Below are 56,743 nucleotides of genomic sequence, written 5' to 3'. Positions count from 1 at the left end.
CTGGCGCAGGCAAAAAAAGTGGGCAAAGATCGGAGACTATGGTTTTGTCTACCGGCCGCTGATCCATGAGCACGTCAAAAAGGCGGACAGCGAGGCGCTGCTGGAGAAGCTCCGTGAGCTGAGCGACCAGCCGGACGCGGTCTTTCCCGCCCGAGGAGCCTATCGCGCTTATGCCCTGAGTTCTTATATCAAGCGCAAGTACAAAGGCAGGATCTATGGCCTGATCGTGGATGAACTTCATGAATACGCCAATAAGTCCGGCCAGGGCGAGGCAATGGCGGAGCTCTATGGGACAGCGAAAAAGGTGGTCGGAATGACGGCTACGCTGATCAATGGGTACAGCTCGGGCATCTTCCACCTGCTCTATCGGATCGCACCGGCCCAAATGAAGAAGGACGACAAGCTCTATGAGAATCCCTCTCGGTTTGACGCTGAGTATGGTGTGATCCAGAACATCTATGTGCAGGAGGAGCCTGAGTACCACTCCAACCGACGAACGGTGGCTCATAGGAAAAACAGCCGGCTTCTACCGGGCGTTTCCCCGTTGGTCTACACCAGATTTCTGTTGGATAAGGCCGCCTTTCTTTCCCTGACTGACTTAGGAAAGGACCTGCCGGAGTACGAGGAGATCCCAATTCCGCTGAAAATGTCGGAACCGGTAAAGGAAGAGTACGATGAAATCGAACGAGAGCTCAAGTCAGTTCTGAAAGAGGACAGCAAAGCGGCCAGAAAGATCCTCTCAGCCTATCTGAATCTCCTGACGGCATATCCAGACCAGCCTTATGGGCATAAACCTGTTTATCACCCCAAGGACGGGACCCCGATCGTGGTACCGGAAGACACCGTAGAGCCCGGCGCCGTCCTCCCCAAAGACGAAGAGATCCTGGAAATCGTCGGGCGGAAAATTACAGCCGGAGAGAAGGTGCTCATTTATACCAACTGGACCCGGCTGGATACTCAGGCGAGGCTTTTGAAGCTGCTCACTGAGCGCGGATGGAGTACATCCATTCTGCCGGCCAAGGTCAAACCCGCCAAGCGGGAAAAATGGGTGGCCGACCGTCTGGCAGGCGGGCTTCAGGTCCTGATCGCCAATCCAACACTCGTGCAGACCGGTCTTGACTTGAATGCCTTTACCACCCTCATCTTCTATGACACTGGCTACAAGCTCTTCACATTGAGGCAGGCCAGCCGGCGAAGCTGGCGGATCAACCAGACGGCGCCGCGGGTAGAAGTCTATATGTTCTACTACCAAAACACCATGCAGCACAAGGCAATCAAGCTCATGGCCTCTAAGCTGGCCGTGGCGGGTATCATCGAAGGCTCTTTCTCCGAAGAAGGCCTTGCTGCCATGTCCGAGTGTGAGGACATGACGACCCTGATGGCCAAGGAGCTGATGCTGGGCATCAAGGACAGCGTGGAAGACGTTTCTGAGATGTTCAAGCGCATGGCAAATCTCAAACCTCAGACAGCCGCGTGGTCTATCTTTGCGGAGTCGCTGACTCCCGTGGATAACACGGTGCTGGAGGAAAAAACGGTCAATGAGCCATTGGTGGAATTCACCTTTGGAGAGCCAGCTCCGATCCAGAAGCAAAGCCCGTCCAGGACGAGCACTCCCCTCCCGTATCCCGTGACCGCGGCCAAGCCTGCTGCAAGGCACAAAACCCCAAAATCCAAGATCAGCGAGGACCAGATCCTGCTGTTCAAAATTGCATGAAGGAGGTATCCCTATGCTTGCACATGTCAAGCGCGATGAAATCCTTGCTTTGGCGTCTCAGACAGCCAGAGCGGCGCCCAAAGGGGCAGTGTCGGAGGCGATCCAGGGCATCCATATGGAGGCGGACAACCGCCGCTCCATGCTCACCCTGACCGCAACCAACTACGAAATCGTGATTCGGGCCTCTATGGGGGCCACAGTGGAACAACCGGGAAGTGTCGTCGTCGATCCGACGCTCTTTCCGGCCATTTTGTCCAAGCTGCCCACGGAGGATGTGGACCTGGAGGTTGAAAGAAACGGACGGCTCACGATCCGTTCCGGCCAGTCCTGCTTCCATCTGGATGTGTTCTCCGGTGATAAGTACCCCATGCCGGAACTGCCTTTCCCGGACGATACGCTTCCGGTCAGCGGCCTATGCTCGCTGGTCCGAAACACGGCTTTTGCCGCTGCGGAGGAGGGTTCGACCTCTCCTCAGATGAAATGCGTTCGCCTCCAGGTAGGTCCGGATGGATTGAAGGCATGTACCTCGAATGGCTTCTGCATTATGGAGGCAGATGGCGACAAGCAGTGTAAAGGTCAAATCGAACTGCTGCTGCCCACCCATTCCCTCAAGGTGCTGGCTTCAATCTCCAAAGACAGCGATGTCTACGAGATGGGGCTGGCAGGAAAAAGCCTGGTCTTCTGGAGCGGAACACTGCTGTTTTCTGCCCGGCTGGTTGAGGGGAGATTCCCGGATACCAACGGTGTATTCAAGCAGTTTCACAGCCAATTCTCCGCTCATCTGAATACCAGCGAGCTGAGAAATGCGATTTCGGTCGTGTCAGCAGTTGCGGAGAGCAACGGGAGAATCGAGATTGCCTTTGGCGAGCATGAGGTTATCCTCAGCGCTGAGAGTGCCTATGGAAAATCGTCTGCTCCGGTCAAGGCCCTGATGCCCAATGCCCCCATCACACCCTTTTACTACAACTACAAAAAACTGCTGGAGTATCTGCGTCTTGCACAGGAAGAGGTCACCCTGGAGTTTGACAAATCCGGACTTCTTGCGATCCGCTCTGGCTCCACCCGCTATTTACAGTCGCCCATGCGGCCGCCCGTCCATACGGCAAGCGCCCAAAAGGCGGCGTGAGAACGGAGGCGAATCACGCCTATATGAAAACCCCGACTGTTTGCCGCTATTGCGGCGGAAGAATTATCAAGTCTACCACCAGGGCGCTCTATCCTAAAGGAAGTGCGCCGATCTACCTGTGCGTCAACTGCAACGCCTATGTGGGCTGCTACCCGGATGGAACACCCATGGGCAAGGTGGCAAATACCGTTCTGCGCTTAAAGCGCCAGGAGACGCACCGCATCTTTGACCGATTTTGGCGTGAGCAGGGCTGGTCGCGCAGCGCGGCTTACCGATGGCTGGCGCAGAGCCTTCACCTGAAGGAGCAGGAGGCCCATATCGGCATGATGGAAATGGACGAATGTGAGCAGCTGATCCAGCTGTGCCGGAAACACAATAAGGAGGCGGCATAATGACAATTCCCTGTCCCAATGCAGAACCGTACTGCAAATGCATCAACTGGAAAGACGAGGACTTCGATGTTGAGGTCGATCATCTGATCCACAACTTCGAGTTTCTCCGCCTGGAAATGACGTACAGTGTCCTGGATGAAACCTCACCGATTCGGATGTGCGAGATCGGCAGGTGCCGCAAATGCGGAGGCAGGATCTGCATTGGCGCAACGGAGCCCCATGCTGAGCCGGTCAGTCAGCGTCTGGAATGGCTTTACTTTATTGCCTTTGAACGGCTACGGCAGCACGGTCTGTCTGAGCCTATGACACCCGAGGCCTTTCAGGCGCTGTTTCCCGCGCTGTTCCACGAAAACGATCAACCGTTTGTCCGGGAGTGGCTTGCAAGCCCCGAAACCCAGTCGTATGTGCGTTCGCTCCTGGGCGGCGGAAAGGAGGCGGCAAAGTGAAGCAGGAAATCAAATTTCCCGAGTACAGCTGCCGGTTCCATTGCCCTCATTTTCAAAGTGTCGGCCCGACGCTGAACGAGACGCACTACTGCATGAAAAAAGGGAAAAAGGGGAAGCGGTTTTTGAAAAAGGACCTCAAGCGCAAGCCACCGGAATGGTGTCCGCTTCGGCTTGATCCTCCGGTTTGCCGGATCTATGGCTTCAAGGACATCCTTGGAGAAAGCATGGAACGGGACAATCGCTTATCCACCGACCCTGATCAGGTGAGCTGGTACTTCCCTATGGGACATCGCTACCGTTTCCGCATGGAAGTTCCCCTGGGAAAGACTGCGGCACAATTTTATGCCGCGGTGAAAGAAGAAATGGTGGAAACTGTCCTGGGCGGAGTTCCGGTAAACAACGGAGAGCTGATCGAGATCGACGACGGCCTTTCTCCGGTCTTCTTCTATGTGTATAACGGCGCCACCGTTCTGCCGGCGAAGGTCTTTGGACTGAAACCGGACGGAAAGGAGGATGGACGTGACTGACCGCATGGAGGAGCGCCCGCCGCGAATGCGGCTCTATAAGATCCTGGATGGCGTAATTCCCAGCATGTATCGCACGCCCTGTAAAATCGCCATCTTTGCTGATGGGCAAAGAATCAAAGTGTTTGAAAAAGTCTGTTTCCGTGCCATGGTACTTGATTCGCCGCACCCGCAGACCTGGGCGCGGCAATATCCGCTGGAACGGTTCCAGACGCCGCAGAGACTTGAGAAGTATCTGCGGGAAAGCGGACTTCTAAAGGAGAATGACCATGAATGAACCTAACATCTGTATCTGTGACAACGGCCATGGCGTAGACCGTGATATGAGGACGGAGCATTACCAGAACAATTTTATCCCTACGGGCTGGGAACTGGTATATACCGCTTTGGACCACCGCGAAGTAGACCGCACTCTCTATTTGAATGGCATGTGCCTGCGGTGCGGAGGCAAGAATCTGAGAATTGGTAAATGTATCCCCAACAATTCCAGAGAGGAATTCCTGGAGTGCCTTTATCAGCAGGTGAGGCAGTATCGTCCCTATGACCAGCGCTTCGAGGACGGGACTTACCGCACAAAGCTGTCTATGCGCGCCCAATGGTACATGGAGCAGGATGACCTTACGCTGGGGGCCAGAAACGCCCAGTTCCTGAAACTGTTCCACCCGGAGGACCAAGCGATTGTTGAGGAGTGGCTTAACCGCTGCCATGCTGAGGAGCCCTACACCGCGCCCCGGCGGGACCGGAAAAGCACGCTCCTGTACGCCGTGCTGGACCGGGCCTGGGCCAACGGGGACCTCAAGGAGATCGAGCCTATCATATGTATGCTGGATGAATCCTCTTCCACAGAGGATCAGGCGGCGTGGTGCAAGGCGGTCGCTTTGGCACTGCTGGATATTGCCATGCGGGATCAGCGGCGCTTCGCTGTGGTTCACTTCGCCGGAGTCGGCCACTTCCAAACCGACCTCTTCCTACCGGGTCAATATACCCGAGAAGATGTTCTACGGTGTGCGGAGACGTTTCTCAATGGAAATACCGACTATGAGACGCCGCTGCGGGAGGCCCTGCGCCTTATGGAGCAAGAGGGCTTTGAAAATGCCGATATGGTGTTCGTTACGGATGGCGAATGCGCCTTACCGGACAGCTTTCTGGAAAATCTAAAGGAAGAACAGACGGCCAAGGGTTTCCAGATTACCGGTATACTGCTTGATCAGGGAAACACCGTGTTTGAGTTTAGTCTCCGGGAATTTTGTACCAATGTCTATCGTACCAGTCAGCTCTCCCACGATCAGATCGCGGAACAGCTGGTGGTGAGCCGAATTGCATAAAAGCTACAATGCTCAGTTACAAGGGTATGAGATTTTTGCTATAATCGTAGTTCAGAAAGAGGTGAATAGAATGGCGTCGTTACATCCTTATGAAGAAAAATACACCTGTGGCCGATCTCCAGTTAGATACTGCCACCAGTGTGATCTGGTCTGTCGGCCAAGTTTATAACGCGCTCCACATTCCGTTAGGTATCCTTGCGGATACGGGCCAGTAGAGTGCTATGCTGTCACTCACCTCGCCATCCGCGATTCTATTGGAGTGTTCCCGCTCGCAGCGAAGCAAGATAGCAAGATATGTGAAAGTCTCAAGACTTACTGTTTAACGTTTAAAAAGTTTCATAGGTTGCATTGGGCCACTTTGCAAGATTGAATTTTTATTCTAAGACGGGAGATAACAATTAAAAAGTGAGTGGAAGCCGTTTTATGACGGTTTTCACTCACTTTTTCTTTGAGCTGATTTGACAGAATTTATTTTGTGTTAGCGCTCGCTTGTGTAACGATTTCATAAAGTGGAATATGCCTAAAAACTCTTTAACTCTCACTATATAAGACCAAATGAATCTAAAGTGCAACAATATTTTTAGTGCATAATCACGATTTAATTAAGCATTTTTACAAGCGAAAGTTTACTATTTTCAATTATATATCTCCCTATTTCCATGACATATTTACAAGGAGGAAACACTATGAAAGAGTATGGCACAGAGATGTTATATAAACTATTGCAGATATTTTTCGGGCAAGCCGATAATTTAATGAAGGCACTGATTTTACTTGTTATTATTGACTATATAACGGGTGTTTGTGCCGCAATTCAGGAAAAACATTTGTCAAGCAGAATTGGAGCAGTTGGAATTATTAAAAAAGTATCTATTTTTTTGGTGATTTCTGTAAGTCATGTGGCCGATCAATATTTGATGGAACAAGAAGATGTACTTCGTACAATAACTGTAGTTTTTTATTTATCAAATGAAGGAATAAGCATTCTAGAAAATATTGAAAAGATGGGTGTCCCACTACCAGAAAGACTAGTAACATTTCTGTCTCACTTTAAGAAAGACTAAAAGTTCAAACTGAGTTTAGCAGTTTGGAGTTTTGAAGCTTTTTTAATGCACGCTTCTTGATCTGATTAATATTTTGTTTGGAACTAGAGAACTGGCGAGCGATTTCTGTCGAAGAGTATCCATAAATATATATTAATTTCAAAATTGATTTTTCCTTTTTTGTAAGAGATGAGCAAGAAGACAGTATGTCGTCGAATGTAGTGTAATTTAGGCTGTTGGTGTTCATGGAATATACTCGATTCCATTGGGATTCTGTCATCTCATCCCAAGATATTGTTGGAATATTGTTTTTAGAATTTTTCCGGATCAGTGCTATATATGAATTTTTCATGGATGTAGAAATATATTTGACAATGATGCCATCACAGTTATTTTTCAAAGATTGCAAAGGAATCGTATGTATTATTTCTATAAAGGCGAGGAGAAGTTCGTCAAAGGAGTCTTCTATATACAGTATACGGCTATAATGACGGAGCAACGGCATAAATTGGGTAATAATATCTTGCATGGAATCTTTGCAACCCTTTTGCGCACGCATCACTTTATCAACGAGCATTCTTTACACTCCCAATCATTTGAAATTGAGAGTTAAAGAAGAAATGGAAGAGAAAAAGTAAATGCTTAAATGTTATATATAGGAAAAAGGTTGCTCCAATGATGAGTTACAGGAAATGTTGCAGGTTAATATGGCTCCAAACATAAAAAGATCGAATACACCATAATACAGAGACTACTGTAATTGGAAAATGTAACATGATATTTTTTAAATAGACATTAAGATAATTGCTTGGATAGTACAGGTTTACTTTTATCAATAAAAACGTCCTTAGTAGATGAGTAAGAGATAGGCCTAAAGTACTCAATACTACAAAAGGAGTGTTAAAAATGGCAAGCTTTGAATTTCTTTCTCCATCCGGAAGCAATTTGACAAATGGGGTTATTGCTGCGACAAACTGTATGAAACTGAAGGTGACAAGGAATACCGCGCCCTGGATCTATTCTAATTATCCTGAAGCTATAGGTAGAGGTGGAAAAGGAAAAGCGATTGCTGACCCAGATGCTAAAGGTAACAAGTATTTCATTAATCAGCAAAAAGTGTCTGGAAGTGGTGAAGTTTTCTTTTCGCACACTAACTATACGGGTAAGACATTGAAGATTCGTGTTCATATTTTCAATCCTAATTCTTCAACTGTGACAGTAAAACGGACTAATATGGGCATGTCTAGTGGCTATAATAACGCGGCAGATACTGTAATTAATTATTTTAACAGCGCAACAAAGCAATTTACTCTTGCAAAAAATGGTTCTGCCTGGCTTACCGATGAATGTGCTGTACCAAATGGTCAGCCAGCATCTGGAATGATTCGATTTGAAAGCGATAAGGTTATTATTGTGACGGTCTATGCCTACCTTAACCTTAGTTCCGTTGATGGAACTGAGACTACATATCCATATGGTTTTGAATGGTGTGATGATAAAACCCAAGGATCCACCAAATATCCCCCTGTATATACTGGCTTAGGCAACGGTAATTTTATTACTTTTGCACATGGTACAATTAAAGTTTCTGATCTGCTCAAGAAACCCTATATTTATGCGTCTAACGGTGATAATTATTCTCATCCGAACGACAATGAAATTGTACCGATTAAATTGCTAGGTACTAACTTGACGGCAAGTCTTACTGCCGCTCACGATGACCTGAAAAATTTGGGGAATTGGTGTACACACAACTACAACACGATTACGTTCAAGAACGATACAACTTCTGCAAAAACAATTTATGGGTCTCTGTGCGGTAATAGCGCTGGAAATACTCAGGTTATCAATTACAAAGGCAAAATGCACAGCAAAGTTCTTCATGAAGAAACTTGGCGTTGGGCTAAGATTACATTGCAGGCAGGAGAAACTTATGCACTAGACTTTCAGCACATTATTGCATCTTATGGTGCGCCAGCAACTATCCATCAGTGGAAGGTATAAACTGGAGTGATACCTAACAGAGAAATAGACTATTAAAATATTCCGGGCTACAGCATTGCTGTAGCCCGGAATGTTTTAAACATATTATGAAATATTCAGAGAACCCCATCGGTCCGTCAAATCAAATACTTCATCACTGACCATGATCGCCCCGTCCCAGACGATCCCATGAACCACGGTTTCCTGTTCCTGACTTCCCTGCCAGATATGGACTGGGATCGAAAGGACGGGTACAGCAAAGAATGTCGTATATTCCTTTGAATAACTGAATCTTGCCAACTGATATGCGTCTGGATGTTGCTGCTTGAATGCGTTGCCTTCTTCTGTACTCATAGATGTAATGTCATAGAGGTCGTGCTTCTGGTTGGCAGACACTTCTAGGTACAGAGCGCCGCCCTCCAGTTCGCAGCGTTCCCATGGAAGCATTTGCACCGTCTCCAGGGACAGGAAATTTTCATTTCCTATGCTGATCTGCAGATCAGAGCCAAAGTCCTGCTGCCCTTTTGAACGCCAGGCCAGGGAACTGGTAAATTTGTTATTTAGACCATCCACAGTGTAATTCTGCTCATTCCATGTTAAAGTTCTCCCCGGCCGCAGAGATGTCACGGAAACGATGCGCTTTTCTTCATCCCAGTTCAAACGAAATCCAGCATTGGAGTATCCAATGGCGGCATTGATATTTTTCCCGAATTGGTTATCCAAATAGCTGCTGCACAGGCTGTCCAAACAGATCGCCATATGGCCGCCGATATTAAAGGCGGGGATCTGAAGTCCGTTTACCTCCACGGAGATATCTGTGGCATAAATGGAACCCACGATAGTTCCCGGGGCTTCTGTTTTCTCGGGTGCATAGGAGGGAAACTGTTCCGGAAGTGCCTGGGTCGTGACGCAGGCCTTGCCTGTGTCCCACTCATCTCCCGGACTCCATTCCACCAAAAAGCCATAATCTGCCAAATCCTGAAGGACAACTGCAGTTCGTCCCCCAATGTTATAGCTGGGGATTACCGCTCCATCCCATAGCGTAACAATATCAGTGGCATAGAGATGACCGATTTCTGTACCGGCGGGCGCCATCTCCTGGGCGTTTGAATGAATGGATACAGCGGTTAGGGAAATTGCGAGTGCACACGCAGGAATGCTTAATTTTTTTATATTCATTTTCCGTTGCCTCCTAACATTGATGACAATAAAACAGGCGCAAAATCCAAAGAAATTTTATGTGCATGTCTATATAAATATAAGACAACTATTGCTAGAGATGCAACGTTATTTACAGCAAATATTTTTCGATGATTTCATAAATAGGAAATTATCTGTGTTTATATATGTAATACCAGCAGCTAGATTTACTTCTTACTTGATCTATGCTCTTTATCTCTATGAACAGCAAAATCCCCGGACTATTTCGCTTGGACAACCGAAAAAGTCCGTCATGTCCCATTCGGGTTTCATTTGCAGTTCAATTTATAAAAAGGAGATTCGGGTATATGAACAAGTATTTTTTGCGAACAGTTAGCAGCACAGAAGGAAAAATTCGACTGGCTGTCGTCTACAACGGAGATTTTTCTGAAAATTCTCCTGTAAATGTTGAACTCTATAATGGGGATACCAATGAAAGCAGCGATATTATTTCTCAAGATAATACTGGTGTCCTTTTGAGTCCTCTTTGCGCAAACACCTCCTATACCTTAAAAATCAGCGAGAAAGAAAAGGTGCAGCACCTGTGCTTTACTACTAGCGAAGATGGTAAAACCATTCAGTTGGATTGTCCGTCTCCTGATGATATTACAGTAATGCTGAATGCGATTGCCCCCATGGCAGCTGCAGCAACTACATTCAGTACCTATAGTTCTGCGTCTGCAGCAAGTCCTGTGGGTGTCTATGCTAGCCTTTTCCAGGCTATTGACCGCGCACGTCAGGCGGGTACTGGCGCAGTAGTAAAGATCAATGGGACTTCCGAGGTCTACCGTCATGGACAGTCTGGCCGTTATTACAAATATCAGTTTACTGCCAGCTATGGATATACTACTTCTTTGACGGACGTGAATAACTGGCTGAATGGGTACCTGTATACATACGCCATCACCTCTTCCAACGCACGATTTTACGGTTGCAATTGGCTTACTGCCAAGGGGACACCGAATGAATGGGCCAAGGAGCCTAATAGTGGTGGATACTATTATCAGTTTGGGTTTGCTTGCACAGATAATAAAGCAACGAAAAAAGTGCTCCTGTCTCAATCCCGCCTGAAACCTTCTCAGAATAGCAATCAGCCTTTTAATGCCTATGTGTTTTTCAGCGTCCAGAATAGCTCTATCAGCCTTGATGCAGGAATCTATTCCGGAAGGGGAGATGGTAACTGGCGGATCTGTATATCTGGTGGCGGAAAGTTTGACGATGATGCGATTGTCTGTGGTTCTACGCAAAATAGTGCGGGCGAGTATGTTGCTGATGCGGATATTCAACTGACCGTATCCTATGTTACTGGGAAACTGACCGTGGTTGCAAAGAATCTATCTACTGGAAAATCCTACACTATGAGTCGTAGTGATAGCCGAATCAGCGGCACCCCTTGTTTCATTTCGGCTGTGTCGTATGTGCCGGATATTACTTCTGCCATGACAGCAGATTATCGGTGTGGTGGCTATTTCCGTAATGTCATCCAGACTGAATCCAAAGTATATTCCTCTAGTGGAACTGCATACGACTTCTATTCCAAGAGTAGTAAGACCCAGTATTCGCTCCGGTATAATACTGATTGCTGTGACTTGACAAGTGGGTCTGCTCGGGATGTAATTGATATTTTCTATGATCGTGCGTATCGTACCTGATCCGTAATATCACCGATCTAGTAATATAAGCATAAAAGTGAGTGTGGAGACGCTAGGTCTCCACACTCACTTTTCAATGTTGCAGTTGTTAGAGAATACTGTCTTAATATACAATAAAGTTTTATGAAGAAGGGACTATACAATGTTATATCATGAGTTACTAATAGAACTATATGAAGAAGCGTTCTTTGAGCTTCTCTTTTACGAATTGAGTTATCAGCAGGATGCATTACCTTTCTTAGAAATAGATTTAAAGACATATCTATCAACAGAAGAGCATCGCTTTAAGTAGAGATTGAAAGAAAAAACCACATAGAGTAACTTTTAAAAGAGCCTGTTGCATGATTGAGTTATCTGAGTCTTCTATAAAAACAGATTTCTATAGATGCAGGAGAAATCAGAATGAGAAAACGTTTATTATATTTGGATATCCTCAGATGCTTTGCAATCGTGTTGGTAATCATCCTCCATGCTATGGTACCCATTCTTGGAAATCAAACATTTTTTCAAACGCCGTCATGGTATTTTTGTATTTTCCAGAATTCGATTAACCGGATCGGCGTACCGCTTTTTTTGATGATTAGTGGTTACCTAATGTTAAGCAATTCGTCTACAGAGAGCATTTGGTTCTTCTATAAGAAAAATATACCAAAACTGATTATCCCACTTACAGCGTGGAATATAATTTACTACATCGCTGACTCATACCTAAAGAATGAAGAAATGGATCCATTCGTATTTCTTCAACAATTTTTAAATCAAGGATGCAGTTACCATCTGTGGTTCATATATACCTTAATCGGGATTTATTTGATGTGCCCGTTTCTGTACCGCATTGTGGTGCTTTGTACATCGAAAGAATTACTTATCCTAATTATAATTGTTCTTTTCCCAACTACCATTCGCCCTTTGATCAATACAATTCAACCAATTTATATTTATCTGTTTGATCCGCTTCTGGAAGGATATTTGGGTTATTTTTTGCTTGGATTCTGGTTAGGAAAGTCAGATTTGAGCAAAAATTCAAGAATTCTCATCTATCTGTTGGGGATTGTTGGATATATTGGGGGTGTAGTAGGAAATCTCGTTACATCTTCAAAAGAAGCAATCCCACTCCCGTTTAACGGAGGGTACTCACTCAATCACTATCTTACTGCAGCGGCTATCTTTGTTTTTGTCCGAGCTATATTCCGGCAGCATGGAAACTCAGGAAAACTTTGCAGTATGTTTTCAAACCTTTCTGACTTAGTCTTTGGTGTGTATTGGATTCATGTATTAGTATTAGAGAGTGTGACAAGTCTTCTTGAAGACAACATCTCTGTCCTTCAGTATATTATTCTTGTACCAGGATTAACGATCTTTATTTCATTTGGAATTGTATGGGGACTTAGTCGGATTTCTGTTTTTAAAAAGATTCTCTTTTAGAAAGGAGTTATGGTAGTTATGCGAAGATACCTTGCTCTAATGTGTTTGTTGACCCTTTGTCTTTCTTCTTGCAGTATTGAGAAATCATCACATCATACATCTGATTTGTTGGGGCCACATTCAACTGAGAATGCAACAACAGAAGAAAACTTTGTGCCCAAAGATTTCTATGATGCTGCACTCTATACAGGTCTTGATGTGGAATTGACATTTTGGAGCCAAAACTGCGATACCCCTTATGGGTTATGGGGACCCGCCGCTACGCTTCTGAATGAGAAACCAGAAATAACACGAGAGGCTGACACGGCACTTGAGGAGCCTGGAGTCTCTATTACTGGCCAATATGAAACAAAGTCTTGGGAAAATTTTGAGGTAAAAACCTTTATTGCTTGTGAAAGTGCTCATACAAGTGAAGGGTTTCAAACCGTTTATTCCCTTGTGACCCTAAGAAATGATATTTATACATACAGAGGGATTCATGTGGGAAATACGCTTGAAGATTTGTTAGTTGCTTATCCTGATATGGGATATGATTTGGACGGATGGTATCAGGAGTATCAAGATGCTGGTCTAAGTGGTCAACTTCGATATACGCCAGAAGAATACCGTGGTAGCCTCTCACCGGACCTTATCTTTTGGATTGAAAACGGCTTGGTCACAAAGATGGAACTGAAATATGAGCCGAAACGGTTTGAATTTTGAGTATTGCTAAGTCCTGTTCCAAAATGGAATCTTAAAAACTCAACAAAAAAGTGAGTGATAACCGTCAAAAAAGTCGGTATTCACTCACTTTTTAAATGCGTTAACTTTCTGCCTGGACTAGAAAACAGTATTTTGGAACAGACCCTTAATTATTTTTACATATAATTTCTCTGATGTAATTCTATACCACGTTGGTGCTAACTTCTAATATTCAGATGGCGTAGATGTGTGCTGTGTGCGGTAGACTAAAAAATATATTTATTTCTAATAATTTTAAAAGCAAACCACTAGAAGGACAAGACGGCTATGCGTACCTGCGGCTTCAACATCAAGACTACCACCGAGACTATCTGCTTGGTAGAGATAATGAGAGAACATTGAGAATTGATGCAAGATTAAAGTGGAAATCGAAGCAAATAAAATCATAATACTACTAAGCAAAAGCAAGCGAGACTAAGCAAGACTAAGCGAGACTAAGCGAGACTAAGCAAGACTGAGCGAAAGTAAGCGAGACTAGGCGGGGATAAAAAGAATAAAGATTCTTGTTGTAATATGAGCGGGAATATGATAGAATATGAAACGAAAGGAGGCACGGAAATGTCTGCATTGGATGGATTCAGAGCTTTTGATTTTTCAGAAGGGGTTCCATATGCGTCGTTTACGCAGAATGGCATTACCTTCAACAAGTCAGTTACACTCAAGTTGGGCGAACCAGAATACGCAAAATTTCTTATCAATTCAGACACAAAACAGGTTGCAGTCCAAGTGTGTAGTTCGGATGACAAAAATGCAACCGTGTTTTATCGTCCCAAAGCGTCTGGTGTGCTATCTGTAAGATGGAATGCGCGTGATTTGTTGAACACATTGGAGCGCGTAATGGGATGGAATCTCAAACAAAACGGCTACCGAGCTGACGGCGTATTGCTTCGAGAGGAGCGAGCCATTGTGTTTGACCTTTCCAACGCATCTATACTCACCTAATTGGTGTCTACCGGCAAAGCCGGATGGCATATAAAAAGGCCTTAGCTGAGCGGCAACTCAACCAAGGCCATGTTGAGAAAAGTTCAGACGGCTAAACCGCCCATATACTTTACTCTAGACACAATATAGTATATGGTCGTCTCTACTTTTTTCAAGAGGTTTCAGTGATTTGTCTACAACTCGTTTTTATCAAGTCGCTGAAAATCTTTTGGAAAGGAGGACGGGCGTTTGAATAACGATGTGAAGTTAGATCGAACTGGACAGGACGATTCATCAGTTACTTACGTTTACACGGCATATATCACGACTCGCAGTGGTAGACGAATTTATGCCAAGGCGTATGGACTGAATGCGTTCCGTATCCCTGTTCAGGCTAGCAAACAGTAATTAACCTTTGGGGAGAATGTTGGCGGTTTCGTTCTCCCTCATTATTATTGAAAGGAGACCGTTCAATGGCAGTCCACCATGGAGGCAAAGTAGGAAAAGCCGCAAAAACACTTGCAACCAAGTCATCTACTGGCAAGGCCAAAAGCAAGGCAGGAAAAACTCTTGCAGAGCATAAGGCAAAGGAGCATTAATAAAATGCCCACCCTTGATCTTTAAAAAATCAAGGGTGGGTATTTTTTTCTAGGATATAAAAAGTCTAATTTAATAAGTTGGTCTATAAAAAGTCGTTTTTTTAGACAAACGGTTTTTGCTAGAAGCAAAACGGCACGCCAGCCTGCCACTATTTTTCGATGACAAGGTGCTCTAAAATGCTGATTTTGCAACAGTGTTAGCGCCGGGCGCGCCCCCATTTGGTTAATCTCTCCCGACTCTAACAACAGTCCCTTATCAATTAGATTAAGGCTCTTTCAAACTGATCATTTCATTGACCTGGCGTACGCCGCCAAAACTCTTAGCAACTCCGTTTACCATAGCCCGCATAGAGGAGGATTCACCGCCGTCCAGCATAAGACCAACATAGTCGCTGCTACCGTTGTTGGAATCCGAGAAGCCAAAGTGGGATTTTAATGCATTTCGGAAGTCAACGATAGATTTGCTGCTGCTGGAAACTGCAATGACCAAATACAGCTCGTTTGTTCTGGTATTAGCGACCATGGCCGTTCTTTTAGTGCTCAGAGAAGTAGGAGTATAGTCAAAGTACCAGTTATCAGAAGTGGACCAGTTGCTGTTGCCAAAGTGCATATTGATGCCGCCCTGCATCCATACAGCTGTCGGAGTACCGAGACGACTCTGCGCTTCCGTTGCACGAATGACCTTATCTACCATCTTCAGTTTTCCGTTGTGGTAGGCCAGAGCGGCGTTGCCGACTTTCGAAGATCCACCAGATCCATTTGCATCGCCACTGCTATTCGGGCCTACCGATACTCCATTGTTCTGGGCAATGTTATAGAAGGTATAATCAGATCCAGCAGTTGTAAAGAATCCACCGTTGATCCCGTACCCATTGCTGTTTTTGATGGCAGTACGTCTGATATTAACCAAAACAATATTAGACGGTGCAGTCTTCATAATGTGCAGAGTCAAACCATTATAGGTTTTAGAAGAGTATTCAGACTTATAGGTGGGCGTCGAAACCGCGGTGATTTTCCACTTTTGATTCGTTGCCCCAGTGTACGCCTGCCAGGAAACATTGGCACTATTGGAATTCCCCTCAGCAGTCAAATACCGATTACTATGCTGAGAAAGACGAATCGTGTACACGTTGGCGGATACTTTGGAAAGAATCAACGTGCCGTCTGCGTTGCCGGCAGCCTTGTACAGAGTACAGTTCCAGTTGGTTCCAGAGCGATAAGCATTCAAAGCATACGCTTGATTGGAAAAGTGCTTAATGAACTGTTCACCTGTAGAGGTTAGAGAATCAATGACCCACTTTTGATCATTGCTCGCTGTTGCGGCATAGACATTGACATTGGTGCCATTGGCAATGGAACTGCTGCTGGCAATGTTTAGACAGCGTCCAGAGCCTTCGTGGGAAATGATGTTGTAAGTTGCCATAATTAGTCCTCCTAATGATTATTGTAAGCCGGTTTTAGAAGAAACCTATCCTGTTTTTTGCTTACAAATAAAAGAGAGGAAAACGACGGTTAAAAGTAAATGTTTGTTCGATGTAGTTAATAACTAAGTCAACAAGATATTCAAGTAAGTCCAGATTAATGAATAAAATGTAATGGAAAAAATTGTTGCGCTTTTCTTGTATAGATGTCTTCTAAAAAAAGGAGGATTTTATATGAGAAAGCGCATTTTGTACTTGGATTTTCTGCGTTGTCTAGCTATTTTTTTGGTTATTGTATTGCACAGCAATGCGCCAGTTTTAGTGAATGCAGCATTTTACCAGGTCCCATCCTGGTATTTATGTATGTTTCTAGACCCAATTAACCGGTCAGGGGTTCCACTTTTCTTTATGATCAGTGGGTATCTATTACTTAGCCGTGACAGTACAAAGGAAGTTGGTAAATTTTATAAACATAACATTCCCAAATTACTGATTCCGCTTATTGCATGGAATCTCATATATGTTTTGGCCCGTATCAGAATGTTTGATGATGAAATCAGCTTCAAAAGTTTTATTGAAGCATTATTAAATAAGGGAATCAGTTACCACATGTGGTTTATCTACGTTTTGTTGGCCATCTATATTTTCTGCCCCTTTTTAAAGTGCCTGATAGATGGATGTACTCAAGCGGAACTATTGATTCTGATCTGTATCATCCTGTTTCCGACAGCCATTCTTCCCCTTATCACACCTCATTTGCCAATACAGATTGGGCTGTTCAGTTTATTCAATTTGGGAGAACTTCAAGCACGAGTTGGTTATTTCCTGCTTGGGTACCTTATTGGAAATTGGGATCCGAAAAAAGGGGTACGATATAGTGTATACATGTTGGGCTTTTTTAGCTATGCTGTTTGCTTATATGGCAATCTCTCTACATCATCTAGTGAGGAAATCCAGCTTCCATTTGAAAGTGGAACTGCAATTTTTCAATATTTCATTGCTGCATCCGTTTACCTCTTTGTAAAGGCTTTGTTTTCCAAACGTGCGATGCATATAACCGTAGGACAAACTGTCCTTTCCTGGCTGTCAAAACGTGCGTATGGGGTTTATTGGATCCATGTGCTGGTATTAGATACTGTTACCGGAATCGTTGGAAGTTCCATGTCAATCCTACAATTTATTGGCTATCGCGTAGGCCTTACAACTGTTATTTCTCTTATATTCGCCGTAGCTGTTTCTTATATTCCGGTGATACGTCGAATTTTACAGTATTAGCTTCTCTATAATCAAATATGGGAAAACATCAAAGTTGAGGTTGCACTTTTGAAAGATTCCAGTCTTATAGAGTGAAATAACCAGTAAGCACTGGTAGAAGGGAATGAGTCCCATGCAGTTTTAATATGTAAATATTTTTGGTGAAAAGAATCATCTCATTCAAGTAAGTTAACCCTTGTTGAAAAATGTCAATACCCCAAAAATTAAAAAGTTTACAAGTGAGGTTATCTGTTATGAAAAGAAAGATCATAAGCCTACTTATCGCTTGTACTTGTATTCTCGGCCTAGTAGGACCTGCAAGTGCCGCAAGTATCGCTTCCTACGGGAAAAGTGTTATTATGCCGCGTGATACTCTATTCAGCGATTTGCTTTCTTCTGGAAGTCAGACAGCTACGTCAAGTGTTTTTACAACTGAGCCTGGCGAAGGCGGCAAGTTGCGTATTTGGTATCGAAATGACAAAGACACTCAGGCAAAAGTGCTTATTTTCCTGGAAGGAGAAACGTCTGAGATTGCTAGTTTCTCTGTCGCTGGTAATACTGGGGATGCTATTGAAATTCCGTGTAGCAATAAGACTGCAACATCCTACTACTGTAAAGTCCAAAACAATATGGGGACAGGCAGCCAAGGTGGCGTTATGGGGTATTTAGCTGTAGTACAGTTTTTTGAATAATTCTATTCCAGATAATTCGTCAATGGAGTATCTAGCAGTTACGGGGTAATCTAGAGCCATACCACAATTGGGGGTGGTTTCTGAGTAACGTACCTAAGCTGGATCTAACAGACAGTAGTATCAACAACCTCCTTATCCTACTTTATCGTTTATGGCGTTAAAAAATATACGTCTACATCTAGGATTAGTTACGTCCATAAACATGATGGAAAATAGAGCGGCGGTACTGACACCAGTACCGCCGCTTTTATGATTTAATAGTAGACTACGGTGGAGTATATTGTCTGGCTTTCAACAAATTTTCCGCCATTATATACGTCTGCTGATATCTTCAGCCGGTAGTCGTAGCCACTTGTGACACGGAAACTCTCGTTAAATTGATTCAGTTGTCCACTAGAAGTCCATTCTTTCAGAGTTTTCCAACTGCCTCCCGATTTCTGCTGCAATTCCAAGGTCGCATCACAGCTGTAAGTTGAACGCGTATTAGCGTATGCGGTACATGAGGCATCGCCGATACTGTTGATTTTTAAAATAGCCGAAAGTTTAGTCAAAGCAATATACCGCAGGTCTCCACTATGTTGACTAGTTTTATAGTATGCGGCTTCAGCCGAATTAAGTGTCTCATTCTCTGCAGCCAATACCGGTGTACTACAAAACAGAGACGCGCTGCACACAGTCAAGACAATTGCCCTAACAATATTTTCTGTTACACGTTGTTTCATAATCAAGTTCCTCCTTTGTTATTCGAGCTTTTGCTCGTACAAGGAGACTCCATTAGAAACTATTTGCAACCAAAATTTATATGCCGCCGATCCAATGGACGCCATCCGCCAGCCGGATCATTTCATCTTCGGTCAGATTAGTTGCGCTGATATCTAACATCACCCCAGAATCTTGATCAATCCAATATATTATTAAATCGCTCCAAATATTAGTTGCCCCATATTGATGATATACCTTCTCCACCTTATCTTCATTTGCGATATACAGAGAAGCCGGATGACCTTGTACCTCGATATCTCGTTTTGTACAGTCCTCTGTATCAAAGCTAACTACAAGCCCAGCACTATACGGAGTAACACTGACTACAATCATTCCATCCTGTGGGCTGAGATAGGAGACATAGCCACTAGAACTATCTTCATCAAAATTTCCACTATCCAGTTCAAATCCTTCCGGAATCCACTCCAAGGCAATATTATAGTGATATTCCAGGCCAGAATTTGTTTCGGCAGAAGTGTCCGTGGGCCCAGAGTAAGTGTCTTCAACTGTAATCTGAGTGTGGTCATCCATAACCTCAATGAGCACATTCAGCGTTGCTACCCGCACATCCTCTGACAGGGCAAACGCTGCGGTAAATAACTGTCCACTCAAGGCGGCGACTACCGCAGCTTTTGTCAGCCAACGGGAGACCGTCCGGCGCGCAGTTCTATGTCTTTTTTTTGCAAAGGCAGCCCGAATCGTCTTTTCACAGCGCTTACGTACCGCTTCCGGCACCTCAGCGTTGGGATCCTTTTTCAGTTCTTCATTGAGACGAAGGGCTTTTTCACCCTCCGCCTCTGCCACACCTTCCATCAGGAGCGCAAACAAAGCATCTTCATATTGTTCCATCAAGCGTTCATGGTCAGTCATGCTTGTTTTCCTCCTTTCGAATCAAAGCTAGTGCCTTTCGCCTGGCTCGAGTTAGTTTCATCCGTACACTGGAAGTTTGACACCCTAAGAGCTGACTTAATCTATTATTATCATATCCTAAAATGTATTTCCCTTCAAGGAGTATTCTGGTCTCTTTGTCCAAGGTTGGCCAAATCTTCTTAAACAACTCTATTTCCTCTTGCAGAATCAATTTGTCATCAATTGATGGTTCTCCCAGTGACTCTTGTGTTGTAAGTTCGGTCAGATCTACTATGCGGTCATTTTCACCCTGCTGTATTTTTAAGTAGTTGATAGCAGTATTACGTACTGTCGACACAATATATCTAGCAAGCACAGGTCGTTTGAATTGTCGGAGTAGATTTGTTTTTTCAATTAGTTTTCTCAAACATTCCTGAACAATTTCTTCCTGTACTAGCTGATCGGCTATATATTTTTGTGCGGTGAAAAACATTAAGCGGTGGTATTCCTGGTATAACCATAGGGCAAATTCCTCCTCTGTGCTGCGTTGAGAAGCATTGCCTTCTATCTCTTCTTTTATATGCATGATATCAACTCCCATAGCATACCTTTACGTTTATAAGACTGATATTGTCGAATCCTGCAACGACAAGGTGTAAAGCAATCATGTTTGCAACATCAAAAAAATTGGCCAATTATTTAGGGAACCTCTGAATAATAGCCTTTGTCCTGTTCCTACTCAATGTATTAGCCGCTATTTGCACTTGGCTAAGGTAATTTAAGCGAAAAATAGCCATTATTTCTCTGCTTTTCTGCTCCTTTTCCTGAAAAAGGGCAGACTGCCCCTGTATCAGGTTGCGGAGAGTTTTCGCCCGGCCATGGCAAGTGCATACAAATTGGCACAAGCGAACATAGCGTACAGTCGGTTCTCGTTTTTCTTCAGACCACGATACACAGTTTTCTTGTAGCCGAACTGACACTTGATGATCCGGAATGCGTGCTCTACTTTGCAGCGCACTGCGGATTTGCGGTTTTCAATATAACGCTCCCAGTCAATCGCGTTGTCACTGACCCGGGGAAGACTGCTGGGGCGGCGGTTAATACGGAAATCAATTTTTGAAAAATGCTCGTTGCTTGCGATTTCGGGGCGCTTCTGCACTCCAAGATATCCAGAATCCCCATAGACTACCCCGTCATCTTCCCGGAGTAAGTTCGCTGTCTGGGCAATGTCATGCTCGTTTGCCGCTGTGACGGTCATTGTGTGAACCAGACCGCTGCCTGCGTCTACGCCGATGTGGCATTTCATTCCAAATTTCCATTCATTGCCCTTTTTTGTCTGGTGCATTTCCGGATCCCGGGCTTTCTCCGCATTCTTGGTAGAGCTGGGAGCATTGATGATGGTGGCGTCTACAATGGTGCCGCCCTTCATCATGTGTCCGGTTTGTACCATGACGCGGTTGATTGCATCGAAAAACAGTTTGTTCAGGCCGTTTGCCTCCAAAAGATGACGGAATTTGCACAGCGTTGTTTCATCCGGAACCGCTTCCGTCATGAAGTTAATGCCTGCAAATTTTCGCATGGCGTAGCTGTCGTAGATGGCGTCCTCGGTAGCCGGATCGGACAGGTTGAACCAGATCTGCAGCAGATACATCCGCAGCATTTTCTCAATGCCCATGGGCGGACGGCCACGTTTTCCCTTAGGGTAGTAGGGTTCGATAACACCAACCCACTCGTCCCAGGGAATGATCTCGTCCATGATTTCCAGAAACTCCTCCCGCTTCGTTTTCTTCTTGCGGAAGCTGTATTCGATATCCGTAAATGTTTCCTGTCTTTTCATCGTCATACACCACCATTGATTTGATAGTCTTATTATCCCACATCCGGAGCCTTTATGGTAGTGCGGATTAAATCAGAGGTTCCTTAGATAAACTAAAATTATAACACAAAATAAAAACGAAACAATTCTTTTTCTTAAGATTCGGTTTGAGAAAATATAGAAAATATATAATAATATCATTCTGAACTTTAGGAGGATTTTACGTGGCGCAACTGGGAGATATCCTGGCGGAACTGCGTCAGGAACAGGGATTAACGCAAAAGGAGTTATAGAAGGTCACACCGTTGTTATGCTGGGTCGAGAGCTGGACGTTTGTGAGCATGAGTCCCGGCGCCAGGCGGGCATCGGCGCCGCGGGTATAGGCCTGGAAAAGCTGCCCGACACTGTCTCGCACCTGAACGCTGGTACGGCTGTTGCCGCTCATGGTAGGCTTGAGGACCGCACCTGTCACCAGATAGCAACCGGCAGGAATCCCGGTCTGAACCTGGTGATTCGGCAGCTGATTGCCGACGCCTTGGGGCTTCGGCGCTTCAGGAGCCGGCTGGACAGGAGCCTGGCCGGGAGCTCCGCCACCGGGAGCCTGACCCTGCGGGTTCTGGCCCTGGGGCGCCTGAGCCTGCCACTGGGGCGGCTGGCCCTGTCCCTGAGCAGTCTGAGGACTCAGCGGTGTTCCTGCACGGTACATCTTGCGTTGTTGGAAGGTCTGTACCCACTTTTCGTGAGCGGCATCCAGCTTGGAACGCTCAGTATCCCGGATGACGTAGCCCTTGCCGCGCTGCTCAATACCGACCCAGAGCGGCGGGGTCATTCCGTACAGGTACCGGCCAATGCCCCACTCCACTGCAGCTCGCTTCATGGAGTCGGATAGGCCGCCTTTTACGCATTCAATATCCGTGTCATCTGATCCGTCCCATTTGGTGAGCCAGTCTTTCAGCTCGGGAAGATAGATGGAGATGCCGCAAAGCTGTGCCTTTTCCCCCTTCCAGGGGACAAAATCGTTGTGCCAGCCATCGATGCCGACGGTGTCGTCCAGCCGTGTCTGAATGGCTCGGTTGGTCACATAGGGGACCGCCAAGCCATTGGTTTTCTCGTGATTGGTCGCGGAGACCCGCCATTCGATGTCTGCATTTTGGAAGGGGGCAGAAAGTGCCTCTTGCAGTTCACGTGCTGATTTTTGCCACATAAAAAACGCTCCTTTTTGTCAGTAGTTGATGGATGTACGAAGTGTGCATCTTTCCTCACGCGGCGTTAATAAAGTCGCGCAGCGTCTTCCCGTTGGGAATCAAGATGTCCGAGTAGTAATAGGCCGGGTCCTTATCCTTCAGGTGTTCCATGAGTTCCCGATAGCCCAGGCCCAGCTTGTTGTTGGACTCGCTGTATGAGTGCATATTGTTGAGGATGCTGAGCAGAAAGGCGGGAAGATTATAGGCCTTATGCTGCTTTTTATAGATGGGCAACGCGTTGGCCCCCACACACAGCGATCCATTGCTGCGGGTTACATTGGAGAACGGATAGTAATACATGATGGTCTCCGGGGTGGGTGTTTCGTCTGCGGCTACGCCAATCCGGCACTGGGAGATCTTCCCCTCATTGCTTATGGCAAAGCCAAATACCAGACGCGGAATGGGAAAACGGGGGTAGGGCGTGTCGTAAACAGATACATCGGCGTACAGCTTCGGATGCCAGAGAACAATGCGCTTTTCTTCCGCACTCTGATAGACCGACAGGGTGTTCAGCGGCAAAAAACCGCTGGCATATCCCGGCTCTGAGACCATGACACTCTGTTTGAAGGACTGGAGCAGCGCCTCCACCGTAATGTTTTTCCGGGAGAAAATGCCGTTCTCATTCTCCTCCACGGTGATTTTGCCCTGTTTGGGCGAGATTCGGATGATAAACTCACTATCGTCCATCATTATGCGGCCTCCTTTTGTTCATCAGAGGGAGTGAGCGGCAGCGGAATCACCTTATCCGCCGGCTGAGCCAGCTTTTCCTCTAATTGGCTGATTTCATATGCGCAGGCATCGAGGATCGCGCAAAGAGCCTCGGGGATTCTCTCATAAGAGTCGAACTCCTCAAAAAGAAAAAGCACAAGTTTTGGGCCTTTCCGGTCTTTCGTCCCGTCGATCCAGAGATAGTCGTAGCAATAGTTTGGAAACTGCATGGCGACATGGACGGCGTTTTCCATCTGCCGGACAAAGTTGTTTTCGATCCGCGAGATCCCGTACTTGGCTTCATACTCCCGACACAGCTGGTCGAACCGGTTCAGCAGAGGATCGCGCAGCACAAACGTATCTCGGTCCTCTTCATACTCCGTGTGGGACACCTTTTTACCTTCGTGGTGGTAGATTCGGGTATCCTGAAAAACACATTCACAGGCACACTGTTCCACAAGGCACTGGCTGTCCCAGCTCAGATCTGTGTCCGAACCGATATAATCGAACAGGAGGTCCAGCTTCCCATGGTCGTAGAGCAGTTTGGCAATGCTGAGGATCGACACGCTGGCCCTCAGAATGTCTTCATTGATGTTCATAGTATCTTCTCCTTATAGGAACGCTCGTGTTTTGATACTGGATGGAGGAATCTCTCTGAGGCGTCTGTTGAGAGAGCAAATGGGATACTGAAGCCGCTCCCACCAATCGAAATAGTCGATCAGGATAAGAAGGTCCTCTTCATCGAACTGTTCAAAGTCGATTTCGCCCAATGCAACACTTTCCTCACGCTCCAGCCTGGGGAGAATGGTATTCATCAAGTAAGGGTTCAGCTCCTGCTCATATTGGGGCTCCTGCTCTTTGAGTTGCCTGAGTTCATGATGCAGGACATCAAGATCCAGCCGCATGTTCATGCTGGGACCCCCTTCAACTGAAGTTCAGCCACGCAAAGGGCGTATGCGCCCAAGCCGGAGAGGAGCCGCTGCTCCTGCTGTTCGCTGATATAGTTGGTGTCGTAGCCCAGGTAGTAAAGCCCGGCCGCAGCGGTAATGTCATTGGAAAAAAACCGCCTGGCCACCTCAATGTGTTCCTGCAGCTTGGGATCGGAAGAACGGAACGCCGTTATGGTCAGTGTCGTTTCATCGTCTGGGTGAAACTGCCCAATCCGCGTTCCCATGGAGCGGATCGCCTGGTTTCGGGTCTCGATCTCCTTTTCCTGGAGCTTGCGGGCGTGCATATAGCACATCAGGAAGTGCTCAGATTCGGCACATCCCAAGGCCACGCCAAAGGGCAGTATGAACGGACCGCCATAGGGGGCTGCAGCAGGGTAGAAGCTGTCACAGTTCTTGCCCAGAAGCGGCTTGAGATGCTCCGCTGCCTGACTCCAGACTGCCTGTCGAACCGAAAGTGCTGTCCGTCTGTCCTGGGCCATTTTTTGTGCGGTCGGGCTCAGCGGCACGACCAGTGCAAAGTATTTGTTGTCATTCATGGTGATACCTCCTTATGTCAGTGACCGGAAACCGTTGGGGGTCAGGAGGTTGAAAACCATTCGATTGGAAATAGTCTCCCGTATCTCTGTGGAGATCAATCGTCCATTCGGTCCCCTGGTCTCATCGGTTGCAGTATGCTTTTCCTTGATGATCCGTCCCTTGATGATGTGCGGATAATCACACTCCATCAGGCCGTTGATCAAGCCGGAACCGCCGATTAAGCCAACCTGCCCGATTGATAAGGGCAGCGGTGGGCGTTTTACCTCACTGTCCAGCCGGCTTTTTGCGAACAGGCGGTCAAAGCTGGTGGATGCAGCAAGCTGCCGAGCCAGTTCCGCCTCGTTGAACACAGAGCCACGGAAAAGTTCGACCCGCTTGGAGACAGCCGGCAGCTCATAGCAAGCTGCGGGCAACTGGTCTGCGGTGGGCAGGGCCTCTGGATGCTCGGCGGAGGAATACAATGCTTCCGCTTCTTGTTCCGCGTCTACTCGCTGGCGGCGGACGCCTGTGACGACTACCTGCTTAAACTGTTTGAATTCACCGTCCAAAAAGCGGTGAATGCGAATCTGTTCAAAGTTGTCGCAGATAATGCGGCACAGATCTTCCGTCAGCCGATAATAGGGGACAATATAGGCCAGAAGGCCTCCCATCATCAGCAGCGGAATAGCATCGATCAAAAATCGCTTTTCGTCCCGGCTCCGTCCGCCATTTTCAGACAGGACAGACAGATAGGGCGGATTGAGAAAGACAGCGTGAAAAGCGCCCAGGCTGATGTTGGCGCCGAAAAAGCTTCCAAATCCGACACGATACAGCTGTTGTTGGGCCCTTTCCGCTCGCTGGTCGTCCAGTTCGATGCCGTAGCACCGGCTGTCTGTCCCCAGGGCAAGGCGAAGCAGGGCGTCTCCCGTCCCGCAGCATGGGTCCAGAAGATTCACAGTTGTTCCTGCAGGAAAATTGATGCTGCGGGCGATATAGCCTACATGGTCAAGATCCGTTGGATAGTGTCCCAAGCGAACGTTGTTCATGAGACGGCCGATGATCGACGCGTCCGTCGTTTTATAGGTTGGGAGCGCCTCGGCAAAATTCTTGAGCACTTGTGCCAGCTTGGAAGCGTCGGCATTCATCAATGAGATCTGCGACAGCTGTTCTGACAGATTTTGGGCCGCATCAGCCATCGGGTGCTCCAGCTCCAGCAGGTATGGCCTTGTCGCCCGGATCTCTCCCACCAGATAATTCCGTTGCTGCTCCAGCAGGCGGTAGATCTCAAACGCCGCCTCCTTCTTCTGCTCATTCAGAAGCTGAGCGATCTGAGTGCGGTAGACCTTGAATGATTCGGCCACCAGAGAGATGGTGTAGGAGTGGTCTCCCAGCTGTTCCAATGCGTAGAATCTCTTGGAACCAGGTTGAGCCTGCACACCATCTTCTTTGGGCAGTTCCATATGGTTCACCTCCATTTTTAAGAGAGGGGACTATGCTCACAACATAGTCCCCTCGTATTGTGCCTAAGCGGCACGATTGGTCTGGGCGTTCTGGATGCCCTTTGCAGTCTGCTCGCATCCATACCGGCCGACACAGCGTTCCAACCGGAAGACGCCGTTTTGGTCAATATGACCCTGTGCGTAGAGTTCCCGCACTCGTGTGACACCCATGGCGGTCACTTCCCGGCACTGCCGTATCACAATTTCCTTCATAGGTCACGCAGCTTTCGGCAGGAAGGTTTCTGGTTCATGCTCGGCCTGGGGTACTGCGGCAGGGGTCTCCCGTTGCGTGATGCGCAGGGTATAGCCGGACTCCCTCAAAAGCCGGTACATGGCTTTAAGCCGCTTGAACTCGAAGTCGTCTTCCAAATCAGCATCTGCCGTATTGGTATCTGCCTGAGCCTGCGCTCCAGCTTTCTCCTGGGGCGCCTGGGGAGCTTGTGCATCTTTGGTCTCCGGTTCCTTGATCTGGACGTATTCCGCGTCCATCGGAATCCGGTGTCTCAAAGACAGCCACAGGCGGCGAAAAAAGCCCGCGAGAAGTGTTCTGGCGATCCCGCGCTTTTTCTCCGGCAAAGTCACCACATCTTCCGCCTTGAGCGTATTGATGCTGTGCTTTGCCACCGTCAGCTTGGGAACCTCCACATATTCCGATTCCAGATAGCAGGAGACGGTTGCGGAGATAGAGAGCTTAACTTCGGCGGCGCACACACGCTCAGCGGTCAGGGTCTCGCCGATCAGCGCAGCGCACTCCACATCCATCGCCGCCACATTGCGGGCGGAAATGGTGCCGGCGTCAATGACGCCTTTGCCGGTGATGTTCCGGGCGTGGAGGGTGCCGTCCACCTGCAGAACGCCGTCATTGACAATATTCTGGCAGGCAAGGGTCTCATAATGTACGGTCTTCCCCTTGGGGATATACAGATTTTTCATAATACATGTTCCTTTCATTATGCTGCGTCCTTCAAGCGGACCGGCAGGACCATGGCAAGGTCACTTTCCCCGTCGGTCAGCACGAGCGGCGCATGTGGGCTGTTCATTTTCAGGGTGATGGTGTGTACTTTCTTTCCTTTGAATTGGCTGAGCCCTTCCAGTAGGTACCGGGGATTAAAGCCGCGAACCGGCACAGGAGGGAGGCCAATACTGGAGGAGTAGGTGCCCTCATCGGTCTTGAGAACAAGGGAGGCTCCATCAAAGCGGAGCGGACTCTGGGTGCGCTTGGAAACAAAGCCATAGAGATACTTGACCTCATTCCAGAGTTCATCCACCGAAGCAGAACACTCCATATCGAAGTGTGTTGGGATAGCCTTTTCAAGATCCAGGCCGTCATCGCCGGGAATCCTGGTAATGAGCCGAAGTGACCCTTTTCCAAAAGTTGCCCACTCCTCGCCAACCGAAATGGTGCAATCCTGGCCTTTGAACATCTGAAGCTCCGCCATTACCTCAGGTGGGATGAAAAATGGCTTTTCCACACAGATGGACGGGTCGGAACTCATTGCCATGCGGTAGCCATCCACGGCCAGGATCTTGTCACCGACAAATTCGATACAGCACCGGGCGGGACGTTTATCATCCGGGCTCACGGCATACCCGATCCGCTTGAATCGCTCCAAGAGCTTTTCAGCATCGACGGGATAATGCCGGTCCATCGGCTTTTCCGTAAATTCAGGAAAGTCCGAAATCCTCTGGGTGCTGCGTTCCATACTTCTCCCGCCCGCACTCAGGACAAGCGTCCCCGCAGGCTCGGGCTCGGTGTCAGTCGGAATGCAGGTGTACGTAAACTCCAGCTCGCCCGCAAAATACTTGCAGGCAGACATGATGCTCTGTGTTCCTGAGAACACAAATGAGAAGGAGTCCCCAACAGCCGGGACCATGGCCATGCACCACTGCTTCAAGTTGGTGCAGGTCAGCGTACAGCGCCCCTCCTCAAAGCTGACCTTAGCTTCCCCCAGTATGGGGAGCACCGGCCGCTTGGCGGCAAAGCGCAGCACATGGTTCAGCGCCTTACAGAACTGTGCGGCATCCACACGTGCGCGAAAGATGCTCATGCGGCATTCCTCCTTGCTTGTTTTTGGATTGAGCGGATGTTGACCGATTTTGTGGAGAATGTGGTCTGCTGTACCGTACTGCGCCCCATGACCAGAATGTTGTAGATCATGGTAACAACGGCGGTGGCCGCCATGAGATTGGCTACAATGGTCTGCGGAGCGGATACCGACGCTTCAGCACAGGAGACCTCCGCGGGGAAGAGATCTTCCGGCGAATTGACTTCCGGATAGAGCATTCCTACCGGCTGGTACATGGTTTTACCCGCCCTGCGGATTCCGCAGACGATCTGGCCTGTATACTCCCCATTTCCTGAGTCGATATAGACCAGCTCACGGGCTTTCTGGAATACATCATGGCAAAGCTTTCGAGACCGGTTGTTATCCACAGCGCCGATCAGGATCACCAGTTCCGACATGACCTTCCATTCTGACCGACCTGTTTTAGGATGCTTCACAGAGCAGCGATAGACCTCCCGCCTGATCAGCTCCTCCAACCGCTTGGCATCTTCGATAAAGGTGGGAATGTAGCATGTCTCCAGCCCAAAGGCATCAGAGTAACGCTCGGCAATCACTTTTGCCTTGTTTTCGCCCAGATCTGCTTGGGTGAAATTCTGTCGTATCAGATTCTTGGGCTCTACTTTGTCCCCATCACAGATGATAAATTTCACCGGACGGTCCAGTGCATACAGCAACCGGTAGAGGTGGGGCGCAATGTGGGCGCCGGTTCCACCGGCCCCCAGCATGATGACCTTAACTGGCCGTTGCCTGGAAAAGTTCATGCGGCCACCTCAAACATTTCTTTCGGGTCCGTATGGATCTGATTCAGCCACTCCGGAGGGAAGTTCCCCACCGGGAACGGCTCCAGAACTTCCTGAGGAGGGATCTCCCAAAAGTGTCCGCCGTTGCTGATGCGCACCGTGATCTCCGGGAAATAGCGATCCAGCCGCCCGACTACCATATAGACCCTGGTGGGCCGTTCGTCATGGTCGTCCGTTTTGGAGAACACCGCCGGCATCTGATTGTGGGAGTGCAGGTCGGCATAGTGGATATAGCGGTCGCTGTCCTGCAATGCCTCGTTATCCAACAATGCGTCAACAGACGCACGGCTGACTAGCTGCTTGGGAACATGGATGAAGTATTGCTGCTGGAGCTTATCCCAATAGATATGGACCAGGGCTTCTGCTGGCCGCCGGTCTTTTCCCCTGTGCATCATGGTCCGAAACAGGCTGAGCGCCTGCTCCATCAGCGTATAGGGAATTTTGGGCAGGGACGATTGGAAACCAGGGCGAATCTCATCCAACACCGTGATAGCGCCGGTAGAGGCAGCAGGCGTAATAAACTCGCCCGCATTGGTGGTGCGCCGCTCGTAGACCTTCCCATCCCGCCCAGGGATGAAGGAAATCGTTTTCTGAGAGGCTCTGGCATCCGACAGAGATAAAAAAGCACCCTTATAGCTGCTGGCCTCCCCTTTCTTCTGCATATGGATAACGGGTTTGACCACGCACTTCGGGTGCTTGTCTGCGGCTTTCTTCAAAGCATTTACGAAGTCCTTGGAAGCTTCAATCTCACGCTTGAACTGGCCAATTTTGGTTTTTCTGGGCTGGGTTACGGACTTCGTGATTTTCCCGTAAGAGACGGACCAGCTCAGGCTCTGAGCCTCGTCAAATTCCGGGAAATCATCCGCTTTCGCAAGGCGCAACTCCTCAAAGGTCTGCTCCAGATCCTCGATGGGCTCTTGGGTGCCGTTGTAGGAGAAAACGGGCAGCTGGGCAAAAATGGGCTCTGCCGCCTTCTGCGCATTCTTTTTTTCCTGGCGGTTGATGGCGGCCATTAGGGGATTCTCCTCGGGGTCTTCCTGGGTGGTGTCTGCCATCTCCTCCGCGTCCTCCTGGGAGGTGGGAGGTGTTTTGACCTGCTGCGCATCCTTGTCATGCACGGTATTGTTTTCGGTCTCGGTTTCGGTCTGCTGGGTCTGGCTGCTGCCGCTCATGAGCTCCAGGGCCGGGCCGGGGTTGGCGTCCTCTTTCGGGCCTGCCGCCTCGCCTTCTGCGAGCATGGCGGCAAAGGGATTTTCGCTGGCATCTCCGTCTGCTTGGGTGAGTCCGCTCAGATCAAAGAGCTTGTCGCCTCCTGTGCTGCTGCCGGATTCTGCGGGAAAGGTAAATAGGGTTTCATTCATTGTCGTTGGCTCCTTTCTTTTTTGCACAAAAAAAGCCGCAGCCACCCCGGGCCGGGGTAACTGCGGTTTTTGTGCGTGGTAGATTCGGTATTTAGGTTTGGGCAAGTCTCCAGAGGGCGCACTGGCCCCTCCGGGTGAAAATCTGACCTACAAAATCTGTCCTAAATACAGTTCTAGGATATCACATTTTTGTCATCTTAAACAGTTGCACTTTAATCTATAGAACATAAAGTTTTAAAATCTTGTGGTTTCGTTTAAAAAGGCTCCGAGTCACCTATACACTACAAAAAGCAGAGTTTCAGGCTAACTTGCATGGAACTCTGCTTTTTTGAATGGAGTGACTCGGCTCAATTAACAGGAAACTGCTCGGTCCTGAGAAGAATTGGGATAGATATATTAAAAGTATTTTCCTGTCCTGTGCGGTTTCCGTGCTGCATAGACAAAATACTTATGACTGTCGTCCCCGTCCACCTCCGCTGTTTGAAATTTTTGTGGATCAGAATTTCAGATGATGGAGGCTTGCCTTGTGAAAAGACAGTATTTCAGAAAAAAAGATCCAGCTGTGCAAGGAGATCGTGTGGAATGGATCAAAATGAGCCACTCGCAATTCTATCAGTTTATTACCTCTCCAGATGGTAGAGATAGATTTTTTATTCGTATGGGTGATATTGTCATTGAGGCGTCGAAGGAAGTTTATATAGGCTGGCGTAGAGAGCAGGAAAGAGTAAACTACCACGCCAAACAGGCGAGAAAAACGGGGATAACCATTGTGTCACTATATAGTAATGATATTGCGGTACAGGGAAATGGTGAGGATATTATTGCAGATACCAACGTTGATGTTGAAGAGGACGTAATACAGATAATGGAAGTAGATGCGCTCTATGCGGCAATCTCTCAGCTCGACCCTGTCAGTCGGTACATTGTTCATTCCTATTATTTAGCCAGTGAGCAAAAGTCTGAGCAGGAAATTGCAGAGGTGTTAGGTATATCGCAGCCTGCAGTAAATAAACGGAAAAATAAAGTACTAAAGAAATTGAAAAAGCTGGTTATAAAAGATAGAAAAAATCTGCAATAGTAATGTAGAGGGCACCTAGATTCAAACACGTAGGTGCATGAGCATCAAGTAAAAGCAAAGCAAAATAGAGTGTGGATTTGGCATATTGATTTTTAGAAAGATGAGGAACACTATGGAAAAATCGAAAATAAAGAAAAGGGTCATTGAGGAACTCAAAAATTATCGGCTACTGAAGAAGAAACGTGCGCTTCTCCGTTTTGAACAGGAGCACCCTGCTCGAGTATCAGACAGTGAAGTGATCGAATGTATGTCTCTGTCGCGACATGTGAGCGATAGTATTCAAACCACGGGATTCATTTCCGATAAAACATTGAGAATTGCAAGTCAATTCCGGGACGTAAAAGATCGGCTCAATCAAGAGGCATTTGCAGAGATCGTCCGAGAACTGAGCATAGTGGAACTTCAACTGTCACAATTGGAGTTTTACGTTGGGCAGTTGGAAAAAAATCAGGCAGAAGTAATTCAGAAATACTATTTTGAAGGAAAAACCTGGGCTGAATTGCAACAAGAGATGCACCTTTCATCACGTACATTGATCAAGCGTAGAGATGACGGATTAGATGGACTAGTATCAATCTATATGTATCTTGATCAAGTAAAAAAAGGAGACGAAGTGAAATAGAAAACGAGATATGAAGAAGATATGTCTTTGCAAAAGATGTTCGTGAAAGGATACAACTATGATAGATGAGTCGAAACTTTCTGCATTCCTTAAAAAATGTGAACTTCAATACCGTGCTGACCATTTGGATTGTGCAGAGACGTTGGAGTGGTTGGCACCATATTGTGGCACTGTGCAGGAAATTGCATCGTTTCTGCGAAGTTTAGGCTTCCATATTTCTCAGATTACAGATGAGGAACCGTGGCCAGGGGAGAGATATCAATGGGTTATAACGACCTCTGGTGTGATTGTTTATGCTGGAAGAGATGGCCTATTCACAAAAAAACTAAGATGCTAGAGTAATCAAGAGTTTTGGCCGGGTGAGAACTCCAAAGATTACCTCAATGTTTTTGCACACGGTATAAAAGAAGGTTAGCAATAATTGTGGGATTGTATGTAATATCTATTCCTGATATAATAATAACATAAGCAACTAGGGATCGCTGTTATTTAGCGGTCCCTAGTTGTTTTGGTTATTATATGCACGCCAGACACTAAAACGCATCGTTTAGGTTATGTAATGGTACGTATACTGTTTTTGTTGCTCCATGTTTTATCATGCCTATATTCATCAGTGCATAAACTGTGAGGGAGGCGATTTGTATGAAGGTACATACCGGTCCAGCGCAGATAAAAGAGTACACGAAACCAACGCTATCAATAATTGAAGATTCCAGAGCAAAAATAGAAGAATAGGAAAGATGGCCAGCAGAACTAAGTAGGTTAGTGTGCAGGTTTGTGGAACCACTTATTTGTACATGAAAAGGTTGTAATATAATGCTTTAAGCTCCGGAACCGGTCTACGACTCATTCTAACATGCGTAAATTATCTCATACTTCTAATTTTTTTATGAAAGGCAATCAGCTGTCTGCAATCTTTTGTCTCTATGTATGCTGACAATGAAACGATTGGCATGGTGATTTATATGAAGAAAACTGCTTTTGTTTTATCGGAACAGAGGCAAACAGAAGAGTCTAAGATTAGAACTGTACTCTATCAAGCAATTATTACCTGGCTCACAAAAGAACTATATAAATAACGCCTATGCTAAAACGGCATAGGCGTTTTAAATATTCTCTTGCCGGGTGACTGCTCTTATGCTACTCTTAAGAAGAGCAGTTACGCCTATTGGGGAGGTGTAACCTATTCTTTGCGCAATCTATACGCGGCTGAGCAAGGAGGATGAGGATAAGTACAGAACGGAATCTGAGAGCATTCAAAACCAAAAATCCATGTTGGTCAATTATGCAGTAGAACGAGGTTGGGACATCTATCATATCTACTGTGATGAGGACTTCTCTGGAGCTGATAGCCTGAGACCGGATTTCAATAAGATGCTTGAGGCAGCGAAAGAAAAGAAGTTCCAAATTTTACTTTGCAAGAGCCAATCCAGATTTACAAGAGACATGGAGTTGGTGGAAAAGTATATCCATGGTCTATTTCCAGTATGGGGTATTCGTTTCATTGCAGTGGTAGATAACGCCGATACAGAAGTGAAAGGCAATAAAAAGGCTAGACAGATCAATGGATTGGTCAACGAATGGTACTTAGAGGACTTATCTGAGAATATTCGCATGGTCTTTGACATGAAGCGCAGTCAGGGAAAATACATTGGGGGATTTCCAATCTATGGATATCAAAAGGATCCGATGGACCATAATCATCTAATTATTGAACCTGAGGCAGCACAAATTGTTCGACAGATTTTTCAATGGTCTATAGAGGGCCATGGAAAGCAGGAAATTGCCAAGAGATTGAATGATCTTGGGATTCCAAACCCTACCCGATATAAGCTAGAACACGGTTGGGCAAGCGGCCACCCAGTTTCAAACAATCATGGACTATGGAATAAGACAACGGTCTGGCGCATCCTTCATAATGAGATGTATACAGGGGTAATGGTCCAGGGGCGGAGGAAAAAAGTCAGTTATAAGTCCAAAGCATTTATTGACGTTCCCCAGGAACAGTGGTTTCGCGTGGAAGGGACACATGAGGCAATCATAAGCCAAGAACAATTCCAAGCGGTTCAGCGTGTTCTGCGGCTGCATTCTAAAACTGACGGTACCGGTACTTCGCACCTGCTATCTGGCCTAGTGAAATGTATGGACTGCGGTAGCACTATGAGTAAGACTACTAACTGTCAAAAAGGAAGACCCAGAGTGTCCTATCTGCGATGTAAGCTATACGCCGACAGCGGGAAGCAGAAACTATGTACCCGACACTCGATTCGCCTGGATAAGCTGATAGAAGTAGTATCGGAACGTATCCGGTATTATGTCCGAAATTACTATAGCTTAGAAGAAACCGATATTCCTAAGCCTGACAATACCCGAAATGAGATGCTGAAACAGGAAGAAAAGTCGCTGATATCCCAAGTGGAGAAGCGGAATCAAGCGATTAAAAGTATGTATCTGGATAAAATTTCTGGTATTCTGAGTGAAGAACAGTTTGTGGAGTTAAATCAAGCTTTTTTAAGTGAAAAAAGTCAGTTAGAACGGCGATTAGCTCAGATTAGGGAAGAACTGGAAGAGCGAGTAAAGCCGATAGATCAGATTTCCATCTTGGAGCGGGCCGAGGAACTCTTAAGATTAGACACAATTCCCCGAGAACTGGTGGTTGCACTCATTGAAAAGATTGAAGTTGGGGAACGGGATCCGGAAAGCGGCAAGCAAGAGGTTCGAATTACCTGGAAGTTTTAGGATTACGAAACCGGTTTTAGGGTATTGTAAATCCACGTTGTGTACTTTTGTTACTCACTCATGGGGAGCGGTGCCGTCGACGATCGCTACCCCCAGCCGGGGCAGGAGAATGGCGTCCAGGGAGTCGGGATCGCCGGAGCAGAGAGTGTACTCCACCGTCTCGCCCGCCTCCTCGGCCCGGCGGGCCACCTGGCGCATGAGGGTGGACTTGCCGCAGCCAGGGCCGCCTTTCAGGATGTAGAACCGATTGGCCCGCTCGGGGGGAAGCAGGTGGTCATAGAGGGAGTAGAAGCCGGAGGGGGAGTTGGCCCCCAGAAAATACTGGATGTGTTTTTCATCCGCCATAGAATCATCGCCGTCCTTTCCAAATCTGCCTCAGACTATGCTGGTTTGGCGGCATCGGTGAAAAAGAGGCAAGAAAAATCCCGGCCGGACAAACGTCCGGCCGGGATTTATATTTTTGGTTGGTGTATCAGGCGAGGAGAACGGGGATTTTCCTACCCGATTAACCTACGGGCGCAGAGGCGAAACGAAGTTTCGCACAAAGTTCTTTGCCAAGCTTTCTTTCAAGAAAGCGGGGTTAGCGGAGGATGGCACCCAAATCCTTCTCCAGGGCAGCCAGGATGCTCTTCACGTCTTCGTCAGCCTCTTCACTAGTGAGAGAACGGTCGTCGGCGCGGAGCACCAGGCTGAAGGCTACGGACTTCTTGCCCTCGTCCACGCCCTTGCCACGGTAGATGTCGAAGAGCTTGCAGTCCTTCAGCAGGCCCTTGGCGCCCTTGCGGATGCAGTCCTCCAGCGCGCCCACCGTGACAGCCTCGTCGCACACCACGGCGATATCACGGGTGACGGCGGGGAACTTGGGCAGGGGGACGTACTCGGGATCGGCGCCCTTGGCGGCCATCAGTTCCTTGAGCTCCAGCTCGGCGCAGTAGAACTGGGCGTCCACGCCGTAGTTCTGAGCCACCAGGGGATGGACCTGCCCCATCACGCCGATGCGGCGCTCACCCACATAGACATCCGCCACACGGCCGGGATGATAGGAGGGATTGGTCTCACTGGGCACCACAAAGCGGACATCAGAGGCCCGCAGGTCTTTCAGAATGGCCTCCACGCAGCCCTTCAGGGTGTAGAAGTCCATATCCTCGCCGTAGGCGCCCATGGACAGAATCTTGTTCTCCACGGCCAGGCCGTCCTCGCCGCCGGGCAGGTAGATGCGTCCCACCTCGTAGAGGCGCACGTTCTGGTTGCGGTAGTTGTAGTTCCGGGTCAGAATCTCCAGCATGGAGGGCAGGACGGTGGTACGCATGATGGAGGTGTCCTCACCCAGGGGGTTGAGGATCTTGAAGGACTCCCGGCGGGCATCGTCCGCGGCCCAGCGGATATTATCGTAGCAGGTGGGGGAGATGAAGGAGTAGGTGATGATCTCATCAAAGCCCATGGAGCGGCACACAGAGCCCAGCTGGCGCTCCAGCTTCTCCTCCTCGGAGAAGCCGCCCAGGGTGGTCTGGCCGCGCATGAGGGTGGTGGGGATGTTGTTGTAGCCGTGGAAACGGGCCACCTCTTCTGCCAGGTCAGCCATGCCGATGACGTCGCCGCGCCAGGAGGGCACGGTCACCTGATCGCCCTCCACCTGGAAGTCCAGCTTCTTGAGGATGGAGACCATCTCGTCCTCACCGATGTCGGTGCCCAGCAGGGCGTTGATCTTCTCGGGCTCCAGCTTGAGGACGCGGGGCTGGGGCACGTAGTTGAGAATATCGATGGTGCCGTCCAGCACCTCGCCGGCGCCCAGCATCTCCACTAGCTCGCAGGCGCGGTTGACGGCGGGCAGGGTGTTCAGGGGGTCCAGGCCCTTCTCAAACTTGGCGGAAGCCTCGGTACGCATGCCCAGAGCCAGAGCGCCCTTGCGGATGCAGGTGCCGTCGAAGCAGGCGGACTCGAAGACCACGTCCACGGTGTCGGAGACGATCTCGCTGTTCTCGCCGCCCATGATGCCCGCCAGGCCCACGGCCCGGGTCTCGTCGGCGATGACCAGGTGGTTGGCGGTGAGCTTGCGCACCTGGCCGTCCAGGGTGGTGAGCTCCTCGCCCTCCTCGGCCCGGCGCACGATGATCTTGCCGCCCTTCACATAGCGGTAGTCAAAGGCGTGCATGGGCTGGCCGTACTCCAGCATGACGTAGTTGGTGATGTCCACGATGTTGTTGATGGGACGCACGCCCATAGCGCGCAGCCGCTCCCGCATCCACTTGGGGGAGGGGGCGATCTTCACGTTGCGCACCATCCGGGCAGTGTAGCGCTGGCACAGGTCGGAAGCGGGGGTCTCCACGTCCAGCAGCTCCACCAGATTGCCGTCCGCGACGCCCTTGACCACGGGATCGTGGAGGGTGAGGGGGGCGTTGAAGGTGGCGGCGGCCTCACGGGCCAGACCGATCACGGAGAGACAGTCGGGGCGGTTGGGGGTGATCTCAAACTCCACCACGTGGTCATCCGCACCGATGACAGGCTTCAGGTCATCGCCGGGCTTGCAGTCCTCGTTGAGGATAAAGATGCCGTCGGGGATGCAGTGGGGGAACTCGGCCTGCTGAGCGTGAAGGTCGGCCAGAGTGCAGATGGCATTGGCCTTGGTATTGTAGGCCACCAGGTCGCCCTCGTGGAGGTTGGGGCAGGCGGTGGAAGTAGTGCAGGAGCCGTCGCCGGTGTCCAGAGTCACCTCATAGGCGGAGTAGCCGGTGACAGCGATGGCGGCCACCTTGGCAGCTACCACAGGGCCGTAGATCTTGTGGCCGGGCTGAATGTCAGCGGGAATGGAGGGCTTCTCCTTGTCCAGAGGCTTGTAGTCGCCCAGAATGGCGGCGGGGGTGATGACGGCGTAGGGGAAGTCACGCTCGTCCAGGCCCAGCTCGCTGAGACCGCACAGCATGCCGTTGGACACCACGCCGCGCAGCTTGCCCTTCTCGATCTTCTTGCCGCCGGGGAGGGTGGACTTGTGCATGGCGACAGGCACCAGATCGCCCACATGGACGTTCCAGGCGCCGGTGACGATCTGGACAGGCTCCGCCTGGCCCACATCGATCTGGCAGACCCACATGTGGTCGCTGTTCTCGTGGCGGGCCATCTCCAGCACGCGGCCTACCAGCACGTTGGAAATCTCAGCGCCCAGATCGTAGGTGACCTCCACCTTGGAGCCGGACAGAGTCATGGCCTCAGCAAATTCCTTATCATTGGCCTCAACGGGGACGAACTCGCTGAGCCATTTACGCGATAAATTCATATATGAAAACTCCCTTGTTTTGTTTTGTGGAGGCGCATTCTATGCGCCTGCTGGCAGCAGATCGCAAACTCAGAACTGCTCCAGGAAGCGAACGTCATTTTCAAAAATCAGACGCAGGTCGGCGATCTTGAAGCGGCGCATGGCGGTACGCTCCAGGCCGATGCCGAAAGCCCAGCCGGAGTACTCGTTGGGGTCGATGCCGCTCATTTCCAGAACTCTGGGATGAATCATGCCCGCGCCCAGCAGCTCGATCCAGCCCTCGCCCTTACAGGTGGGGCAGCCCACGCCGCCGCACTTGTGGCACTGTACGTCCATCTCGCAGGAGGGCTCGGTGAAGGGGAAGTGGTGGGGACGGAAGCGGGTCTTGGTGCCCTCGCCGTAGAGCTTCTCTACCACGGTGTTCAGGGTGCCCTTCAGGTCGGCCATGGTGACGTTCTTGTCAATGACCATGCCCTCCACCTGGTGGAACATGGGGGAGTGGGTGGCGTCCACCTCGTCCTTACGGTAGACGCGGCCGGGGGCGATGATGCGGATGGGCAAGGGCATGGTGTCCATAGCCCGGACCTGCATGGGGGAGGTCTGGGAGCGGAGCATCACCCGGCTGTCCTCGTCAAAGTAGAAGGTGTCGGACCAGTCACGGGAGGGGTGGCCCTCCTCGGCGTTGAGGCGGTCGAAGTTGAGCTCGGCCAGCTCCACCTCGGGGCCGTCCAGCACGGTGAAGCCCATGCCGATGAAGATCTCCTTGATCTCATCCAGGGCGATATACATGGGGTGGCGGTGGCCCTCCTTCACGGCCTTGCCGGGAACGGTGACGTCCAGGGCCTCGGCCTTCAGACGGTCTTCCAAGGCCTTGGCTTCCAGCTCCTTGCCCTTGGCCTCCAGAGCCTGCTCCAGGGCGGCGCGGACCTCGTTGGCCAGCTGGCCCATGGCGGGGCGCTCCTCAGCGGAGAGCTTGCCCATCATCTTCAGCACCGCGGTGAGCTCGCCCTTCTTGCCCAGGTACTGGACGCGCAGGCTGTCCAGCTCGGCAGTGGACTGGGCGCCCTCAAAGGCGGCGAGTGCCTGGGCGCGAATGTTGGCTAACTGTTCTTTCATGGTTCATAACTCCTTTTTTGGATGAAATGGGGACGGCAAAGCGCCGTTCCACAGAGAAAACGATCTCAGGGCGTTCCGCCCAGATGGTGGGCCACCGATTCCTCCATGCTGATGGTGTACCGGGGCAGGTCGTACCGCCCGCCGGAGAGATTGGCCCGGCCATATTTGGTGGTCACCGTCATAGCAAAGCGCTTTTGGAGAAAGTCGCTGGACCATGGCTCCTTTTGGCCGTAGGGGTAGGCGAAGTAGAGAACCTTTGTGTTCAGATTCTTCTGGATCAGATCCACACTGGACTCCAGGTCGGGGAGCACTCGCTGGTCATAGGCCTCCCGGGTCTCGCCCGGCGCACGCCGGATGCCACGGGGCTGGTCATGGTGCAGGTCGTAGGTGTGGGAGCCAAACTCCACCAGACCCGACGCCTCCATCTCCCGGCACATGTCCCAGGTGAGAAATCCGGGCTCCCCCTGGTCCACCGATTTGGTAACCAGGGCGATGGCCGCCTTGTCTCCAAACTCCTTTAAAATGGGGAAGGCCAGGCGGTAGTTGCTCTCGTAGCCGTCATCGAAGGTAATGAGCACCGCCTTCCCTCTGGGAAGGTGGCCCTTTGCCAGCTCCCGGGGGAGCACGCAGGCATAGCCGTGGTCCTTCAGCCACTGCAGGTCCTGCCGAAACCGTCCCGCCGTCACCGTCCAGGTGTTATAGGGCTGACCGTCCTCCACCACATCGTGGTACATGAGGATGGGCAGGGCCTGACCGTTGCCGGAGAGGGCGCTGTCGCCGGTGCAGAAAACCAGGAGCAGCAGGGCCACTGCAGAACATGCAAACAGGGAACAGATCCGTCGCGTAAACATTGTGTGCCTCCGAAAAAGAAAACAAAAAAGCCTTTCATCCCAATCAATTGGGACGAAAGGCAACCCTTCCGCGGTACCACCCGCATTCGCGTCCTTGGACACGCACTTCATTTCCCGTAACGGCGGAACCACCGTCCCCCTCTCGGGGGCCGCTCCCGGGCGAACCAAGGGGAAGCTTCCCAGGCAGGCTTTCAGCCGGTGACCCGCCCTCTCTGACAGAAGAAAACACCCTATTTTCCCGTTCTTCGCATTTCGACTATGGACTTTTATATCACAAAAAAAGGGAAAAAGCAACCCCCTTTCCCGGAATAGGCGGTGGAAAAACAAAATCTTAAAAACCTATTTACAAGGTAGGTTTTTAGGGATATAATAGAAACCACTCCAAGGGAAACAGCACCCCGCGGTTGAAAAAAGCGGAAAAAGAGGGGATCGGTCCCTGGAATCAATAGACAAACCACCGGGAGAGTGGTAAAATAAAAAAACTGCCTGCTAAGGATCTCCCCCGGCGGGCAAACTGAATGTACAACACCGGCTGTGGGGCCGGAAGAGGATAACGGAGGGACAACCCCATGCTAGAGTTACAGCACATCAGCTATGACGTCGAGCAGGACGGCGACAACAAGGGCATCCTGCGGGATATCAATTTGACCATCAACGAGCGCTTTGTGGCCATCACCGGCCCCAACGGGGGCGGTAAGTCCACCATGGCCAAGATCATCGCCGGCATCTATAAGCCCACCGCCGGCCGCATCCTGCTGGACGGGGAGGACATCACCGACCTGGACATCACCCAGCGGGCCCAGAGAGGCATCAGCTTTGCCTTCCAGCAGCCGGTGCGCTTCAAGGGGCTAACGGTAAAGGATCTCATCACTCTGGCCAGCGGCAAGAACATCGGCGTGCCTGAGGCCTGCAACTACCTCTCCGAGGTGGGCCTGTGCGCCAAGGACTACATTGACCGTGAGGTGGACGGCTCTCTGTCCGGCGGCGAGCTCAAGCGCATTGAGATCGCCATGATCATGGCCCGTGGCACCAAGCTGTCCGTCTTTGACGAGCCGGAAGCGGGCATCGACCTGTGGTCCTTCTCCAACCTCATCCAGGTCTTTGAGCACCTGCATGAGAAGATCAACGGCTCCATTCTCATCATCTCCCACCAGGAGCGCATCCTGAATATCGCCGACCGCATCATTGTGCTGGCCGACGGCCAGGTGCGTTCCCAGGGCACCCGGGACGAGATCCTGCCCGAGCTGCTGGGGGCTGCCCCCGGCGTGTGCAGCGCCCTGAGCGACAAGGTGAAGTGAGCAAAGGCTGAGGAGGGACAAGTTATGGACGCAATTCAAAAGAGCCTGCTGGAGCAGGTAGCTGATCTGCATGAAGTGCCCGAAGGGGCCTACAATATCCGGGCCAACGGCCAGAAGGCCGCCCGAAACACCACCGCCAATATCGATATCGTCTCCAAAGAGGACAAGGACGGCATCGACATCATCATCAAGCCCGGCACCAAGAATGAGAGCGTGCACATCCCCGTGGTGCTCAGCCAGAGCGGTCTGCAGGAGACGGTGTACAACGACTTCTTCATCGGCGAGGACTGCGACGTCACCATCGTGGCCGGCTGCGGCATCCACAACTGCGGCGTGCAGAACTCCGAGCACTCCGGCATCCACACCTTCTACGTGGGCAAGAACGCCCGGGTGCGCTACGTGGAGCGCCACTACGGCGAGGGCGACGGCATGGGCGAGAACATCATGAACCCCACCACCGTGGTGGAGATGGACGAGGGCAGCTACATGGAGATGGAGACCACCCAGATCAAGGGTGTGGACTCCACCGTCCGCACCACCAAGGCCACTCTGGGTCCTCGCTCCACTCTGATCATCAAGGAGAAGGTAATGACCCACGGCAAGCAGCTGGCCAAGTCCGACTTTACCGTGGACCTGAACGGCGAGGACTGCCACACCAACGTCATTTCCCGCTCCGTGGCCCGGGAGGACTCCAAGCAGGTGTTCCTGGCTCGCATCAACGGCAACGCCAAGTGCCACGGCCACTCCGAGTGTGACGCCATCATCATGGACAACGGCGTGGTGGCCGCGATCCCCGAGGTGACTGCCAACTGTGTGGACGCCGAACTCATCCACGAGGCCGCTATCGGCAAGATCGCCGGCGAGCAGCTCATCAAGCTGATGACCCTGGGTCTCACCGAGAAGGAAGCCGAGGAGCAGATCGTCAACGGATTTTTGAAGTAAATATTTTGTGGGACGCCCTGGGCGTCCCACTTTTTTTATCCACAGAAACGTGGTACAATGTGCAAAAACGTCCCGGAAGAAAGGAGCGCGGCAGCATGGAGATTCTGGCCAGCACGGCACAGATGAAGGAACTGGACCGCATCGCCATTGAGGAGCGGGGCATTCCATCCCTGGAGCTGATGGAGAACGCCGCCCAGGCGGTGGCCCAGGCGGTGATGGATTTGGTGGGTCCGGCGAAAAATCCCAAAGGCGCGGATGGGCCCGCCTGCATCGGCTTTATGACCAAGACAGGAGAAGAACCCACTCTCGAGGAGCAGCGGGAGATGGAAGAGCTGCGCTCCATTGTGGAGTCCAAAAACACCGATCCTACCCAGCGCATCGGTATTTTCTGCGGACCGGGCAACAACGGAGGGGACGGCGTGGCCGCCGCCCGGATCTTGCTGGAGGCAGGCTACCGGGTTCGGGCCTTCCTGGTGGGAGACCGGGCAAAGATGACGCCGGACGAGCGGGCCATGGAGGAGAAGCTGAAGGATGCCGGGGGCGAGCTGGAATCCCTGGATCTCAATGACCAGCGCACCACCGTCTGGATGTCCACCTGCGACTGCTTTGTGGACGCCCTGTTCGGGGTGGGACTTCAGCGCCCTCTGGCGGGGGAATTTCTGACTCTGGTGCAGTGGCTCAACCGGATGCACACCCCGGTGGTCTCCTGCGACCTGCCCTCCGGAGTACACGGGGACACGGGAGAAATCTTGGGGGACGCGGTCCAGGCCAAGGTGACCGTCACCTTCACCTGCGTCAAGCCCGGTCTCTATCTGGATGCCGGCGCAGGCCGGGCTGGAAAGATTCGTGCCGTTGATATTGGCATCCCCTGGGAGCTGCTCAACCGTCAGATTTGGCGCGCTCCGGAGCAAAGCTGGAGCATGCCCGGCGACGTGTGCCGCAATCTGCCCAGCCGCCCGGTGGACGGACACAAGGGGGATTTTGGCAAGCTCTTTCTCCTGGCAGGGAGCGAGGGCTACACCGGAGCTCCTAACCTGGCCGCCCGGGCAGCCCTGCGCACGGGAGCGGGATTGGTCTTTTTGGGTGTGCCCCGGGAAATCTACCCCATCCTGGCTGTCAAGTGTGACGAGGCCATGCCCTTCCCTCTGCCGGAGAAGTACGAAGAAATTCTGGAGAAGGCAAGGGGCTGCGACGTGGCTCTCATCGGCCCCGGCCTGGGCCGCCACCCCAAGACCGAGAAGCTGGTGCGCGCCCTGCTGGAGGACCTGGACATCCCTGTGGTGCTGGACGCCGATGGCATAAATGCCCTGTGCGGGCATATAGATATTCTGGACAAACGCTCCGCCCCCACCGTCCTCACCCCCCACGCCGGGGAGTATGCACGGCTCACCGGTACTTCTCTGCCGGTGACGGAACGGCTGAGCGCTGCCCGCTCCTTTGCCAAAGCGCATCACTGTACCGTGGTACTGAAAGGCCACGGAACGGTGACCGCCGCTCCTTCCGGCCAGTGCTGGATCTGCGGGACCGGCAACCCGGGCATGGCAAAAGGGGGCTCGGGGGATGTGCTGTCCGGTATGATTGCCGCCCTGTGGGGGCAGAAGCATTTGGTCGGGCAGTACGCGGACCTCTCGGAGCTGGCTGCCTGGGCGGTGTGGTTCCACGGAAAGGCGGGGGACAAGTGCGCCCAGAAGTTTGGGGAGTATGCCATGCTCCCCAGCGACCTGCTGGACACCATTCCCCAGGTGCTGTTGGAGTGTTCTCAGACAGAAATCTGAATCAATCATTTTGGAGGGGACAGCGTGAAAAAACGGCTGCTTTTCCTACCAATGATGCTCCTGCTGCTGACAGGCTGCGGCGGCGGGCAAGAGGGTGAGACCGGGGCGGAGGCCCTGGCGGTAGCCATTCGCGGGGAGTATATGGCCATGACCGCCTACTCCCTCCAGGCCAAGGTGAACGCAGACTACGGCCAGCGGGTCTATGACTTTACCCTGTCTGTTACCAGCGACGGGGAGGAGACCACCGTGGTCATCCGGGAGCCGGAGATGCTCGCCGGGGTCACCGCCCGTATGGATGGGGACGAGGGTATTCTGGAATATGAGGACCTGAGCCTGGAGACCGGATTTTTGGACGGGGAGAGCCTTTCCCCGGTGAGCGCTCTGCCCACCCTGGTGGAGGCCGCCCGCACCCAGTATATCGACCGTTGTACGCTGGCTGACGGGGTGCTGGAGGTACACTGCGCCGACCCGGAGGAGGATGCCGGCACCGGGCGTGAGGTGACCTTGTACTTTGACGCCCAGACCCACGCCCTCACCGGCGGGGAGATCAGTCAGGACGGACGGCGGGTCATTACCTGTGAGATCACGGAATTTACAAAGACATAAAGAAGGAATCAAAGATGGACACCACAAAGATGAGAACCTGGGCGGAGATCGACCTGTCCGCCCTGGAACATAACTACCGGGCTCTGCGCGCCATGCTGCCTGCGGGCTGCCGGTTTTTGGGCGTGTGCAAGGCCAACGCCTATGGCCATGGGGCGGTGCAGGTGGCCCAAAAGCTGGAGCAGCTGGGGGCCGACATGCTGGCCGTGGCCTGCGTGGACGAGGCCAGGGAGCTGCGTCAGGCGGGGATCACCCTGCCCATCCTGTGCCTGGGCAACACCCCCGTGGAGCTGGCCCCCATGCTGCTGGAGTACCAGGTGACCCAGGCGGTGGGGGACCTGGCCACTGGACAGGCTCTCTCGGATGCAGCGGTGGCGGCAGGAAAGACCCTCACCATCCATGTGAAGCTGGACACCGGCATGAGCCGCCTGGGTTTCCTTTGGCAGGGGGAACAGACCGCTCAGAAAATCGCCCGGCTGTGCGCGCTGCCCGGCCTGGAGGCGGAGGGGATGTTCACCCACTTTGCCGACGCCGACAGCAGCGAAGAGTATACCATGGGGCAGCTCACCAAGTTTTTGGATGCCAGAGCGGCCTTGGAAAAGCTGGGTGTTACCTTTAAAATTTGCCATTGCGGGGCCAGCGGGGCTGTGCTAAACTATCCCTGTACCCATATGGACATGGTGCGCCCCGGCATTGCCCTGTACGGCTACTATCCCGCTCCTGAGATGGAGGGGCTGGACGGCCCGGGCCTGCGCCCGGTGATGACGGTGAAAAGCCGCATTGCCGCCGTGCGGGAGCTGCCCGCCGGTACCTGTGTCAGCTACGGCAGAACTGCCGTTTTGAAGCGGGATTCCAAGCTGGCGGTGGTGCCCATCGGTTACGGCGACGGCTATCCCCGGCGGCTGTCCAATCAGATGGTCATGGAAATTCACGGTGCCCGCTGTCCCATTGTGGGCCGGGTGTGCATGGATATGTGTATGGTGGACGTCACTGATCTGCCCGACGTGAAGCCGGGCGACATTGCACTGGTCTACGGCCCGGAGCTGACTGAGAAAGCGGCTGACCTGACGGGCACCATTGTCTACGAGCTTCTCTGCGACCTCAATCCCCGCGTTCCCAGGATCTATCTGCCCTGAGTGCCCAGTCGCCCTTGGACGACATAGGATGGTGTGGAGCGGCAGGGAAGGCGCGGAGACGAAAATTTTCTGACCCCGGCGACGTATAATCCCCTCCGACCCGTGGGAGAATCATAGTACAGCGTTACATAAAGGACCGGGAAGGCCCTGTAACGCGTACTATTTTCCAGCGGAGTGTGAATGTACGTGGACAACAGTGTGAAACGAGGCGACATTTTTTACGCCGATCTCAGCCCGGTGGTGGGCAGTGAGCAGGGCGGCGTGCGTCCGGTGCTCATCGTGCAAAACGACACCGGAAACCGCCACAGCCCCACTGTCATCGCTGCGGCCATTACCTCCCAGACCGGGAAGGCCAAGCTGCCCACCCATATCCCTCTCTCCGCCCTCAGCTGCGGACTGCCCAAGGACTCCATCGTCCTGCTGGAGCAGATCCGCACCCTGGATAAGCGCCGTCTGCGGGAGCACATGGGGAAGGTGGATGAGAAGGCGATGAAAAAGGTAGATAACGCCATCGCGGTCAGCTTTGGGCTCCATCCGGAGACCATGGTGTAGACCGGGAGGGAAACCGCCTGCGGGCGGTTTACATAGGAAACGCGACGATAAAAGGAGTACATCAGAATGAAAAAGATGGGAACCTGGAAGATCCGCCTGGCTGCCTTCTGTCTGGCCGGTACCTGTCTGGCGGCGGGAGCGGGAGCGCTGGCGGCCGGAGAGCAGAGCGACCCCTTGGTCACCCTGAGCTATCTCACCCAGACGGTGCTCCCGGATTTGGTGAAGTCCACCCAGGATAAGGCGGACGCCAAGGCGCAGGAGCTGACGACCCAGTTTGAGCAGCTGGCCGGCCAGTCGGGCACCGGCGGCAGTGCCTCCTACCAGGTGGTTACCCTGTCTGCGGGCCAGCGGATGAATTTGGGCCTGGGAGCGGAGGTCATGCTCCGGGTGGGCAGCGCTACCGCTGGCGCGGCGGTGAATCCCGCTCTGGTGGATACCACCACCGGGGAGAACCTCAATCACGGCGGCGCCCTGGTGCAGAATCACCTGTACATGGCCACCATGACCGACCACTACATCACCGCAGGCGGCAGCACGGTGAAGGTATTGGTGCGCGGCTCTTTTTCGCTTTCTTAAAAGAAAGCTTGGCAAAGAATTTTGGCGCAAAGCTGCGCTTTGCTTCTGGGAAAAACCAGAACAACTTTCTTTGAATAAGAACAAAAAATCGGCGAACCATGTTGGTTCGCCGATTTTTTTTATGCCTGTTTGGGAGGAGGACCGTCCTCGCTGGGTAGGTGATAGCCGATGCCCCGCCGCTCCAGCAGGTAAACGGTGGAGTGGAAAAGGACAATGACCACCCAGCCAAGGCCGGTGGACAGGGCCACCGCGTCCAGGCCCATAGCGCCTACCAGCAGATAGGTGCCGATCACCCGCACGATGATTTGCAGGGTGGTGCCGAAGAAGGTGATGTTCATGCGGCCGATGCCGCGGTAGTGGCCCACATAGGAGTGGCCGATGAAGGAGAGAAAGTAGAACCAGGCCATGAGCTGGAGATAGGAGACGCCCAGGGGGATGCTTTGCAGGTCGTCCCCCAAAAATAGGGATACCATGGGCCGGGCAAAGAAGCCCAGCAGCAGGGAGAAGCCAAGGCCGATGGCGGTAGTGATGGCAAAGCCCTGGAGAAATCCCCGGTTGGCCCGTCGGTACTGCTTGGCACCCTGGTTCTGGGCCACAAAAATAGCGATGGCCTCACAGGCGCTGATACCGAAGGCCTGGGTGAAGTTTTCCACACGGGTGGTGGCGGTAAAGGCGGAGATGGCGTCGGTACTGATGCCGTTGACCGCGCTCTGAATCATCAGCTTGCCCAGGTACAGGCTGGACTGCTGGAGGGCGGCCACCGCGGCATAGCTGGTGGTCAGCCGCATAAGCATGGGCTCCAGGTGCATGTCCGTTTTTCGGATGCGCAGGAAGGAGAGCTTTTTGCGCATGTAGGCAAGGCACAACAGGGCGGAGAGCAGCTGGGCGCTGGAGGTGGCCAGCGCAGTGCCCACAATGCCCAGTTTCATCTGGGCCACCAGGATCCAGGCGGCAAGGAGGTTGTAGCCCAGAGAGGCTAAGAGGAAATACAGGGCCGCCTTGGTGTTGCCGATGGCCCGCAGGGTGGAGGCAAGGTAGTTATAGGCGAAGGTGAAGAGCATGCCAACCAGAATGACCCGCAGATAGGCGGTGGTGTCCGCCATCAGCTCATCCGGGGTGGAAATGAGCCGGAGCAGTTGGGGCAGGAACAGCTGGGTCAGGGTGACGGCCACCAAGGTGGTGCCGCCAATGAGCACACCGGAGACGAACAGCTGCCGGCGCAGGCGGGGAAAGTTGCGCTCCCCGAAGAACCGGGCCACCAGCACGGATGCGCCCATGCAGGCTCCGGTGATGACATAGATGAACAGGTTCATCACGCTCTCGGCCACCCCCAGGGCGGCAAAGGCGTCGCCGCCGATGTAGTGGCGCACGATGAGGGAGTTGATGATGTTGTACAGCTGCTGGAGCACATTGGCCGCCAGCAGAGGCAGACACAGCCGGATGAGCTGGCTGGTGATGGGGCCGGAGGTGAGATGGATCTGTTTGGACACGGTAGGACCTCCCGGGGGCCGCGGGGGCGGCGGATTCCTTTTCATCATACCGCCCGGAGCGAAATTTGTAAACCGCTGTTTCCACAGCCTGCCCGAAACGGTGGAAAAAATACGCTGCCCGTCCCGGGGCGACAGAATACAGGGGAATGTGACGGGGGACATGCCCTATAATCAGAAGCGTCCCGGCTAAAAGGCCGCGGACGCTTTGATTTTGCCCCGCCCGGCGGGAGGGGAGAGGAGAGAATACCATGGCAGTGACCTGTACAGAAGAGGGGCGGCACCTGACCGCCGCCGTCACCGGCGAGCTGGATCACCACCGGGCCAAGGAGGTCATGGAGGAGCTGGACCGGCAGATCGATGCGGCTCTGCCCCGTACCCTGACCCTGGACCTGGGGGGACTGACCTTTACCGACAGCTCGGGCATCGCGGTTTTGCTGCGGGCCAGCCGCCGCATGGCCCAGATCCAGGGGACCATGACGGTGGTCCATACCCCTCAGCAGGCGCAGAGAGTGTTTGATACCGCGGGCCTGAACAAGCTCGTTCGCTTCCAATGAAAGAGGGGATACATATGAAGGTGGAAAATTACGTGACCCTGGAGTTCTCCAGCCGCTCGGCCAACGAGGGGTTTGCCCGCACGGCGGCGGCTTGCTTTGCCGCCCAGCTGGACCCCACTCTGGAGGAGATCAACGACATCAAGACCGCCGTCAGCGAGGCGGTGACCAACGCCATTGTCCACGCCTACCCCGACCGGTTGGGGAAAATTGTGATGAAGCTGCGCTTCCGGGCGGGCAATGAGCTGGAGATCGTGGTGAAGGACTGGGGGGTGGGGATCGCTGACGTGGAGCAGGCCCGTACCCCTCTGTTCACCACCGGCAGCGAGGAGCGCTCCGGCATGGGCTTTACCATCATGGAGAGCTTTATGGATACGCTGCGGGTGCGTTCCACCCCGGGGAAGGGGACCACCGTCACCATGCGGCGGCAGATCGCCCGCCGCCTGGGGCGATGAGCGGCACGGCCACCGCGCCGGAGCTGCTGCAGGCCGCCCGGGAGGGGGACAACCGGGCCTGTGAACAGGTGTTGGAGGAAAATAACGGCCTCATCTGGTCGGTGGTGCGGCGCTACTACGGCCGGGGGGTAGAGCCTGACGACCTGTACCAGCTGGGCTGCCTGGGGTTTTTGAAGGCGGTGCGGGGCTTTGATCCTGCCTTCGGCACCCAGTTTTCCACCTACGCGGTGCCCAAAATCGCCGGGGAAATTCGACGCTTTTTGCGGGACGACGGGGCGGTGAAGGTGAGCCGAGGGCTCAAGGAGCAGGGAGCTCTCATCCGTGGAGTGCGCAGCCAGCTGTGGAGCACCTTGGGGCGGGAGCCCGCCCTGTCCGAACTGGCCCAGGCCACCGGCCTGACCCCGGAGGAGATTGCCGCCGCCGAGACCGCCACCGACCCGGTGGTCTCCCTCCAGGCCGAAACGGGAGAGGGAGGACTGACCCTGGAGGGGGTGCTCAGCGCCGGCGGTATGGAGGAGGGGCTGGTGGAGCGCATTGCCCTGCGGGGGGCGCTGGAGCAGCTGCCGGAGCGGGAGCGGGAGGTGCTGCTGCTGCGCTACTATAAGGGCCTCACCCAGACCAATACCGCCCGGGTGCTTGGAGTGTCCCAGGTGCAGATCTCCCGGCTGGAGCGCCGGGCCGTGGACAGGCTGCGCCAGGTACTGCTGCCGCCTTAGCAGGGACGAAGGGCCGCTTTTTGCAAAAAAAGGCGGCCCTCTTTTGGCGGAAAGAGGGCCGCGGATGGATGCCGGGCGTGGAGGACTTAGCCGGCCGGGTTTTGGAGAGAGAGAAGAAAACCGCCGGCACACACGCCTGGATGAGGGACGTCTGAAGGGAAGTGAGGGACCCTCAGACGCTGGCTATGTAAAGCCGGTTGACGGGCCGGAAGGGGACCCGTTCAACAAAATCCATTATAGACTCCGGGAGATAAACGCGGCGTTAATGTAAGAATTTCTGCTGTTAAAATGTTGTAAAGGGCCCCGGCGCAGAGCGTGCGCCGGGGCCCAAAGCAGTGTATAAGAGAGTCAATCTTCCAGCATCCGGTAGCCGATGCCCAGCTCGGTGAGGACATATTTGGGGTCGGAGGGATTCTCCTTGAGCTTGCGGCGGATGTTGGCCATGTTCACCCGGAGGATCTGATTGCTGGTGCCGCCGTAGGGGCCCCAGACGTGCTCCAGAATGAAATCATAGGTGAGAACCTTGCCCGCGTGGATGCACAGAAGCTCCAGGATCTTGAACTCGTTCTGGGTGAAGTGAATCTCCTCTCCGTCCAGCAGCACCTGGTGCTTGGCGATGTCCACCGTCAGGTCCTTGATGTGGTACACATCCTTCTGGGAGCCCTGGGACAGCTTGAGCCGGTCACTGCGGCGCAGAGTGGTGCGGATACGGGCCAGCAGTTCGGAGACGCCGAAGGGCTTTACGATGTAGTCGTCCGCCCCCATGTCCAGAGCCTTCACCTTCTCCGACTCCCGGTCACGGGCAGAGATGATGATGACAGGGGTCTCCTGAGGCAGGCCGCTGACCTCCTTCAGAATGTCCATGCCGTCCATGTCGGGCAGACCCAGATCCAGCAGGATGAGGTCGGGGCCGTGGGAGAAGAACAGGGACAGGCCCTCCTTACCGCTGAAGGCGGGGATGGCCTTGTAGTCGTTGGCGGTGAGGGCGCGGCAGATAAAGTTGCTGATAGTCTTTTCATCCTCAATGACGAGGATCACACGTTTTTCATTCATCGTTGGTTTCCTCCAGTGGCAGGCCAAAACGGAAGACTGCTCCGCCCTCCGGGTCGTTGCCGGCGGCAAAGAAGCCGTTGTGGGCTTTGATGATGCTTTGACACACAGAAAGTCCGATACCCATTCCCCGGGACGAGTCGTCGGAGAGCCGGGCGGACAGGGGACGGCCCGACTGCACCGCCTGGCGCACCTCCGGGGAGATGCCCTTTCCCCGGTCCCGCACCTCCACCACTGCCCAGTCATCCTGACGGAACAGGTGCAGGCGGATGTGGTCGTGGTCGCCGGAGTGGCGGATGGCGTTTTCCAGCAGGTTGACCATCACCTGTTTGATGAGCATGGGCTCCATGGGGAGATAGAGAATATCCTCCGACAGCTCCAGGGAGATGTGGTAGGCGGGGAAGCGGCGGCGGATGGTGAGCAGGGCGTCGCCCGCCACCTCCTCCAGCATCTCCTCCTGCTTGTTGAGAGGCATCACGCCGTCCCGGATTTTTGTAATAGACAGCAGGTTTTCTACCATGGCAATGAGGGAGTCGGCGTCGCTTTTGATGTCCTGGACCAGGGAGAGATTTTTCTCCGAGTTTTTGACCTCGTCGGCGGAGAGCAATACAGTGGCGGCGCCGGAAATGGCGGTGAGGGGGGTGCGCAGGTCGTGGGACACCGCACGCAGGATGTTGCCTCGGATGGCCTCCCGGTCGGCCTCCAGCTGGATGGCGTTTTTCTCCTCGTTGAGGCGGGCATTGAGTTCGTAAAGCGTTTTGGTGTTCTGTTCCCGCTTGATGGCCTCAATGGCCTGGAGCTTGACCCGGGAGGTGAGGGCGCACACCACCGAGGAGATGGCCACCATGCTCACCATGGCCACCGGGTAGCCCGCGTAGCTCAGGGAGAAGACCCGGTAGGGGAACATGAAGTAGTAGTTGATACAAAATCCGCCCACCAGAGAGGCGGCAATGCCATATGCGTAGCCGTCGGTCAGGGAGGAGATACAGACCACCGCCAGCACAAAAACCAGAGCGGAGTTATTTTCCGCGCCGGTATGGCCCAGCAGGATGCTGCTGACCACATAGGCGATGCACAAAAACAGAAGAGTGACCAGCAGATTCCGGGGCACTGACGGAAGAAAGCCTATGGCTTTGGATAGGGCAGCGTACATACGGGTCAATGTTTTCGGCATACCGCGGTTCCTTTCTCCCCAAAGGGTATGGAGATGGATTTGATTCCATTATAGCAGGAAGCCGCGGGTCCGTAAAGGGAGAGAACCTGAGAGGCGAGAAGGAGGAAAAAACAGGGTAGAATTCCTTGTCTGACGGGGCATTAAGTGGTATAATACAATGATTTCTCATGGGCGCTGCGCCCTGTCAAATAGAAAAAAGAACTGTGAGGGAACAACGATGACTTATCGGGAAGAATTTATTACCTTTATGGTGCGATCCGGCGTGCTGACCTTCGGAGACTTTACCACCAAGTCCGGCCGCAAGACCCCCTACTTTGTCAACACCGGCAACTATAAGACCGGCGCCCAGGCTGCCAAGCTGGGTGACTACTACGCCGCCTGCATCCAGGAGCACATGCCCGAGGGCATCACCTGCCTGTTTGGCCCCGCCTACAAGGGCATCCCTCTGGCGGTGTCCGCCGCCGCCTCCCTGTACCGCAACTATGACCGGGACCTGCCCTACTGCTTCAACCGCAAGGAGGCCAAGGATCACGGCGAGGGCGGCTCCATGGTGGGCTACAAGCCCCAGGACGGGGACAACGTGGCCATCATCGAGGACGTGGTCACCGCAGGTACCGCCGTGCGGGAGTCTATTGAGCTGTTCAAGCACGTGGCCAACGTGAACATGAAGGCCCTGTTTGTCTCGGTGGACCGCATGGAGCGGGGTACCCGTGACTGCTCCACCCTGGACGAGCTGCGTGAGGACTACGGCATCCAGGTCTTCCCCATCGTCACCGTGCGGGAGGTCATCGACTTCCTCCACAATAACCCCGTGGACGGCAAGGTCTACATCGACGACGAGATGAAGGCCAAGATGGAGGCTTATCTGGAGCAGTACGGCGCCAGAAAGTAAGCATTTTCCCATCCGGAGATAGAGAGAAAGGAGCGATTCCCCATGGCCAGTCATACCGGTCACCGCCAGCGGATGAAAGCGGAATTTCTGGCCCGGGGCATCGAGGGCTGGCCCGACCACCGGGTGCTGGAGCTGCTGCTGTTCTACTCCATCCCCCAAGGGGATGTAAACGGCCTGGCCCATGACCTCATTGAGCAGTTCGGCTCCCTGTCCGGTGTGCTGGATGCGTCGGTAGAGGAGCTGCGCAAGGTAAAGGGCGTGGGGGAGCACACCGCGGTGCTGCTGCGGATGCTGCCCGCCCTGCTGGGCCGCTATCAGGCCAGCCGCACCCGGCTCAGCGACATCATCAACAGCGCCGACGACGCTTACCCCTGGCTGGAGCCCTACTTCTTCGGGGCCCGGAACGAGATGGTGTACGTTCTGTGCCTGGACGGCAAGCGCCAGGTGCTGGGCGTGCGGAAGGTGGCCGAGGGCAGCATTGAAATGGCCGAGATGAACGCCCGGCGCATTGCCGAGGAGGCCATGGGCCTGCGGGCCGCCCGGGTCTATGTGGCCCACAACCACGTGAGCAACCTGGCCATCCCATCCCAGGCCGATTGGCTGACCACCGATACCCTGCGGGCCATTCTGGCTCCCATCGGCATTGAGCTGGTGGACCACCTGGTCTTTGTAGACGGAGACATGGTATCCATGGGCGAGAGCCAAAAGCTGCGGGGACTGAAATTTGTGTAAGATTTGCGCCTCTCCCGGAAAACTAGGGGAGAGGCGCAAGTTTTGGTTGCCGTAGAACATTAGTTCTGATATAATAATAGGAAGAGACAACGGGCAGAGGAGGGGACGACATGCCGAAATTTGAAGTGGTTTCTGAGTACACCCCGTCGGGGGACCAGCCCCAGGCCATTGAGGCCCTGTCCCAGGGCATCGAGATGGGCCTGGACGAGCAGACCCTGCTGGGCGTCACCGGTTCGGGCAAGACCTTCACCATGGCCAAGATCATTGAGCAGGTTCAGCGGCCCACCCTGGTGCTGGCCCACAACAAGACCTTGGCCGCCCAGCTGTGCGCCGAGTTCAAGGAGTTTTTCCCCAACAACGCGGTGGAATATTTCGTCTCCTACTACGACTACTACCAGCCCGAGGCCTATATCCCCCACACCGATACCTTTATCGAAAAGGACTCTGCCATCAACGAGGAAATTGACCGCCTGCGGCTCAGTGCTACCGCCTCCCTGCTGGAGCGGCGGGACGTGATCGTGGTCTCCTCCGTGTCCTGCATCTACGGCCTGGGTGAGCCGGAGGACTTTGCCAAGATGATGGTCTCTCTCCGGGTGGGAGATATCCTGGAGCGGGACGAGTTTTTAAAGCGGTTAGTCTCCATCCGCTACGAGCGCAACGACATCGCCTTTGAGCGCAATATGTTCCGGGTGCGTGGGGACACGGTGGAGGTGTGGCCTGCCTACTGGAAGGACACCGCCATCCGGGTGGAGTTCTTCGGGGACGAGATCGACCGCATCTCGGAAATCAACGTGGTCACTGGCTCCCCCATCCGCAAGCTCAGCCATATCCCCATCTGGCCCGCCACCCACTATGTCACTCCCAAGGAGAAGATGGACGCCGCTGTCCAGGAGATCTACAAAGAGCTGGAGGAGCGGGTGGCCTACTTTGAGAAGGAGGGCAAGCTCATCGAGGCCCAGCGCATCAAGCAGCGTACCATGTACGACGTGGAGATGATGCAGGAGCTGGGCTACTGCTCCGGCATTGAGAACTACTCCCGGGTCATTGAAGGCCGTCCGGTAGGCTCCCCGCCCCACACCCTGCTGGACTACTTCCCGAAGGATTTTGTGCTGTTTATCGACGAGAGCCACGTCACCCTGCCCCAGGTGCGGGCCATGTACAACGGCGACCGGGCGCGGAAAAACACCCTGGTGGACTACGGCTTCCGTCTGCCCTGCGCCTACGACAACCGGCCGCTGAAATTTGAGGAGTTTGAGAAGCGGCTCAACCAGGTGATCTACGTCTCCGCCACCCCCGGCGAGTACGAGCGCACCCGGTCGGGCCAGATCGTGGAGCAGGTCATCCGTCCCACCGGTCTGCTGGACCCCAAGATCGAGGTGCGGCCGGTGGAGGGCCAGATCGACGACCTCATCGGCGAGATCAACGCCCGCACCGCCCGGAAAGAGCGGGTGTTGGTCACCACCCTTACCAAGAAAATGGCGGAGGATCTCACCGACTATTTGCAGAACAACGGTATCAAAGTGCGCTACATGCACCACGATGTGGACACCATGGAGCGCATGGAGATCATCCGGGACCTGCGTTTGGGTACCTTCGACGTGCTGGTGGGCATCAACCTGCTGCGTGAGGGTCTGGACCTGCCCGAGGTGTCCCTGGTGGCCATCCTGGACGCGGACAAGGAGGGCTTCCTCCGCTCGGAGACCTCCCTCATCCAGACCATCGGCCGTGCCGCCCGAAACGCTGAGGGCATGGTGGTCATGTACGCCGATACTATCACACCCTCTATGCGACGAGCTATCGACGAGACGGAACGCCGCCGCCAGAAGCAGGACGCCTATAACAAGGAGCACGGCATCGTGCCCAAGACGGTCATCAAGTCGGTGCGGGACCTGCTGGAGATCTCCGCCCCGGCGGACGAGCCCTCCCAGACCCGCCAGGGCCGGGTGAAGGCCATGAGCAAGCAGGAGAAGGCCGCCGAGATCGCCCGCCTAGAGAAGGCAATGAAAGAAGCTGCAAAAATGCTGGAGTTCGAATTGGCTGCTACCCTGCGGGATCAGATCATTGAATTGCGTGGGCAGTAAGCGTAAGCATATCAACAGAAGGAATGAGATCCATG

General features: G+C 52.3%; 58 protein-coding genes (2 of these 58 only partly in view). 33 read left to right on the top strand and 25 right to left on the bottom strand.

Going from position 1 to position 56,743, the window contains the following annotated elements; genetic code table 11:
- The 8 genes from ACEVJL_RS04585 to ACEVJL_RS04550 all read left to right on the top strand — a co-directional run.
- On the top strand, positions 1–1,714 hold the 3' portion of the coding sequence (locus ACEVJL_RS04585) for a helicase-related protein (RefSeq protein ID WP_374737026.1). 1,496 nt of this gene lie to the left of the window's left edge; 1,714 of the gene's 3,210 nt are visible here — the last part of the coding sequence; its start codon lies beyond the left edge, outside the window; it ends in the stop codon at positions 1,712–1,714.
- A 13-nt stretch (positions 1,715–1,727) separates the two neighbouring features.
- Positions 1,728–2,840: a DNA polymerase III subunit beta gene (locus tag ACEVJL_RS04580; RefSeq protein ID WP_374737025.1), complete on the top strand. Its 1,113-nt coding sequence runs from the start codon at positions 1,728–1,730 to the stop codon at positions 2,838–2,840.
- A gap of 23 nt (positions 2,841–2,863) precedes the next feature.
- Positions 2,864–3,232, top strand: a complete 369-nt coding sequence (locus tag ACEVJL_RS04575) for a zinc-finger-containing protein (RefSeq protein ID WP_374737024.1) — start codon at positions 2,864–2,866, stop codon at positions 3,230–3,232.
- Positions 3,232–3,678, top strand: coding sequence for a hypothetical protein (locus ACEVJL_RS04570; protein ID WP_374737023.1), 447 nt, complete (start codon positions 3,232–3,234; stop codon positions 3,676–3,678). Before ACEVJL_RS04575 ends, ACEVJL_RS04570 begins: the two co-directional genes overlap by 1 nt.
- On the top strand, positions 3,675–4,205 hold the full coding sequence (locus ACEVJL_RS04565; protein ID WP_374737022.1) for a hypothetical protein: 531 nt from the start codon (positions 3,675–3,677) through the stop codon (positions 4,203–4,205). The genes ACEVJL_RS04570 and ACEVJL_RS04565 overlap by 4 nt, the downstream gene beginning before the upstream one ends.
- Positions 4,198–4,479, top strand: coding sequence for a hypothetical protein (locus ACEVJL_RS04560; RefSeq protein ID WP_374737021.1), 282 nt, complete (start codon positions 4,198–4,200; stop codon positions 4,477–4,479). The genes ACEVJL_RS04565 and ACEVJL_RS04560 overlap by 8 nt, the downstream gene beginning before the upstream one ends.
- Positions 4,472–5,527 carry a vWA domain-containing protein gene (locus ACEVJL_RS04555; protein WP_374737020.1) on the top strand — a complete coding sequence of 352 codons (1,056 nt, stop codon included), beginning with the start codon at positions 4,472–4,474 and terminating at the stop codon, positions 5,525–5,527. Before ACEVJL_RS04560 ends, ACEVJL_RS04555 begins: the two co-directional genes overlap by 8 nt.
- A 686-nt stretch (positions 5,528–6,213) precedes the next feature.
- Positions 6,214–6,591, top strand: a complete 378-nt coding sequence (locus tag ACEVJL_RS04550; RefSeq protein WP_374737019.1) for a phage holin family protein — start codon at positions 6,214–6,216, stop codon at positions 6,589–6,591.
- A 4-nt stretch (positions 6,592–6,595) separates the two neighbouring features.
- Here ACEVJL_RS04550 and ACEVJL_RS04545 read toward each other — a convergent pair whose 3' ends face one another.
- On the bottom strand, positions 6,596–7,147 hold the full coding sequence (locus ACEVJL_RS04545) for a sigma-70 family RNA polymerase sigma factor (protein WP_374737018.1): 552 nt from the start codon (positions 7,145–7,147) through the stop codon (positions 6,596–6,598).
- Between the two features lie 329 nt (positions 7,148–7,476).
- Between ACEVJL_RS04545 and ACEVJL_RS04540 the strand changes: the two genes are divergently transcribed.
- Positions 7,477–8,574, top strand: coding sequence for a hypothetical protein (locus ACEVJL_RS04540; protein ID WP_374737017.1), 1,098 nt, complete (start codon positions 7,477–7,479; stop codon positions 8,572–8,574).
- Positions 8,575–8,658: 84 nt separating this feature from the next.
- Here the strand turns inward: ACEVJL_RS04540 and ACEVJL_RS04535 are convergent, their stop codons facing one another.
- On the bottom strand, positions 8,659–9,732 hold the full coding sequence (locus tag ACEVJL_RS04535) for a hypothetical protein (protein ID WP_374737015.1): 1,074 nt from the start codon (positions 9,730–9,732) through the stop codon (positions 8,659–8,661).
- A gap of 329 nt (positions 9,733–10,061) precedes the next feature.
- Here ACEVJL_RS04535 and ACEVJL_RS04530 point away from each other — a divergent pair, with 329 nt between their 5' ends.
- The 5 genes from ACEVJL_RS04530 (at position 10,062) to ACEVJL_RS04510 (ending at position 15,091) form a co-directional block, all read left to right on the top strand.
- Positions 10,062–11,405 carry a hypothetical protein gene (locus tag ACEVJL_RS04530; RefSeq protein ID WP_374737014.1) on the top strand — a complete coding sequence of 448 codons (1,344 nt, stop codon included), beginning with the start codon at positions 10,062–10,064 and terminating at the stop codon, positions 11,403–11,405.
- Between the two features lie 402 nt (positions 11,406–11,807).
- Positions 11,808–12,830, top strand: a complete 1,023-nt coding sequence (locus ACEVJL_RS04525; RefSeq protein WP_374737013.1) for an acyltransferase — start codon at positions 11,808–11,810, stop codon at positions 12,828–12,830.
- An 18-nt stretch (positions 12,831–12,848) separates the two neighbouring features.
- Entirely contained in the window at positions 12,849–13,532 is a 684-nt protein-coding gene (locus tag ACEVJL_RS04520; protein ID WP_374737012.1) for a hypothetical protein, read from the top strand.
- 597 nt (positions 13,533–14,129) lie between these two features.
- Positions 14,130–14,513: a hypothetical protein gene (locus ACEVJL_RS04515; protein ID WP_374737011.1), complete on the top strand. Its 384-nt coding sequence runs from the start codon at positions 14,130–14,132 to the stop codon at positions 14,511–14,513.
- A gap of 452 nt (positions 14,514–14,965) precedes the next feature.
- The gene (locus ACEVJL_RS04510; protein ID WP_374737010.1) at positions 14,966–15,091 is read left to right on the top strand and encodes a hypothetical protein; all 126 of its coding nucleotides are present in this window, start codon (positions 14,966–14,968) and stop codon (positions 15,089–15,091) included.
- Positions 15,092–15,356: 265 nt separating this feature from the next.
- Here ACEVJL_RS04510 and ACEVJL_RS04505 read toward each other — a convergent pair whose 3' ends face one another.
- Entirely contained in the window at positions 15,357–16,514 is a 1,158-nt protein-coding gene (locus ACEVJL_RS04505; protein ID WP_374737009.1) for an RICIN domain-containing protein, read from the bottom strand.
- A 232-nt stretch (positions 16,515–16,746) separates the two neighbouring features.
- Between ACEVJL_RS04505 and ACEVJL_RS04500 the strand changes: the two genes are divergently transcribed.
- Both ACEVJL_RS04500 and ACEVJL_RS04495 read left to right on the top strand, forming a co-directional pair.
- Positions 16,747–17,787 carry an acyltransferase gene (locus ACEVJL_RS04500; protein WP_374737008.1) on the top strand — a complete coding sequence of 347 codons (1,041 nt, stop codon included), beginning with the start codon at positions 16,747–16,749 and terminating at the stop codon, positions 17,785–17,787.
- A 233-nt stretch (positions 17,788–18,020) separates the two neighbouring features.
- Entirely contained in the window at positions 18,021–18,458 is a 438-nt protein-coding gene (locus tag ACEVJL_RS04495; protein ID WP_374737007.1) for a hypothetical protein, read from the top strand.
- Positions 18,459–18,712: 254 nt separating this feature from the next.
- On the opposite strand, the gene ACEVJL_RS04490 is transcribed toward ACEVJL_RS04495, so the two are convergent.
- From ACEVJL_RS04490 to ACEVJL_RS04420, 15 genes are all read right to left on the bottom strand, one after another.
- Positions 18,713–19,180 (bottom strand): hypothetical protein, encoded by a 468-nt coding sequence (locus tag ACEVJL_RS04490; protein WP_374737006.1) that lies wholly within the window; start codon positions 19,178–19,180, stop codon positions 18,713–18,715.
- Positions 19,181–19,256: 76 nt separating this feature from the next.
- On the bottom strand, positions 19,257–20,090 hold the full coding sequence (locus tag ACEVJL_RS04485) for a DUF4367 domain-containing protein (RefSeq protein WP_374737005.1): 834 nt from the start codon (positions 20,088–20,090) through the stop codon (positions 19,257–19,259).
- Positions 20,083–20,655: an RNA polymerase sigma factor gene (locus ACEVJL_RS04480; RefSeq protein ID WP_374737004.1), complete on the bottom strand. Its 573-nt coding sequence runs from the start codon at positions 20,653–20,655 to the stop codon at positions 20,083–20,085. The genes ACEVJL_RS04485 and ACEVJL_RS04480 overlap by 8 nt, the downstream gene beginning before the upstream one ends.
- 264 nt (positions 20,656–20,919) lie before the next feature.
- A complete protein-coding gene (locus ACEVJL_RS04475) occupies positions 20,920–21,906 on the bottom strand; it encodes an IS5 family transposase (RefSeq protein WP_374737003.1) in 987 nt (328 codons plus the stop codon).
- 238 nt (positions 21,907–22,144) lie between these two features.
- On the bottom strand, positions 22,145–23,089 hold the full coding sequence (locus ACEVJL_RS04470; protein ID WP_374737001.1) for a Rad52/Rad22 family DNA repair protein: 945 nt from the start codon (positions 23,087–23,089) through the stop codon (positions 22,145–22,147).
- A gap of 55 nt (positions 23,090–23,144) precedes the next feature.
- The gene (locus tag ACEVJL_RS04465) at positions 23,145–23,819 is read right to left on the bottom strand and encodes a hypothetical protein (RefSeq protein ID WP_374737000.1); all 675 of its coding nucleotides are present in this window, start codon (positions 23,817–23,819) and stop codon (positions 23,145–23,147) included.
- The gene (locus tag ACEVJL_RS04460; RefSeq protein WP_374736999.1) at positions 23,819–24,436 is read right to left on the bottom strand and encodes a hypothetical protein; all 618 of its coding nucleotides are present in this window, start codon (positions 24,434–24,436) and stop codon (positions 23,819–23,821) included. Before ACEVJL_RS04460 ends, ACEVJL_RS04465 begins: the two co-directional genes overlap by 1 nt.
- 12 nt (positions 24,437–24,448) lie before the next feature.
- A complete protein-coding gene (locus ACEVJL_RS04455; protein WP_374736998.1) occupies positions 24,449–24,748 on the bottom strand; it encodes a hypothetical protein in 300 nt (99 codons plus the stop codon).
- Entirely contained in the window at positions 24,745–25,323 is a 579-nt protein-coding gene (locus ACEVJL_RS04450) for a hypothetical protein (RefSeq protein WP_374736997.1), read from the bottom strand. Before ACEVJL_RS04450 ends, ACEVJL_RS04455 begins: the two co-directional genes overlap by 4 nt.
- Positions 25,324–25,335: 12 nt before the next feature.
- The gene (locus ACEVJL_RS04445; RefSeq protein WP_374736996.1) at positions 25,336–26,763 is read right to left on the bottom strand and encodes a DUF6094 domain-containing protein; all 1,428 of its coding nucleotides are present in this window, start codon (positions 26,761–26,763) and stop codon (positions 25,336–25,338) included.
- A 63-nt stretch (positions 26,764–26,826) separates the two neighbouring features.
- The gene (locus tag ACEVJL_RS04440) at positions 26,827–26,973 is read right to left on the bottom strand and encodes a hypothetical protein (protein WP_374736994.1); all 147 of its coding nucleotides are present in this window, start codon (positions 26,971–26,973) and stop codon (positions 26,827–26,829) included.
- Between the two features lie 45 nt (positions 26,974–27,018).
- Positions 27,019–27,735 carry a hypothetical protein gene (locus tag ACEVJL_RS04435; protein ID WP_374736993.1) on the bottom strand — a complete coding sequence of 239 codons (717 nt, stop codon included), beginning with the start codon at positions 27,733–27,735 and terminating at the stop codon, positions 27,019–27,021.
- 17 nt (positions 27,736–27,752) lie between these two features.
- The gene (locus ACEVJL_RS04430; RefSeq protein WP_374736992.1) at positions 27,753–28,850 is read right to left on the bottom strand and encodes a hypothetical protein; all 1,098 of its coding nucleotides are present in this window, start codon (positions 28,848–28,850) and stop codon (positions 27,753–27,755) included.
- Positions 28,847–29,629, bottom strand: coding sequence for a ThiF family adenylyltransferase (locus ACEVJL_RS04425; protein WP_374736990.1), 783 nt, complete (start codon positions 29,627–29,629; stop codon positions 28,847–28,849). The genes ACEVJL_RS04430 and ACEVJL_RS04425 overlap by 4 nt, the downstream gene beginning before the upstream one ends.
- Entirely contained in the window at positions 29,626–31,029 is a 1,404-nt protein-coding gene (locus ACEVJL_RS04420; protein ID WP_374736989.1) for a Mov34/MPN/PAD-1 family protein, read from the bottom strand. The genes ACEVJL_RS04425 and ACEVJL_RS04420 overlap by 4 nt, the downstream gene beginning before the upstream one ends.
- A gap of 526 nt (positions 31,030–31,555) precedes the next feature.
- On the opposite strand from ACEVJL_RS04420, the gene ACEVJL_RS04415 reads away from it, so the two are divergent.
- The 3 genes from ACEVJL_RS04415 (at position 31,556) to ACEVJL_RS04405 (ending at position 35,468) form a co-directional block, all read left to right on the top strand.
- Positions 31,556–32,107 carry an RNA polymerase sigma factor gene (locus ACEVJL_RS04415; protein WP_374736988.1) on the top strand — a complete coding sequence of 184 codons (552 nt, stop codon included), beginning with the start codon at positions 31,556–31,558 and terminating at the stop codon, positions 32,105–32,107.
- Between the two features lie 112 nt (positions 32,108–32,219).
- The gene (locus tag ACEVJL_RS04410; protein WP_374736987.1) at positions 32,220–32,729 is read left to right on the top strand and encodes a hypothetical protein; all 510 of its coding nucleotides are present in this window, start codon (positions 32,220–32,222) and stop codon (positions 32,727–32,729) included.
- 1,185 nt (positions 32,730–33,914) lie between these two features.
- Positions 33,915–35,468, top strand: a complete 1,554-nt coding sequence (locus tag ACEVJL_RS04405; RefSeq protein ID WP_374737091.1) for a recombinase family protein — start codon at positions 33,915–33,917, stop codon at positions 35,466–35,468.
- A gap of 54 nt (positions 35,469–35,522) precedes the next feature.
- On the opposite strand, the gene ACEVJL_RS04400 is transcribed toward ACEVJL_RS04405, so the two are convergent.
- The 4 genes from ACEVJL_RS04400 to ACEVJL_RS04385 form a co-directional block, all read right to left on the bottom strand.
- Positions 35,523–35,813 (bottom strand): P-loop domain-containing protein, encoded by a 291-nt coding sequence (locus ACEVJL_RS04400; RefSeq protein WP_374736986.1) that lies wholly within the window; start codon positions 35,811–35,813, stop codon positions 35,523–35,525.
- Positions 35,814–36,048: 235 nt separating this feature from the next.
- On the bottom strand, positions 36,049–38,739 hold the full coding sequence (gene pheT, locus ACEVJL_RS04395; protein WP_374736985.1) for a phenylalanine--tRNA ligase subunit beta: 2,691 nt from the start codon (positions 38,737–38,739) through the stop codon (positions 36,049–36,051).
- Positions 38,740–38,808: 69 nt separating this feature from the next.
- A complete protein-coding gene (gene pheS / locus ACEVJL_RS04390) occupies positions 38,809–39,834 on the bottom strand; it encodes a phenylalanine--tRNA ligase subunit alpha (protein WP_008981674.1) in 1,026 nt (341 codons plus the stop codon).
- 65 nt (positions 39,835–39,899) lie between these two features.
- Entirely contained in the window at positions 39,900–40,685 is a 786-nt protein-coding gene (locus tag ACEVJL_RS04385) for a polysaccharide deacetylase family protein (protein ID WP_374736983.1), read from the bottom strand.
- Between the two features lie 569 nt (positions 40,686–41,254).
- Here ACEVJL_RS04385 and ACEVJL_RS04380 point away from each other — a divergent pair.
- The 7 genes from ACEVJL_RS04380 to ACEVJL_RS04350 all read left to right on the top strand — a co-directional run bounded on the left by ACEVJL_RS04380 (position 41,255) and on the right by ACEVJL_RS04350 (position 47,567).
- Positions 41,255–41,983, top strand: coding sequence for an ABC transporter ATP-binding protein (locus ACEVJL_RS04380; protein ID WP_008981676.1), 729 nt, complete (start codon positions 41,255–41,257; stop codon positions 41,981–41,983).
- A gap of 24 nt (positions 41,984–42,007) precedes the next feature.
- Positions 42,008–42,925, top strand: coding sequence for a SufB/SufD family protein (locus ACEVJL_RS04375; RefSeq protein WP_235395735.1), 918 nt, complete (start codon positions 42,008–42,010; stop codon positions 42,923–42,925).
- A gap of 95 nt (positions 42,926–43,020) precedes the next feature.
- Positions 43,021–44,700: an NAD(P)H-hydrate dehydratase gene (locus ACEVJL_RS04370; RefSeq protein ID WP_374736982.1), complete on the top strand. Its 1,680-nt coding sequence runs from the start codon at positions 43,021–43,023 to the stop codon at positions 44,698–44,700.
- A gap of 24 nt (positions 44,701–44,724) precedes the next feature.
- Complete coding sequence (locus ACEVJL_RS04365; RefSeq protein WP_162598930.1) at positions 44,725–45,306, top strand: hypothetical protein; 582 nt, start codon at positions 44,725–44,727, stop codon at positions 45,304–45,306.
- A 14-nt stretch (positions 45,307–45,320) separates the two neighbouring features.
- Entirely contained in the window at positions 45,321–46,439 is a 1,119-nt protein-coding gene (gene alr / locus ACEVJL_RS04360) for an alanine racemase (protein WP_374736981.1), read from the top strand.
- A 180-nt stretch (positions 46,440–46,619) separates the two neighbouring features.
- Positions 46,620–46,991: a type II toxin-antitoxin system PemK/MazF family toxin gene (locus tag ACEVJL_RS04355; protein ID WP_020989901.1), complete on the top strand. Its 372-nt coding sequence runs from the start codon at positions 46,620–46,622 to the stop codon at positions 46,989–46,991.
- A 66-nt stretch (positions 46,992–47,057) separates the two neighbouring features.
- The gene (locus tag ACEVJL_RS04350; RefSeq protein WP_374736979.1) at positions 47,058–47,567 is read left to right on the top strand and encodes a hypothetical protein; all 510 of its coding nucleotides are present in this window, start codon (positions 47,058–47,060) and stop codon (positions 47,565–47,567) included.
- A gap of 119 nt (positions 47,568–47,686) precedes the next feature.
- Here ACEVJL_RS04350 and ACEVJL_RS04345 read toward each other — a convergent pair whose 3' ends face one another.
- A complete protein-coding gene (locus ACEVJL_RS04345; protein WP_374736977.1) occupies positions 47,687–49,057 on the bottom strand; it encodes an MATE family efflux transporter in 1,371 nt (456 codons plus the stop codon).
- Between the two features lie 248 nt (positions 49,058–49,305).
- Here ACEVJL_RS04345 and ACEVJL_RS04340 point away from each other — a divergent pair, with 248 nt between their 5' ends.
- From ACEVJL_RS04340 to ACEVJL_RS04330, 3 genes are read left to right on the top strand one after another with little or no spacing between them, the layout of a single operon-like run.
- Complete coding sequence (locus ACEVJL_RS04340) at positions 49,306–49,611, top strand: STAS domain-containing protein (RefSeq protein ID WP_008981684.1); 306 nt, start codon at positions 49,306–49,308, stop codon at positions 49,609–49,611.
- Positions 49,612–49,625: 14 nt separating this feature from the next.
- Complete coding sequence (spoIIAB, locus tag ACEVJL_RS04335; protein ID WP_020989902.1) at positions 49,626–50,063, top strand: anti-sigma F factor; 438 nt, start codon at positions 49,626–49,628, stop codon at positions 50,061–50,063.
- Entirely contained in the window at positions 50,060–50,779 is a 720-nt protein-coding gene (locus ACEVJL_RS04330) for a sigma-70 family RNA polymerase sigma factor (protein WP_374736976.1), read from the top strand. Before spoIIAB ends, ACEVJL_RS04330 begins: the two co-directional genes overlap by 4 nt.
- A 348-nt stretch (positions 50,780–51,127) precedes the next feature.
- On the opposite strand, the gene ACEVJL_RS04325 is transcribed toward ACEVJL_RS04330, so the two are convergent.
- Together ACEVJL_RS04325 and ACEVJL_RS04320 are read right to left on the bottom strand one after the other, a co-directional pair.
- Positions 51,128–51,832 (bottom strand): response regulator transcription factor, encoded by a 705-nt coding sequence (locus ACEVJL_RS04325; protein ID WP_020989903.1) that lies wholly within the window; start codon positions 51,830–51,832, stop codon positions 51,128–51,130.
- The gene (locus ACEVJL_RS04320) at positions 51,825–53,003 is read right to left on the bottom strand and encodes a sensor histidine kinase (RefSeq protein ID WP_008981688.1); all 1,179 of its coding nucleotides are present in this window, start codon (positions 53,001–53,003) and stop codon (positions 51,825–51,827) included. The genes ACEVJL_RS04325 and ACEVJL_RS04320 overlap by 8 nt, the downstream gene beginning before the upstream one ends.
- A gap of 217 nt (positions 53,004–53,220) precedes the next feature.
- On the opposite strand from ACEVJL_RS04320, the gene pyrE reads away from it, so the two are divergent.
- From pyrE to ybaK, 4 genes are all read left to right on the top strand, one after another.
- On the top strand, positions 53,221–53,895 hold the full coding sequence (pyrE, locus tag ACEVJL_RS04315; protein ID WP_374736975.1) for an orotate phosphoribosyltransferase: 675 nt from the start codon (positions 53,221–53,223) through the stop codon (positions 53,893–53,895).
- Positions 53,896–53,937: 42 nt separating this feature from the next.
- The gene (locus tag ACEVJL_RS04310; protein WP_302668579.1) at positions 53,938–54,627 is read left to right on the top strand and encodes a JAB domain-containing protein; all 690 of its coding nucleotides are present in this window, start codon (positions 53,938–53,940) and stop codon (positions 54,625–54,627) included.
- Positions 54,628–54,737: 110 nt separating this feature from the next.
- Complete coding sequence (gene uvrB, locus ACEVJL_RS04305) at positions 54,738–56,708, top strand: excinuclease ABC subunit UvrB (RefSeq protein WP_235395755.1); 1,971 nt, start codon at positions 54,738–54,740, stop codon at positions 56,706–56,708.
- A gap of 32 nt (positions 56,709–56,740) precedes the next feature.
- Positions 56,741–56,743: the beginning of a Cys-tRNA(Pro) deacylase gene (ybaK, locus tag ACEVJL_RS04300; RefSeq protein WP_008981692.1), read on the top strand. It continues 489 nt past the right edge of the window; only the first 3 of its 492 coding nucleotides appear in the window; it begins with the start codon at positions 56,741–56,743; its stop codon lies off the right edge, out of view.

Origin of the sequence: Flintibacter porci (assembly GCF_041925195.1) — a bacterium.
GTDB lineage: Bacteria > Bacillota > Clostridia > Oscillospirales > Oscillospiraceae > Lawsonibacter > Lawsonibacter porci.
Note: the sequence above shows the minus strand (reverse complement) of the source record. Positions and strands in the feature narration are given on the sequence as shown.

Bases quoted from the DNA above. Each gene is read 5' to 3' on its own strand.
- ACEVJL_RS04430 (WP_374736992.1), bottom strand. From the start codon at position 28,850: ATGAGCATCTTTCGCGCACGTGTGGATGCCGCACAGTTCTGTAAGGCG.
- ACEVJL_RS04555 (WP_374737020.1), top strand. From the start codon at position 4,472: ATGAATGAACCTAACATCTGTATCTGTGACAACGGCCATGGCGTAGAC.
- ACEVJL_RS04475 (WP_374737003.1), bottom strand. From the start codon at position 21,906: ATGAAAAGACAGGAAACATTTACGGATATCGAATACAGCTTCCGCAAG.
- ACEVJL_RS04355 (WP_020989901.1), top strand. From the start codon at position 46,620: ATGTACGTGGACAACAGTGTGAAACGAGGCGACATTTTTTACGCCGAT.
- ACEVJL_RS04510 (WP_374737010.1), top strand. From the start codon at position 14,966: ATGGCAGTCCACCATGGAGGCAAAGTAGGAAAAGCCGCAAAAACACTT.
- ACEVJL_RS04545 (WP_374737018.1), bottom strand. From the start codon at position 7,147: ATGCTCGTTGATAAAGTGATGCGTGCGCAAAAGGGTTGCAAAGATTCC.
- ACEVJL_RS04310 (WP_302668579.1), top strand. From the start codon at position 53,938: ATGGCCAGTCATACCGGTCACCGCCAGCGGATGAAAGCGGAATTTCTG.
- ACEVJL_RS04480 (WP_374737004.1), bottom strand. From the start codon at position 20,655: ATGCATATAAAAGAAGAGATAGAAGGCAATGCTTCTCAACGCAGCACA.
- ACEVJL_RS04580 (WP_374737025.1), top strand. From the start codon at position 1,728: ATGCTTGCACATGTCAAGCGCGATGAAATCCTTGCTTTGGCGTCTCAG.
- ACEVJL_RS04450 (WP_374736997.1), bottom strand. From the start codon at position 25,323: ATGAATGACAACAAATACTTTGCACTGGTCGTGCCGCTGAGCCCGACC.
- ACEVJL_RS04435 (WP_374736993.1), bottom strand. From the start codon at position 27,735: ATGAAAAATCTGTATATCCCCAAGGGGAAGACCGTACATTATGAGACC.
- ACEVJL_RS04470 (WP_374737001.1), bottom strand. From the start codon at position 23,089: ATGTGGCAAAAATCAGCACGTGAACTGCAAGAGGCACTTTCTGCCCCC.
- ACEVJL_RS04455 (WP_374736998.1), bottom strand. From the start codon at position 24,748: ATGAACATGCGGCTGGATCTTGATGTCCTGCATCATGAACTCAGGCAA.
- ACEVJL_RS04520 (WP_374737012.1), top strand. From the start codon at position 12,849: ATGCGAAGATACCTTGCTCTAATGTGTTTGTTGACCCTTTGTCTTTCT.
- ACEVJL_RS04515 (WP_374737011.1), top strand. From the start codon at position 14,130: ATGTCTGCATTGGATGGATTCAGAGCTTTTGATTTTTCAGAAGGGGTT.
- ACEVJL_RS04380 (WP_008981676.1), top strand. From the start codon at position 41,255: ATGCTAGAGTTACAGCACATCAGCTATGACGTCGAGCAGGACGGCGAC.
- ACEVJL_RS04445 (WP_374736996.1), bottom strand. From the start codon at position 26,763: ATGGAACTGCCCAAAGAAGATGGTGTGCAGGCTCAACCTGGTTCCAAG.
- ACEVJL_RS04410 (WP_374736987.1), top strand. From the start codon at position 32,220: ATGGAAAAATCGAAAATAAAGAAAAGGGTCATTGAGGAACTCAAAAAT.
- ACEVJL_RS04540 (WP_374737017.1), top strand. From the start codon at position 7,477: ATGGCAAGCTTTGAATTTCTTTCTCCATCCGGAAGCAATTTGACAAAT.
- ACEVJL_RS04490 (WP_374737006.1), bottom strand. From the start codon at position 19,180: ATGAAACAACGTGTAACAGAAAATATTGTTAGGGCAATTGTCTTGACT.
- ACEVJL_RS04535 (WP_374737015.1), bottom strand. From the start codon at position 9,732: ATGAATATAAAAAAATTAAGCATTCCTGCGTGTGCACTCGCAATTTCC.
- ACEVJL_RS04340 (WP_008981684.1), top strand. From the start codon at position 49,306: ATGGCAGTGACCTGTACAGAAGAGGGGCGGCACCTGACCGCCGCCGTC.
- pheT (WP_374736985.1), bottom strand. From the start codon at position 38,739: ATGAATTTATCGCGTAAATGGCTCAGCGAGTTCGTCCCCGTTGAGGCC.
- ACEVJL_RS04320 (WP_008981688.1), bottom strand. From the start codon at position 53,003: ATGCCGAAAACATTGACCCGTATGTACGCTGCCCTATCCAAAGCCATA.
- alr (WP_374736981.1), top strand. From the start codon at position 45,321: ATGGACACCACAAAGATGAGAACCTGGGCGGAGATCGACCTGTCCGCC.
- ACEVJL_RS04550 (WP_374737019.1), top strand. From the start codon at position 6,214: ATGAAAGAGTATGGCACAGAGATGTTATATAAACTATTGCAGATATTT.
- pheS (WP_008981674.1), bottom strand. From the start codon at position 39,834: ATGAAAGAACAGTTAGCCAACATTCGCGCCCAGGCACTCGCCGCCTTT.
- ACEVJL_RS04425 (WP_374736990.1), bottom strand. From the start codon at position 29,629: ATGAACTTTTCCAGGCAACGGCCAGTTAAGGTCATCATGCTGGGGGCC.
- ACEVJL_RS04350 (WP_374736979.1), top strand. From the start codon at position 47,058: ATGAAAAAGATGGGAACCTGGAAGATCCGCCTGGCTGCCTTCTGTCTG.
- ACEVJL_RS04575 (WP_374737024.1), top strand. From the start codon at position 2,864: ATGAAAACCCCGACTGTTTGCCGCTATTGCGGCGGAAGAATTATCAAG.
- ACEVJL_RS04485 (WP_374737005.1), bottom strand. From the start codon at position 20,090: ATGACTGACCATGAACGCTTGATGGAACAATATGAAGATGCTTTGTTT.
- ACEVJL_RS04370 (WP_374736982.1), top strand. From the start codon at position 43,021: ATGGAGATTCTGGCCAGCACGGCACAGATGAAGGAACTGGACCGCATC.
- uvrB (WP_235395755.1), top strand. From the start codon at position 54,738: ATGCCGAAATTTGAAGTGGTTTCTGAGTACACCCCGTCGGGGGACCAG.
- ACEVJL_RS04495 (WP_374737007.1), top strand. From the start codon at position 18,021: ATGAAAAGAAAGATCATAAGCCTACTTATCGCTTGTACTTGTATTCTC.
- ACEVJL_RS04375 (WP_235395735.1), top strand. From the start codon at position 42,008: ATGGACGCAATTCAAAAGAGCCTGCTGGAGCAGGTAGCTGATCTGCAT.
- ACEVJL_RS04460 (WP_374736999.1), bottom strand. From the start codon at position 24,436: ATGAACATCAATGAAGACATTCTGAGGGCCAGCGTGTCGATCCTCAGC.
- ACEVJL_RS04440 (WP_374736994.1), bottom strand. From the start codon at position 26,973: ATGGGTGTCACACGAGTGCGGGAACTCTACGCACAGGGTCATATTGAC.
- spoIIAB (WP_020989902.1), top strand. From the start codon at position 49,626: ATGAAGGTGGAAAATTACGTGACCCTGGAGTTCTCCAGCCGCTCGGCC.
- pyrE (WP_374736975.1), top strand. From the start codon at position 53,221: ATGACTTATCGGGAAGAATTTATTACCTTTATGGTGCGATCCGGCGTG.
- ACEVJL_RS04325 (WP_020989903.1), bottom strand. From the start codon at position 51,832: ATGAATGAAAAACGTGTGATCCTCGTCATTGAGGATGAAAAGACTATC.
- ACEVJL_RS04525 (WP_374737013.1), top strand. From the start codon at position 11,808: ATGAGAAAACGTTTATTATATTTGGATATCCTCAGATGCTTTGCAATC.
- ACEVJL_RS04420 (WP_374736989.1), bottom strand. From the start codon at position 31,029: ATGAATGAAACCCTATTTACCTTTCCCGCAGAATCCGGCAGCAGCACA.
- ACEVJL_RS04530 (WP_374737014.1), top strand. From the start codon at position 10,062: ATGAACAAGTATTTTTTGCGAACAGTTAGCAGCACAGAAGGAAAAATT.
- ACEVJL_RS04385 (WP_374736983.1), bottom strand. From the start codon at position 40,685: ATGTTTACGCGACGGATCTGTTCCCTGTTTGCATGTTCTGCAGTGGCC.
- ACEVJL_RS04570 (WP_374737023.1), top strand. From the start codon at position 3,232: ATGACAATTCCCTGTCCCAATGCAGAACCGTACTGCAAATGCATCAAC.
- ACEVJL_RS04330 (WP_374736976.1), top strand. From the start codon at position 50,060: ATGAGCGGCACGGCCACCGCGCCGGAGCTGCTGCAGGCCGCCCGGGAG.
- ACEVJL_RS04465 (WP_374737000.1), bottom strand. From the start codon at position 23,819: ATGATGGACGATAGTGAGTTTATCATCCGAATCTCGCCCAAACAGGGC.
- ACEVJL_RS04505 (WP_374737009.1), bottom strand. From the start codon at position 16,514: ATGGCAACTTACAACATCATTTCCCACGAAGGCTCTGGACGCTGTCTA.
- ACEVJL_RS04500 (WP_374737008.1), top strand. From the start codon at position 16,747: ATGAGAAAGCGCATTTTGTACTTGGATTTTCTGCGTTGTCTAGCTATT.
- ACEVJL_RS04400 (WP_374736986.1), bottom strand. From the start codon at position 35,813: ATGGCGGATGAAAAACACATCCAGTATTTTCTGGGGGCCAACTCCCCC.